The sequence below is a fragment of the Carboxydocella sp. ULO1 genome, assembly GCF_002049255.1.
GTDB lineage: Bacteria > Bacillota.
Genome location: NZ_BDLQ01000009.1, coordinates 1 through 56,900 on the forward strand (window position 1 = coordinate 1; position 56,900 = coordinate 56,900).

At 51.4% G+C, this 56,900-nt stretch carries 60 protein-coding genes, 1 tRNA gene and 1 riboswitch (1 of these 62 running past the window's edge); of the genes, 4 read left to right on the forward strand and 57 right to left on the reverse strand.

The features are described 5' to 3' along the window. Positions 1–208 precede the first annotated feature (208 nt). Complete coding sequence (locus tag ULO1_RS02045; protein WP_079907075.1) at positions 209–1,411, forward strand: NAD(P)/FAD-dependent oxidoreductase; 1,203 nt, start codon at positions 209–211, stop codon at positions 1,409–1,411. A gap of 15 nt (positions 1,412–1,426) precedes the next feature. On the opposite strand, the gene ULO1_RS02050 is transcribed toward ULO1_RS02045, so the two are convergent. Then, positions 1,427–2,575: a metallophosphoesterase gene (locus ULO1_RS02050; protein ID WP_159446590.1), complete on the reverse strand. Its 1,149-nt coding sequence runs from the start codon at positions 2,573–2,575 to the stop codon at positions 1,427–1,429. Positions 2,576–2,662: 87 nt separating this feature from the next. On the opposite strand from ULO1_RS02050, the gene ULO1_RS02055 reads away from it, so the two are divergent. Further along, positions 2,663–3,028 carry a L,D-transpeptidase gene (locus ULO1_RS02055; RefSeq protein WP_078665051.1) on the forward strand — a complete coding sequence of 122 codons (366 nt, stop codon included), beginning with the start codon at positions 2,663–2,665 and terminating at the stop codon, positions 3,026–3,028. Here the strand turns inward: ULO1_RS02055 and ULO1_RS02060 are convergent. From ULO1_RS02060 to ULO1_RS02295, 49 genes are all read right to left on the reverse strand, one after another. Continuing rightward, positions 2,941–3,897: a LysR family transcriptional regulator gene (locus ULO1_RS02060; protein WP_078665050.1), complete on the reverse strand. Its 957-nt coding sequence runs from the start codon at positions 3,895–3,897 to the stop codon at positions 2,941–2,943. The two genes, ULO1_RS02055 and ULO1_RS02060, sit on opposite strands and share 88 nt — an antisense overlap. A 6-nt stretch (positions 3,898–3,903) precedes the next feature. Further along, complete coding sequence (locus tag ULO1_RS02065) at positions 3,904–4,320, reverse strand: hydrogenase iron-sulfur subunit (protein ID WP_078665049.1); 417 nt, start codon at positions 4,318–4,320, stop codon at positions 3,904–3,906. Next, entirely contained in the window at positions 4,311–6,269 is a 1,959-nt protein-coding gene (locus ULO1_RS02070; RefSeq protein ID WP_079932887.1) for a CoB--CoM heterodisulfide reductase iron-sulfur subunit A family protein, read from the reverse strand. The genes ULO1_RS02065 and ULO1_RS02070 overlap by 10 nt, the downstream gene beginning before the upstream one ends. A 115-nt stretch (positions 6,270–6,384) precedes the next feature. Beyond that, a tRNA-Cys gene (locus ULO1_RS14655) sits at positions 6,385–6,480 on the reverse strand. A gap of 46 nt (positions 6,481–6,526) precedes the next feature. Continuing rightward, complete coding sequence (locus tag ULO1_RS02075; protein WP_079932920.1) at positions 6,527–7,306, reverse strand: biotin/lipoate A/B protein ligase family protein; 780 nt, start codon at positions 7,304–7,306, stop codon at positions 6,527–6,529. Positions 7,307–7,320: 14 nt separating this feature from the next. Then, a complete protein-coding gene (locus ULO1_RS02080) occupies positions 7,321–8,313 on the reverse strand; it encodes a radical SAM protein (protein WP_079907581.1) in 993 nt (330 codons plus the stop codon). Then, the gene (locus ULO1_RS02085; protein WP_079932888.1) at positions 8,310–9,155 is read right to left on the reverse strand and encodes a radical SAM protein; all 846 of its coding nucleotides are present in this window, start codon (positions 9,153–9,155) and stop codon (positions 8,310–8,312) included. The genes ULO1_RS02080 and ULO1_RS02085 overlap by 4 nt, the downstream gene beginning before the upstream one ends. Then, positions 9,155–10,600 (reverse strand): aminomethyl-transferring glycine dehydrogenase subunit GcvPB, encoded by a 1,446-nt coding sequence (gcvPB, locus tag ULO1_RS02090; protein ID WP_078665045.1) that lies wholly within the window; start codon positions 10,598–10,600, stop codon positions 9,155–9,157. Before gcvPB ends, ULO1_RS02085 begins: the two co-directional genes overlap by 1 nt. A gap of 1 nt (position 10,601) precedes the next feature. After that, a complete protein-coding gene (gcvPA, locus tag ULO1_RS02095) occupies positions 10,602–11,939 on the reverse strand; it encodes an aminomethyl-transferring glycine dehydrogenase subunit GcvPA (RefSeq protein WP_079932889.1) in 1,338 nt (445 codons plus the stop codon). Positions 11,940–11,959: 20 nt separating this feature from the next. Then, a complete protein-coding gene (gene gcvH, locus ULO1_RS02100; RefSeq protein ID WP_079932890.1) occupies positions 11,960–12,337 on the reverse strand; it encodes a glycine cleavage system protein GcvH in 378 nt (125 codons plus the stop codon). 6 nt (positions 12,338–12,343) lie between these two features. Continuing rightward, entirely contained in the window at positions 12,344–13,441 is a 1,098-nt protein-coding gene (gene gcvT / locus ULO1_RS02105) for a glycine cleavage system aminomethyltransferase GcvT (RefSeq protein ID WP_079907589.1), read from the reverse strand. Positions 13,442–13,617: 176 nt separating this feature from the next. Further along, positions 13,618–13,719, reverse strand: a riboswitch (glycine riboswitch). 52 nt (positions 13,720–13,771) lie between these two features. Further along, entirely contained in the window at positions 13,772–14,833 is a 1,062-nt protein-coding gene (locus ULO1_RS02110; RefSeq protein WP_078665041.1) for an ABC transporter ATP-binding protein, read from the reverse strand. A 1-nt stretch (position 14,834) separates the two neighbouring features. Continuing rightward, positions 14,835–15,527 carry an ABC transporter permease gene (locus ULO1_RS02115; RefSeq protein WP_078665040.1) on the reverse strand — a complete coding sequence of 231 codons (693 nt, stop codon included), beginning with the start codon at positions 15,525–15,527 and terminating at the stop codon, positions 14,835–14,837. Between the two features lie 17 nt (positions 15,528–15,544). Then, on the reverse strand, positions 15,545–16,399 hold the full coding sequence (locus ULO1_RS02120; RefSeq protein WP_078665039.1) for a substrate-binding domain-containing protein: 855 nt from the start codon (positions 16,397–16,399) through the stop codon (positions 15,545–15,547). A 53-nt stretch (positions 16,400–16,452) separates the two neighbouring features. Next, positions 16,453–16,782, reverse strand: a complete 330-nt coding sequence (locus ULO1_RS02125) for a winged helix-turn-helix domain-containing protein (RefSeq protein ID WP_079932891.1) — start codon at positions 16,780–16,782, stop codon at positions 16,453–16,455. Positions 16,783–16,841: 59 nt separating this feature from the next. Then, positions 16,842–17,654 carry a DUF6114 domain-containing protein gene (locus ULO1_RS02130; RefSeq protein WP_079932892.1) on the reverse strand — a complete coding sequence of 271 codons (813 nt, stop codon included), beginning with the start codon at positions 17,652–17,654 and terminating at the stop codon, positions 16,842–16,844. Between the two features lie 46 nt (positions 17,655–17,700). Further along, a complete protein-coding gene (locus tag ULO1_RS02135) occupies positions 17,701–18,396 on the reverse strand; it encodes a DUF6230 family protein (RefSeq protein ID WP_078665036.1) in 696 nt (231 codons plus the stop codon). Between the two features lie 283 nt (positions 18,397–18,679). After that, positions 18,680–19,984 (reverse strand): pyrimidine-nucleoside phosphorylase, encoded by a 1,305-nt coding sequence (locus ULO1_RS02140; RefSeq protein WP_079932893.1) that lies wholly within the window; start codon positions 19,982–19,984, stop codon positions 18,680–18,682. Positions 19,985–19,996: 12 nt separating this feature from the next. After that, positions 19,997–20,824: a purine-nucleoside phosphorylase gene (locus ULO1_RS02145; RefSeq protein ID WP_079907894.1), complete on the reverse strand. Its 828-nt coding sequence runs from the start codon at positions 20,822–20,824 to the stop codon at positions 19,997–19,999. Beyond that, a complete protein-coding gene (locus ULO1_RS02150; RefSeq protein WP_078665033.1) occupies positions 20,818–21,642 on the reverse strand; it encodes a purine-nucleoside phosphorylase in 825 nt (274 codons plus the stop codon). The genes ULO1_RS02145 and ULO1_RS02150 overlap by 7 nt, the downstream gene beginning before the upstream one ends. A 13-nt stretch (positions 21,643–21,655) precedes the next feature. Continuing rightward, positions 21,656–22,828 (reverse strand): phosphopentomutase, encoded by a 1,173-nt coding sequence (locus tag ULO1_RS02155; protein WP_079907895.1) that lies wholly within the window; start codon positions 22,826–22,828, stop codon positions 21,656–21,658. Between the two features lie 131 nt (positions 22,829–22,959). Beyond that, positions 22,960–23,589 carry a stage II sporulation protein M gene (spoIIM, locus tag ULO1_RS02160; RefSeq protein ID WP_159071828.1) on the reverse strand — a complete coding sequence of 210 codons (630 nt, stop codon included), beginning with the start codon at positions 23,587–23,589 and terminating at the stop codon, positions 22,960–22,962. 68 nt (positions 23,590–23,657) lie between these two features. After that, entirely contained in the window at positions 23,658–24,344 is a 687-nt protein-coding gene (locus ULO1_RS02165) for a hypothetical protein (RefSeq protein ID WP_078665030.1), read from the reverse strand. Further along, positions 24,322–25,491: an endonuclease Q family protein gene (locus ULO1_RS02170; protein WP_079907897.1), complete on the reverse strand. Its 1,170-nt coding sequence runs from the start codon at positions 25,489–25,491 to the stop codon at positions 24,322–24,324. Before ULO1_RS02170 ends, ULO1_RS02165 begins: the two co-directional genes overlap by 23 nt. Positions 25,492–25,512: 21 nt before the next feature. After that, positions 25,513–26,595 carry a DUF3866 family protein gene (locus ULO1_RS02175; RefSeq protein ID WP_242946680.1) on the reverse strand — a complete coding sequence of 361 codons (1,083 nt, stop codon included), beginning with the start codon at positions 26,593–26,595 and terminating at the stop codon, positions 25,513–25,515. Between the two features lie 5 nt (positions 26,596–26,600). Further along, positions 26,601–27,722 carry a M20/M25/M40 family metallo-hydrolase gene (locus ULO1_RS02180; protein ID WP_079907899.1) on the reverse strand — a complete coding sequence of 374 codons (1,122 nt, stop codon included), beginning with the start codon at positions 27,720–27,722 and terminating at the stop codon, positions 26,601–26,603. 126 nt (positions 27,723–27,848) lie between these two features. Then, positions 27,849–28,409, reverse strand: a complete 561-nt coding sequence (locus ULO1_RS02185; RefSeq protein ID WP_078665028.1) for a 2-oxoacid:acceptor oxidoreductase family protein — start codon at positions 28,407–28,409, stop codon at positions 27,849–27,851. Position 28,410: 1 nt separating this feature from the next. Continuing rightward, positions 28,411–29,157, reverse strand: a complete 747-nt coding sequence (locus ULO1_RS02190) for a thiamine pyrophosphate-dependent enzyme (RefSeq protein WP_079932921.1) — start codon at positions 29,155–29,157, stop codon at positions 28,411–28,413. Between the two features lie 8 nt (positions 29,158–29,165). Further along, entirely contained in the window at positions 29,166–30,230 is a 1,065-nt protein-coding gene (locus ULO1_RS02195; RefSeq protein WP_078665027.1) for a 3-methyl-2-oxobutanoate dehydrogenase subunit VorB, read from the reverse strand. A 1-nt stretch (position 30,231) separates the two neighbouring features. Then, the gene (locus ULO1_RS02200) at positions 30,232–30,453 is read right to left on the reverse strand and encodes a 4Fe-4S dicluster domain-containing protein (RefSeq protein WP_078665026.1); all 222 of its coding nucleotides are present in this window, start codon (positions 30,451–30,453) and stop codon (positions 30,232–30,234) included. Positions 30,454–30,471: 18 nt separating this feature from the next. After that, the gene (locus ULO1_RS02205) at positions 30,472–31,191 is read right to left on the reverse strand and encodes a hypothetical protein (protein ID WP_078665025.1); all 720 of its coding nucleotides are present in this window, start codon (positions 31,189–31,191) and stop codon (positions 30,472–30,474) included. Beyond that, positions 31,191–32,000 (reverse strand): hypothetical protein, encoded by an 810-nt coding sequence (locus ULO1_RS02210; protein ID WP_079907903.1) that lies wholly within the window; start codon positions 31,998–32,000, stop codon positions 31,191–31,193. Before ULO1_RS02210 ends, ULO1_RS02205 begins: the two co-directional genes overlap by 1 nt. Before the next feature lie 11 nt (positions 32,001–32,011). Beyond that, the gene (locus ULO1_RS02215) at positions 32,012–33,073 is read right to left on the reverse strand and encodes a Glu/Leu/Phe/Val dehydrogenase (protein ID WP_078665071.1); all 1,062 of its coding nucleotides are present in this window, start codon (positions 33,071–33,073) and stop codon (positions 32,012–32,014) included. 12 nt (positions 33,074–33,085) lie between these two features. Continuing rightward, positions 33,086–34,006: a bifunctional enoyl-CoA hydratase/phosphate acetyltransferase gene (locus tag ULO1_RS02220; protein ID WP_078665023.1), complete on the reverse strand. Its 921-nt coding sequence runs from the start codon at positions 34,004–34,006 to the stop codon at positions 33,086–33,088. Continuing rightward, positions 34,003–35,094 (reverse strand): butyrate kinase, encoded by a 1,092-nt coding sequence (gene buk, locus ULO1_RS02225; RefSeq protein ID WP_159446813.1) that lies wholly within the window; start codon positions 35,092–35,094, stop codon positions 34,003–34,005. Before buk ends, ULO1_RS02220 begins: the two co-directional genes overlap by 4 nt. Before the next feature lie 205 nt (positions 35,095–35,299). Next, on the reverse strand, positions 35,300–37,021 hold the full coding sequence (locus ULO1_RS02230; protein ID WP_079932895.1) for a sigma-54-dependent Fis family transcriptional regulator: 1,722 nt from the start codon (positions 37,019–37,021) through the stop codon (positions 35,300–35,302). Positions 37,022–37,054: 33 nt separating this feature from the next. Further along, positions 37,055–37,882 (reverse strand): hypothetical protein, encoded by an 828-nt coding sequence (locus tag ULO1_RS02235; RefSeq protein ID WP_079932896.1) that lies wholly within the window; start codon positions 37,880–37,882, stop codon positions 37,055–37,057. Beyond that, on the reverse strand, positions 37,882–38,571 hold the full coding sequence (locus ULO1_RS02240; protein ID WP_079932897.1) for a glycosyltransferase family 2 protein: 690 nt from the start codon (positions 38,569–38,571) through the stop codon (positions 37,882–37,884). Before ULO1_RS02240 ends, ULO1_RS02235 begins: the two co-directional genes overlap by 1 nt. Then, positions 38,519–39,463, reverse strand: coding sequence for a copper transporter (locus ULO1_RS02245; RefSeq protein ID WP_078665018.1), 945 nt, complete (start codon positions 39,461–39,463; stop codon positions 38,519–38,521). The genes ULO1_RS02240 and ULO1_RS02245 overlap by 53 nt, the downstream gene beginning before the upstream one ends. A gap of 21 nt (positions 39,464–39,484) precedes the next feature. Further along, a complete protein-coding gene (gene steA / locus ULO1_RS02250; protein WP_078665017.1) occupies positions 39,485–40,609 on the reverse strand; it encodes a putative cytokinetic ring protein SteA in 1,125 nt (374 codons plus the stop codon). 89 nt (positions 40,610–40,698) lie between these two features. Continuing rightward, positions 40,699–41,472, reverse strand: coding sequence for a sporulation transcription factor Spo0A (gene spo0A / locus ULO1_RS02255; protein ID WP_079932898.1), 774 nt, complete (start codon positions 41,470–41,472; stop codon positions 40,699–40,701). Between the two features lie 117 nt (positions 41,473–41,589). Beyond that, positions 41,590–42,855, reverse strand: coding sequence for a SpoIVB peptidase (gene spoIVB, locus ULO1_RS02260; protein ID WP_159446588.1), 1,266 nt, complete (start codon positions 42,853–42,855; stop codon positions 41,590–41,592). Between the two features lie 159 nt (positions 42,856–43,014). Continuing rightward, positions 43,015–44,370 carry a germination protein YpeB gene (ypeB, locus tag ULO1_RS02265; RefSeq protein WP_078665014.1) on the reverse strand — a complete coding sequence of 452 codons (1,356 nt, stop codon included), beginning with the start codon at positions 44,368–44,370 and terminating at the stop codon, positions 43,015–43,017. Between the two features lie 14 nt (positions 44,371–44,384). After that, positions 44,385–45,098 carry a spore cortex-lytic enzyme gene (sleB, locus tag ULO1_RS02270; protein WP_078665013.1) on the reverse strand — a complete coding sequence of 238 codons (714 nt, stop codon included), beginning with the start codon at positions 45,096–45,098 and terminating at the stop codon, positions 44,385–44,387. Positions 45,099–45,169: 71 nt separating this feature from the next. After that, positions 45,170–46,828, reverse strand: a complete 1,659-nt coding sequence (gene recN, locus ULO1_RS02275; RefSeq protein WP_159446814.1) for a DNA repair protein RecN — start codon at positions 46,826–46,828, stop codon at positions 45,170–45,172. A gap of 12 nt (positions 46,829–46,840) precedes the next feature. Continuing rightward, positions 46,841–47,296, reverse strand: a complete 456-nt coding sequence (gene argR, locus ULO1_RS02280) for an arginine repressor (RefSeq protein WP_078665011.1) — start codon at positions 47,294–47,296, stop codon at positions 46,841–46,843. Positions 47,297–47,302: 6 nt separating this feature from the next. Then, a complete protein-coding gene (locus ULO1_RS02285) occupies positions 47,303–47,869 on the reverse strand; it encodes a class I SAM-dependent methyltransferase (RefSeq protein WP_079906990.1) in 567 nt (188 codons plus the stop codon). Further along, positions 47,862–48,671 carry an NAD(+)/NADH kinase gene (locus tag ULO1_RS02290; protein WP_079932900.1) on the reverse strand — a complete coding sequence of 270 codons (810 nt, stop codon included), beginning with the start codon at positions 48,669–48,671 and terminating at the stop codon, positions 47,862–47,864. The genes ULO1_RS02285 and ULO1_RS02290 overlap by 8 nt, the downstream gene beginning before the upstream one ends. After that, positions 48,671–49,039: a type II toxin-antitoxin system PemK/MazF family toxin gene (locus ULO1_RS02295; RefSeq protein ID WP_078665008.1), complete on the reverse strand. Its 369-nt coding sequence runs from the start codon at positions 49,037–49,039 to the stop codon at positions 48,671–48,673. Before ULO1_RS02295 ends, ULO1_RS02290 begins: the two co-directional genes overlap by 1 nt. Before the next feature lie 92 nt (positions 49,040–49,131). Here ULO1_RS02295 and ULO1_RS02300 point away from each other — a divergent pair, with 92 nt between their 5' ends. Then, positions 49,132–49,848, forward strand: a complete 717-nt coding sequence (locus ULO1_RS02300) for a 4Fe-4S binding protein (protein WP_078665007.1) — start codon at positions 49,132–49,134, stop codon at positions 49,846–49,848. Positions 49,849–49,904: 56 nt separating this feature from the next. Beyond that, the gene (locus tag ULO1_RS02305; protein ID WP_079906989.1) at positions 49,905–50,315 is read left to right on the forward strand and encodes a hypothetical protein; all 411 of its coding nucleotides are present in this window, start codon (positions 49,905–49,907) and stop codon (positions 50,313–50,315) included. 1 nt (position 50,316) lies between these two features. On the opposite strand, the gene ULO1_RS02310 is transcribed toward ULO1_RS02305, so the two are convergent. The 7 genes from ULO1_RS02310 to ULO1_RS02340 form a co-directional block, all read right to left on the reverse strand. Further along, positions 50,317–50,949 (reverse strand): cyclodeaminase/cyclohydrolase family protein, encoded by a 633-nt coding sequence (locus ULO1_RS02310; RefSeq protein ID WP_079932901.1) that lies wholly within the window; start codon positions 50,947–50,949, stop codon positions 50,317–50,319. Positions 50,950–50,965: 16 nt separating this feature from the next. After that, positions 50,966–51,820 (reverse strand): bifunctional 5,10-methylenetetrahydrofolate dehydrogenase/5,10-methenyltetrahydrofolate cyclohydrolase, encoded by an 855-nt coding sequence (locus ULO1_RS02315; protein WP_078665004.1) that lies wholly within the window; start codon positions 51,818–51,820, stop codon positions 50,966–50,968. 81 nt (positions 51,821–51,901) lie between these two features. Continuing rightward, positions 51,902–53,761, reverse strand: coding sequence for a methyl-accepting chemotaxis protein (locus ULO1_RS02320; protein WP_159446815.1), 1,860 nt, complete (start codon positions 53,759–53,761; stop codon positions 51,902–51,904). Positions 53,762–53,972: 211 nt separating this feature from the next. After that, the gene (locus ULO1_RS02325; protein ID WP_079906985.1) at positions 53,973–55,211 is read right to left on the reverse strand and encodes a DUF438 domain-containing protein; all 1,239 of its coding nucleotides are present in this window, start codon (positions 55,209–55,211) and stop codon (positions 53,973–53,975) included. Positions 55,212–55,330: 119 nt separating this feature from the next. Next, positions 55,331–55,600, reverse strand: coding sequence for an AbrB/MazE/SpoVT family DNA-binding domain-containing protein (locus ULO1_RS15290; protein ID WP_079932903.1), 270 nt, complete (start codon positions 55,598–55,600; stop codon positions 55,331–55,333). Further along, positions 55,578–55,886: a hypothetical protein gene (locus tag ULO1_RS02335; protein ID WP_079932904.1), complete on the reverse strand. Its 309-nt coding sequence runs from the start codon at positions 55,884–55,886 to the stop codon at positions 55,578–55,580. The genes ULO1_RS15290 and ULO1_RS02335 overlap by 23 nt, the downstream gene beginning before the upstream one ends. A gap of 126 nt (positions 55,887–56,012) precedes the next feature. Continuing rightward, a protein-coding gene (locus ULO1_RS02340; protein WP_079932905.1) for a LuxR family transcriptional regulator crosses the window boundary here: on the reverse strand, positions 56,013–56,900 show its 3' portion. It continues 63 nt past the right edge of the window; the window shows 888 of its 951 coding nt (coding positions 64–951); the start codon falls outside the window, past its right edge; it ends in the stop codon at positions 56,013–56,015.

Consider the following 56,900-nt stretch of genomic DNA (forward strand, 5'->3'; position numbering starts at 1 on the left):
AGAGATACCGTTATCCTTGCTAAACAACTGAATGATAATGTTTAAAAAAATTTATTTATAATATTTTTAGCAATTTTCATTCTGAAAAAGGGTACATCGCAAAAAGCATTGTTAAAAATATACTTGCCAAATAGGAATAGTGGGGTTATAATTGTTAGCAACAACTAATGCAAGTACACACTTTCACATATCGGAAAGGAGTCTGGCAATGACTATGCAAACAAAACCCCGTATTCTGATTTTGGGCGCAGGCTATGCAGGCATGATTTGCGCCAAAAAGCTCTCCAAAAAACTGCCCCCCGAACAGGCGGAAATAATCCTGGTCAATAAACACTCTTACCATCAGTTTCTGGCGCAAATCCATGAACCCGCCGCCGGACGCAATGATTTTGAAGATGTGCGGGTAGAAATCGCAGAAGTGCTGGATTTAAACCGGGTCCGGTTTCACAAGGGGATTGTCTCCAGCATAGATCGGGAACGCCAGCAAGTACACCTGAGTGATGGCACTGTCCTCAGCTATGATTATCTGATTATCGCTCTGGGCAGTGAGCCAGAGTATTTCGGCATTCCCGGCCTGGCTGAAAATGCCCTGACCTTGCACAGTTTAAATGGGGCCCGCTTGATCCATACTCACATTGCCAACGCCCTGGCCCGCTACAAAGCTGAGCCGGAGCAAAAACACCTGCTGACCTTCGTCATCGGTGGCGCCGGGTTTACCGGGGTAGAACTGGCTACTGAGCTGGCCGACTGGTTGCCGGAACTGGCCCGTCGCTATGATATCCCGGTCGAAAAAACCAAAATCATTAATATCGAAGCTGCTCCCTGTGTTTTGCCGGGCAATGATGCCTTCCTCTGTGAACAGGCAGCTCAAATTATGGCCGCCAAAGGCATCGAACTTATAACCCAGGACCCCATTCATCACGTGGAATCCGAGCTGGTTTGTCTTAAATCAGGCCGGCAAATCCACACCGGTACCATCATCTGGACCGGCGGCGTCCGGGGCAATCGTGTCGTCGAAGCGAGCGGCTTCCCTGTTCAGCGAGGCCGTACCCCTGTGGATGCATTTAACCGGGCCCAGGGCTGGGAAAACATTTTCGTCATCGGTGACTGTTCTTTGCCATTCGGTCCGGAAGGAAAACCTCTCCCCCCTACTGCTCAGGTCGCTTTACAGCAAGCTGAGCATGTAGGGGAAAACCTGGTTAACTTGCTGACAGGGCAACCCCTTACTCCCTTCCGATTTATTCATCGGGGAGTGGTAGCGTCCCTGGGACGCCGTTATGCTGTGGGTAAGGTCAAAAAATACCGGGCCACCGGCCTGATCGGTCATATTCTGAAAGAAGCAGTAGCTATCCGCTACCTCTATAAACTGGGAGGATTGCCCCTGGTCATCAAAAAAGGCTTGCTCGCCTAACGGAGCAAGCCTTTTTTATTTCTGAAAGGATAGCTGCAAAACCACAATTTCCGGCTGATTGCCTATGCGGAAAGGTGGCCCCCAGGTACCATAGCCAGAAGACACTACCACCTGCAACGAACCTTTGCGATAATAGCCCCAGTCCACCTCATAGATACGACTGGTTAAATAATTATTAGGCCAGAGCTGACCGCGATGGGTATGTCCGGAGACCTGCAGGTCTATACCTGCCATTAAACTTTCCTCCAGTTGCCGGGGTTGATGGTCCATCAGCAGCATGGGTTTATGGCGGTCCAGGTTCTTGATTATTTCCGCCAAGGGTTTTCTTTTTTTACCGGTAAATCGTTCCTTTACCTGATCTTCCCGGCCAATCAGGTAGAGACTGTTTGCTACGAATACAGCCTCATCCCTTAATACGGTAATGCCTGCTTCCCTTAAGGCTGCCACTGCTCTTTCCGCTTCACCTCCGATATATTCATGATTACCGGTGACAGCATAAACCCCATAGCGGGAATGAAGCTGGCGAAAGGCATCCGCCATCTTTTGTTCGATAAAAGGAGCGGTATCTTCATCAATAATATCTCCTACTAGTAACACCAGGTCCGGCTTGATGGTATTGATTTGCCGGACAGCCTGTTCCAGACGCTGTTTGTGATTGATCCGTCCCAGGTGCAGGTCGCTGAGCATAACGACCTTCAAGCTGTCCAGTTGCCCACCTGGCTTATTGATATTGACCGCATAGGTACGCACCACTGGCTGGCGGGCATTGTAAAAACCGTAGACTAACAGCCCGACAATAAACAGAAAAAGCCCCAGGCCTAGAATAGGTGTCAGCGAATTCGGCCATAAACCCATCCGTCCCAGTACAAATTTAATCAGATCAAAAATAATTAAGCTCAGGAGTAAATAATAAAATGCTCCCATCCACCAGGATCCCAGCATAGTAAATCCCCAGCTGTCCAGCCAGGGTAAAAACCTTTTGCCCAGTCTTCCAATTAGATAGGCAAGCGCCAGTAACCAGAAAACAACCCAGTAAAACTTTCTGTCCAGCCAGGGGAGCCAGTAACTGAACAGCAGCCAGCCCCGCCGGCCAACGTAATAATTAAGCAAAACATAGATGCTTAAAAAAATGGCAAGAAAGATATAGAAACCATTATGGCGCACCAACTGCCACTCCTTGTAACAACATTTTCGCATCTAGCCCCTATATTGTGCCATAAATTTTAAAGAGATACAAGAGGAGGAAGGGATATGAATGGTATCTATATCTCCCTCTCTGTCCGCAAACTTTATCTCCTGCAAAATGGCAAGCCCCTGGCCATCTACCCTATTGCCATCGGCAAACCCCAGACTCCGACCCCGCAGGGGAATTTTCGTATACTGGAGAAAATAATCAATCCCGGGGGCATCCTGGGCAGCCGCTGGCTAACCTTTCATTTCGTCCCCCGGGGTAAATACGGTATTCATGGTACTAACAATCCCGCTTCAATCGGCCTGGCCGTTTCCAATGGCTGTGTGCGCCTCCACAATCAGCATATCGAAGAGCTTTTTTCCCGGGTTAGCATCTGGACCCCGGTCTGGATTCGTTCTGAGCCCTGGTCGGAACTGGCAAAGTAAGCGGCGATTTTTTCCTGAGTCAGGGAATTTTTTAAAAAAGCCATGAAGCTAGCTGCTGCTGCAAATTCCCTTTCCGGATAATTTGCCCAGAGCTGGTATTCCCCCTGAAAGCCTATAACCTTAAGCTCTTGCAGCAGCATATTAGCCTGGTAATAAGCCAGAGTCACCCTTTTCGGCACCAGGGCTACGCCCTGTCCTGTTCTGGCAGCTGTTAAAACAGCATCCAGACTGTCCAGAGTGATGACCTGACTGCAATTAATGTTATGTTTACCCGCAACCATAGCAAAAGGATAACTTGCTTTTAGCGTAAAAATCCGTTGGCGGGCAAGTTCATAAAAATTAATGGTTTTTAGACTGGCAAGGGGATGTTTTTTAGCTGTCAGCAGAACTAGTTTATCTCGATAAACTGCTTCGCCTGTGTACTCCGGGATCTTCAGTCTTTCAGCACTGATAACCAGAATATCTTTACTGGCGGTTAGAAAATCCAGGGATCCCTCCACCTGTTCAACAGGGACCCGTGGATAAATCTTCTTAAAATTTTCCAGTAACCAGGTCAGAAAAGGGCCTTTAATCATGCTGGCAATCCTTAGCCTCTGTTTTGCCTGCTGGCAGCTGAGTTTACACAAATCCAGCTGGGCCTTCTCCCAGAGCTGAAGCAACTCCCGTCCATAAAGTTCCAGCAAAATACCGGCTTCTGTTAATTCCAGATTTTTTTTGCCCCTGATCAGCAGTCTGGTATTCAGCCTTTCCTCTAGCACCTTAATCTGTTTGGTAACTGCTGGCTGGGAAACTCCCAATCTCTCAGCTGCTTCCGTTAAATTCCTGCATTCAGCCACTACTACCAGCGTTTTTAAATAATCCAAATTCATCGAATTTCACCTCAATCGTCGATTGGGGCCTAGCAGTTTAATCTCTTCTACCATTTCCCGGGTAGTAGAAGCGAATTTTTGCCCTTCCGCTCCTGATATCCAGCGGGCTCTCAACCGACCCGGTTCATAGCCTACATATTCCAGTAATCGCTTGAAAATCAAAAATCTTCTGCGCGTGAAATAGTTACCAGTAGCATAATGACAATCACCCGGATGACAGCCAGCCACCAGTACCCCATCGGCCCCATGCTGAAAAGCTTTAAGAATAAATTGCGGATTTACCCTGCCGGAACAGGGCACCCGGATGACCCTGACATTAGGCGGTTGTTGCAAGCGGCTAATCCCTGCCAGGTCTGCCCCGGCATAACTACACCAGTTACAGCAAAATCCAATGATTTTAGGCTGCCATTCCTTTACTGACATGCCCAGACCACCTCCGCCAGCAATTGCTCATTGGTGTAACCACTGAGATTCAACGCCCCGGAACGACAGGCAACGGTACAGGCACCACAGCCCTGACAGAGCCCTTTATTTACCATAGTCACCCATCGCCCCTGGCTTTCCTTGAACTCTAAAGCATGATAGGGACATATGCTTTGACAATGCATACATCCTGAACAAAGCTGCTCATTTACTTCTGCAACCATCGGATTGGTTACCAGATGTTGCTGGGCAAAGAGGGCTGTTACTTTGCTGGCCGCTGCACTGGCCTGCGCCACTGTGTCCGGGATATCTTTGGGCCCCTGACAGCAACCGGCTAAAAATATGCCAGCAGTATTGGTTTCAACTGGCCTCAATTTGGGGTGAGCTTCCATGTAAAAGCCATTGCTGTCCGCAGCGAAGCTGCAAATCTGGGCCAGCTGTTCCGCACCGGCAGCCGGTACCATTCCGGTAGCCAGAACCACCAGATCAGCCGCGATTTCTACCTTCTGCCCGCTGAGGGTATCTTCACCCCAGACGATCAATCTGTTATCTCGTTCATAAATTTTGGCGACTCTGCCACGCAGGTAATTAACCCCATATTCCTCTACTGCCCTCAGGTAAAATTCCTCATACATCTTACCAGCAGTTCGCACATCCATATAAAAGACATAGACCTCCGCTGACGGGATTTTTTCCTTGATTTGCATTGCATGTTTGGCAGTATACATGCAACAGGCTCTGGAACAATAACTCTTGCCTTTCCGGTAGTCCCGGGAACCGACACATTTGACCAGAACCACACTCCGGGGAACTTTACCGTCAGAAGGCCGCAGGATTTTGCCGCCGGTAGGTCCGGATGCATTTAACAGGCGTTCCAGTTGTAAACCGCTGATGACATCCTGGTATCTACCCCCGCCATATTCCTCATATCTGGTCCAGTCAAAAAGCTCATAACCGGTAGCTACCACAATCGCTCCTACCTGTTCCTGGATCAATTCCTCCTGTTGAGTGTAATCAATAGCTCCATTGGGACAAATTTTAGCACAGAGACCACATTTATTTTCCTGAATTTTACGGCAATTTCTAGCATCGATAACCGGTTTATTGGGTACAGCCTGGGGAAAAGGTCTATAAATGGCTGTTCGCATGCTCAGGCCCTGTTCAAATTCACTGGCTACCTTGCTCGGGCACTTACTTTCACAAATGCCGCACCCGGAACATCTGGCCAGATCTATATACCGTGGTTTCTGGTGAACGGTAACAGTAAAATTGCCCAGATAGCCCTCAACCTTAGCTACTTCCGCCAGAGTATAAATTTTTATCTTTGGATGCTGGGCTGCCTCCACCATTTTTGGTGTACATATACAGGCTGAACAGTCCAGGGTAGGAAAAGTTTTATCCAGAGCTGCCATTTTACCACCAATGGTTGGCTCTTTTTCTACCAGTACGACTTCATAGCCGTGTTCAGCAATATCCAGAGCAGCTTGCAACCCGGCTATTCCGCCCCCTATCACCAGTGCTCTTTTATTTATAGGCAAAAAATCTTCAAACAACGGTTTGGCCCGACTAACTTTGGCAATGGCTTTTTTGACCAGGGCAATAGCCTTTTCTGTGGCCAGCTGGGGTAGATGAGAATGAATCCAGGAACAATGTTCGCGCAAATTAGCCATTTCCAGCATATATGGATTCAAACCAGCTCGCTTCAGGGTTTTACGGAAGGTAAGCTCGTGCATGCGTGGAGAGCAGGAAGCAACTACCACCCGTTCCAAACCATGCTCCTGGATAGCCGAAATGATCATCTGTTGCCCTGGTTCAGAGCAAGTATACTTGTGATCTGTTGCCAGCACTACTCCTGGCAATGAACGTACAGCTTCCACCACTTGCGGTACATTCACAACACCACCGATATTGGACCCACACCAGCAGACAAACACTCCAGTTTTCCCCATTATTCCATCCCCTTATCAACAATGCTCTGTTAAATTATACAATAACTTATTATTATCTGGCTAATAACTTTTTGTTATAATCAAGTTAAAAAAAATACCGGTAACAGTACCGGTATGGAGGGGAGAGTTGGAATCGAACCAACCCCCGGACGGGTTACGTCCAGGCCGAGCGGATTTGCAGTCCGTGGAGGGACCCAGCCCCCTTCTCCCCGCTCATATTATACCCAATTATTACTTATGATAAAAATAAAAATTAGTTATCGTAAATTGTTCCAGCTTTCCTGGCTGTATTTTTCCGCTACCAGCATTGCTGCCTGTGCCTTTTCCTGCTCTGTAAGCAAACCCGTTTGCAGTTCTATACCCAGGCCCTGGCTAAAGCCAGCTGTAAAGGCATTTACCAGTTCCTCATATTCCGGTTCCCGTCCCAGAATCGCACCAATAGTGATAGCCCGCTGGTGAAAATTACTGAGCAGCCGCCTCCGCATTTCTTCACTGGGAAAGCGGAGACAGGCGAAAAGTTTCTCCGTCTCCAGCCGCACCAGGATGGAACCGTGCTGCAAAACCACTCCCTGTTTGCGGGTCTGGGCACTGCCCACTAATTTTTTGCCCTCTACCGTCAGTTCATACCGGGAAGGAGCATCAAAACAGGCTGAAGAAGCCGGTTCTGTTCCGCTTTTACCTTCTGCCAGACATGCATCGATCCCCAGATTTTTTAAACCTGTCAGCAGACCCCGGGAAATCTTTAAATATGATTCCAGAACTGAACCGCTAACCGCCGGATGGTCCTGCGGGGCTATCAGGCTATAGGTCAGCTCATGTTCATGAAGAACCGCTCTGCCTCCAGTCAGGCGGCGCACTACTTTTACTCCCAGCCGCTGACAGGCAACCAGGTCCACTTCCTGTTGCAGCCGCTGAAAATACCCCAGGGACAGCCCGGGAGGCTGCCAGGCATAAAAGCGCAGGGTAGGAGGAACCTGGCCAGCAGCTACTGCTTCCAGAATGGCTTCATCCACGGCCATATTCCAGTAAGGGTCCATGCTGCCACTATCAATCAAGCGCCACTGCACTGTTCCTCCTCCTTCGGCTCAGTTTTCAGACTGCTGAAAAGGAAAGCCAGTTCCTGCTCTCTCTCTGCTTCAGTCAGCGGCCGGGGATAATTATACATAATACCCCCTGGTTTCTCATTATAATAGGGCCGGTTGCAATCTGGACAGCCACTGGTCTGGAATGCCCTGCCACAGGCCAGCCATTGCCGTAACTGCTCCCTGGCTCCCAGATAAACCAGGCGACCACTGGCAGTAAAAATCATTTGTTCTACCCTGACCAGTTTGTTTTTGATTAACCAGTGGGCAGCCTGGATGCGGCGATACTGGGCCAGCGGTGGTGGCGGCCGGTCTGCCAGAGCTGTACCCGGCACAGGGGTAAAGGCAAAAAGAGCCACTGTTATTCCCTGGTCGGTAAAACGCTGCAGCAGCTGGCAAATTTCTTCTTCCCGCTCTCCCAGGCCAACGATGAGATGAGTGCTAATTCGCCCCGGAAAAGTTCGGGCGGCAGCTTCGATAAAAGCCAGCTGTTCACCCCAGGAACCGCCCTTGATCTGGCTATAAAGTTCAGGATTGGCTACATCCAGAGGTAGTCCAATCCGTTCTACACCCGCAGCCAGCATTTCCTCCAGCCGAGCCATATCCATGCGTGTGCAGGAAAGGCAAATGGGCACATCGGTTTGCCGTGTCAGTTCTGCAATCATCTCCCGGGTTTGCAGCCAGGCCTCCCGGCTGTTAACCACTTGCAAACAGGTGCGTTTGATCTCCCCGGACTGAAAAGCAGCAGCAATCCGGGGCACCACTTCCTGCATCTGAAAACCCGGCCAGGTCACCCGGGAGAGGAGATCAGAACGGCTCTGGCTGTCCCGGCCTTGAGGACAGAAGCCACAGGAACGACTGCACTTTTCCCCCGCCATCAAATAGGCGGTGGTGGGAGGGGCATCGGTTTTAAGCTGTTTTAGCCCCAGTACATGGGCTGTACCCGCTGAAACCTTGATCATAGTACACAACACTCCTCCCCGTAGACTATCTCCAGTCCCAGGGTTTGCGCCAGCTGAACAGCTCCCGGGGTGGGCTGCACCAGCCGGTTGATCCCGGCCCTGATGGCCAGTTCGTCCAGCCGGGCCCGATATTTGCCTTTGGGCCGCATACACCCCAGGTGAATGGGCAAATTAGGAAAACGCAAACGGGCCTCGCTCAGCAAATCCACCACTCGTTCTAAGGGCGGCGGCTGACGATCGGCATAGCGGGTGCCGGGAGTCGGGGTAAAGACTATAAAAACCAGTCCCTCGGTCCCCAGCTCGGCCAGCAAATCCAGCGCTCTTTCTTCCCCGCTTTCCTCTCCTCCGCGCAAACCGATACAAATATGGGGCAAAACTCTGACCTTTTGCCTGAGAGCCTGATAGACCCGGACATAATCTTCCACCGTTTTTTCCAGGCCCAGGGCTTCGCGGATGGTAGCATCATCAGCAACAAAATCAAAGGAAACCACATCAGCAATCCGGGCCAGAGCTGGAATTTCCTCCTCATTCACCAATCCCACATGCATGTTGTAGCGGCTCTTTCCTTTGGCCTGGAGCAGTAGATCCAGCTGGCGGGACCAGGGGACCCGGCCCTGACCATCACAGCCGCCGCTAATCAGATAGCTTTTAGCTTGCCCTAAGATTTCTGGTTTCAAAGCAGCCATCTTTTCCAGATAATGCCCACCGCAATGACTGCAATTCAGGGCACATTCCTTGCCGGTCACACTTACCCCTTTGGTTGCATGGGGGCGGTCAAAATAAATTCTGGGGGGAAAATGGGCCTGGCGCACTTGCCAGGCCGTTTGTAATTTCTTTTCCATTATTGACCATCCCATTTCAATACAGGCTGTCTGGCCGCCCGGGCTTCATCTACCCGACCAATGGGGGTAGTATGGGGAGCTGATGTCAGCAGCTCCGGATTTTCCTCCGCTTCCCGGGCGATTTTGATCATACTGGCAATAAATTCATCCAGAGTCTGTTTGGACTCCGTTTCTGTGGGTTCGATCATCAGGGCTTCCTCCACGATCAGCGGGAAGTAGACCGTAGGCGGATGATAGCCATAATCCAGTAACCGTTTGGCTATATCCATAGTTCTGACACCATAAGGTTTTTGCTTTTTGGAATTGAGCACAAATTCGTGTTTGCAAATCCTGTCAACAGGAAGATAATAATGCTGTTTCAGCTGACTGAGCAAGTAGTTGGCATTAAGTACAGCATTTTCGCTGACAGCCTTCAGGCCTTCTCCGCCCAGAGCCCGCATGTAAGTATAGGCCTTAACTGCCACCCCGAAGTTGCCATAGAAGGAACGCACCTTACCAATGGACTGGGGTCGGTCATAATCCAGGCGGTAACCATCCTCGCCTTTCACTACAACCGGTACAGGCAGGAAAGGTGCCAGGAAATCCCGCACTGCTACCGGACCGGAACCAGGGCCGCCGCCCCCGTGGGGAGTGGAAAAGGTCTTATGCAGGTTAAAGTGCATTACATCAAAGCCCATATCTCCCGGCCGAGCAATTCCCATAATGGCATTGGCATTGGCCCCATCATAGTAGAGCAAACCGCCTTTGCTATGCACGATTTCCGCAATTTCCCGGATGTTTTCTTCAAACAAACCCAGAGTGTTGGGGTTGGTCAGCATTAAGGCAGCGACATGCTCATCCATCACCTTTTTCAGGGCTTCCACATCCACACAGCCCCGCTCATCGGATTTCACCGCTACCACTGAATAGCCGCAAATGGCGGCAGTAGCCGGGTTGGTGCCATGGGCGGAGTCAGGAACAATCACCCTGGTGCGTTTATCCCCCCGGCTCTCATGGTAGGCCCGGATGATCATCATCCCGGTATATTCCCCGTGCGCCCCCGCTGCCGGTTGCAGGGTCACTGCCGGCAAACCGGCGATTTCCGCCAGATACTCCTGGGTCTGGTACAGCAACTCCAGAGCCCCCTGGATCGACTCCTCCGGCTGATAGGGATGCAGCCAGGCAAAACCGGGTAAGCGAGCGGTATTTTCATTGATTTTAGGATTATATTTCATCGTACAGGAGCCCAGGGGATAAAAACCAGAATCCACCCCGTGATTGAGACGGGAAAGCTCGGTGAAATGGCGAATGACTTCCACTTCACTCACTTCCGGCAAGCCCTTTACTTCTTCTCTTAATTCCACTCCCGGTAACAGTTCAGCCAGCTCCCGGGCAGGTACATCACAATCCGGCAGGGGATGACCAACACAACCAGGGCGGCTGAGCTCAAAAATCAGTTTGGCCATCTTACTTCACCTCCCCCAGCACTGCGATCAGACGGTCTATTTCCTGCCTGGTTCGTTTTTCAGTGGCTGTCCACAGCTGGGTACTGGTCAGTTCGGGATAAACCCACTCCAGATCCAAACCGCCAATAAATTTGTGGGCCAGCAACTTTTCATTGATCCGCCGGGGCGATTGAGGAGTCTTGATAGCAAATTCCCGGAAAAAGGGTGCTGTAAAGGCTGGTGCAAAGCCGGGAAGTTTTTTCATTTCCTCAAAGAGATAGTGGGCCTTTTGCACATTCAATTCGGCAACTTTCCTAACCCCCTGCTTGCCCAGCAAACTCAGGTGAATAGTGGCAGCCAGCGCACAGAGAGCCTGGTTGGAACAAATGTTGGAGGTAGCTTTTTCCCGGCGAATATGTTGTTCCCGGGCCTGCAGGGTGAGAACAAAAGCCCGCTGGCCCCGATTGTCAACGGTCTGTCCGACAATTCGGCCCGGCATCCGTCTTACCATCTCCTCTTTCACAGCCATAAAGCCAAAAGAAGGTCCGCCAAAACTGGGAGGATTGCCCCAGGGCTGGCCATCACCAACCACGATATCCGCACCATATTCACCAGGAGGAGTCAAAAGTCCCAGGGAAATGGGGTCAGCGATAACCACAAATTTGGCCCCAGCCTGTTTGGCCATCTCACCAATCCTCTCGCCCTGCTCCAGACAGCCAAAGAAGTTAGGTTGCTGGATAATCACCACCCCAGCCAATGTATCCAGTTGTTCCTGTAACGCAGCTTCAGAGGTTACTCCGTCTTCATAGGGGATTTCCACCACTTCCAGCCCCTGGCCCCGGGCATAGGTCTTCACCACGGCCCGGTATTCAGGATGAACGGCAGTGGAAATCAGAATCCGCGGCCGGCGGGTGGCTGCACAGCCCATCAGGGCCGCTTCCGCCGTGGCTGTAGCCCCATCATACATAGAAGCATTGGCCACATCCATGCCAGTCAACTGGCAGATCAGGGTCTGGAATTCAAAAATCGCAGTCAGCGTCCCCTGGCTTATTTCCGGCTGATAGGGAGTATAGGCTGTGTAAAACTCGGAACGCAGGAGAATATGATCTACGGCACCGGGAATATGATGGTCATAAACCCCTGCCCCCAGGAAGGATACATATTCCTGCAGGCTGGCGTTTTTGGCAGCCAGTTCCCGCAAATGGGCAGCTACTTCCATCTCGTTCTTAAACCCGGGAATCTGTAATGGCCGCTGCATTTTCACTTCCGCCGGAATGTCAGCAAACAAGTCCTCAATACTGTTCACTCCCATAGCGGCCAGCATTTCCCGCCGCTCAGCCTCGGTATGCGGTATATACATGCGGTTATGCCCCCTCGCTCTTATTCGTTGGCCAGCAATTCTTCGTATTCGTCAGCAGTCAGCAATTCCGCCGGTTCTTCGCTGATTTCCACCTTGACCATCCAGGCAGCATAGGCATCTTCATTGATTTTTTCAGGGGCGTCGATAAGCTCCTGGTTTACTTCCACCACTTTGCCGGTTACCGGAGCGTAGATGTCGGAAACAGCCTTCACGGATTCCACAGTACCGAAACTTTCACCGGCAGTGATTTCAGTGCCCACCGGCGGCAAATCCACAAATACCACATCGCCAAGGGCTTCCTGGGCATGGTCTGTGATGCCGATAATCGCCATGTTTCCTTCAATTTTTACCCATTCATGATCTTTGGTGTACTTTAAATCTGCCAGCACTTTGCTCATACTCAATTACCTCCCTCTTTTATAAAAAGGCAAACTAACGATTTTTGCCTTTACTTCCTTGTTACGAATCATAACGGCTACTTCCTGACCAGTTTGGGCCACATCAGCAGCTATGAGGGCCATGGCCAGGTTTTTCCCCAGGGTTGGAGCCATGGTTCCGGATGTAACCATCCCAATTTCCTGGCCCTGATAAACTACGGGATAACCCTGCCGGGCAATGCCCCGCTCTACCATTTCCAGACCTACCAGCTTGCGCTTCAGTCCTGCTTCAGCCTGGGCCGTAAGAGCAGTCTTGCCGATGAAATCTTCCGGTTTATCAAGGGCGATGAATCTCTTCAGGCCAGCTTCCAGGGGTGTAATATCTTCGCTCAGTTCATGGCCATATAGAGGCATAGCAGCCTCAAAGCGCAGGGTATCCCGGGCCCCCAAACCGATAGGCTTAATACCCTTATCCTGTCCAGCCGTAAGCAGGGTTTGCCAGAGCTGCCTGGCCTGGTCCGGTGAACAATAAAGTTCCCAGCCATCCTCCCCGGTGTAGCCGGTGCGGGAGATAATACAGGGTATGCCCGCAACCTCACCTCGGGTGAACCAGTAGTAGCGAATAGCATCTAACTGAACGGGAGTAAGGGGCTTAAGGATCGCAGTAGCCTGAGGTCCCTGAATGGCCAGCTGGGCCACAGTATGGGAAATGTTTTCCACCTCCACTCCTGCCGGGGCCAGCTGCTTGATCCATTCATAATCCTTATCAGTATTGCCGGCATTGACTACAAGGAGATATTCCTCCGCATCCTCCTTGTATACCAGCAGGTCATCCACCGTGCCACCGTGTTCATAGCACATGGGAGAATAGAGGATTTGCCCTTTTGCTAACCTGGCCACCTGGTTGGGCAGCAACTTTTCCAGAAAGGCCAGGGCCCCGGGGCCTTTAACGGTAATTTCCCCCATGTGGGAGACATCAAAAAGACCTGCTGCCTGGCGGACGGTCTGGTGTTCATCGATAATGCCACTGTACTGAACCGGCATTTCCCAGCCCCCAAAATCCACCATCTTCGCTCCGGCGGCTATATGCAACTCATAAAGGGGAGTGCGTTTCAATTCTGCCAACAGGAACACCTCCTTAACATTAGTATGTGCCAATGGGGACAAATAAAAAGGACAGAGACAAGCCTTTTTGGCTTTTCTCTGTCCTGGTTACCTGAGAGATTACCCGCAATAGTTACGGGCTTCCCCTTGGGTGTTTCGGGCAACCTGGCAGTCTACCCGAAAGCTCTCCAGAGTGGGGTCTGAAGTCAGTTCTTTTGCCTGAGAGTTTTGATCTGCGGCCGCCAACCGCCCATCTTGCTCCTTCGGCGCCCTTTAAGGGTCTCTCCCGACCTCTTCCTCCCCCGTATATTCAGTTTCAAGGCAGGTCTCCATTTATAATATATTCGCCAACTAACCCGGAAGTCCTTCTTGATCTGACAAAAAATTTAGGCTATTCCGGGTTTCAATATAATGTAACTGTTTTTTATTGATTACTGCCCAGGCCTGTTCCCCTAATTGCAGCCGCAGCTGGTTATCTGCCCAGCCCCAAACTTCCAGTCCTTCACAAAGGAGACAATAGTAAACCCCATCCCAGTGTTCTTCCACATATTTTACCTTCCCAGGCCAAAGCCAGCTCTCACCGGCTACAGCCGGTTTGGCGCCGAGGATTCGCACGCACCGGGCCGGAATAGCCCCCAGACCGGGCGGCAGTTCCTTTAAACCCGGCAGACTTCCTCCGGTAGGCCAGAGATTTTCCACCCCAAAAAAACGAGCTATCGCCTCACTAGCCGGCCGTTCGGCCAGTTCCCGCACCGTTCCCACCTGAGCCATTTGCCCCTGCAACAGTACCAGCCCCCGGTCAGCCAGTAACGGCAATTCCCGAAAGTCATGGGTAATGAACAGGGTGGTGATGCCCGTTTCTTTCAATAACAGACGCAATTCCCGCAGGAGACGGCTACGGGTAGGTGCATCCACAGCGGCAAAAGGTTCATCCAGCAAGAGCACCTGGGGCTTAAGAACCAGGGCACGGGCCAGGGCTACCCGCTGAGCTTCCCCTCCACTTAAATCTTGAACTCGGCGCCGGGCCAGCTCCGTCAGGCCCAGCCGTTCCAGCCAGGGCCCGGCCAGCTGTTCCCGCTCCCGGGCAGATAGGCCACGAAATTTCAGCCCCAGGGTGACATTATCCAGTACGGTTCCACTGACCAGCAATGCCTCCTGAAAAACCAGGGTTACCGCCTGGCGCCATTGATAAGGGTCCCGGCCCGGGCCCCAGACCATTTCCCCGGCGCGAATGCTGCCCTGGCTGGGACAGAGGATCCCGGCCACTGTCAGCAGCAATGTACTTTTGCCTGCCCCATTGGGACCCAGCACCGCCATGATTTCCCCGGCTCCAAGCTCTAAGCGCGGCACGGCAAGTACCAGCTTACCCCCGCGCTTTACCTGTAGATTTTCCAGTAACAGCGGCCAGCCCATTTCAACCTCTCCTTTGCTGCAACAGGGTGAGCAGATAGGTTACTCCATAACTTAAAAATAGCAGAACAAAACTCAAAGCCATGGCCAGGCCAAAATTGCCTTTACTTACTTCCATTACTGTTGCTGTAGTTAAAACCCGGGTTTCCCCCTGGATATTGCCCCCTACCATCATGGAAGCACCTACTTCCGAAACCACTGCCCCAAATCCTGCCATCACTGCTGCCAGCAGGGAATAACGGGCCTCCTTTAACAGGATCCCGATAATATGTAAAGGACTCGCCCCTAAAGATTGCAGCTGCCAGACCAATTTGGGGTTAATCTGTTGAATGGCGGCCATAGTCAACCCCACAATGATAGGAGCAGCAATCAAAGTCTGAGCGATAATCATGGCGGCAGGGGTATAGAGAAGATGAAAGAAACCCAGGGGCCCATTACGCCAAAGCAAAATGGTCACCAGCAGACCAGCTACCACCGGCGGCATACCCATACCGCTGTTAACCAGAGTCACCAGCAAGCGCCGCCCCCGAAAATCCCCTAAAGCCAGGTACACACCCAGGGGAATCCCTATGACAAGACTTAAGATAGTAGCTGTGCCTGAAACCCGCAAAGAAAGGGCAATAATGGCCCAGGTTTCCCGGTCCCCCTGGAACAATAATTTCAGCGCCTGAACCATCCCTTCCCAGATCAATTCCATCCCTTGCACCTACTTTGTTACTGTTTTATAGCATCAGGATAAAACAGGGGCTGGCCATATTTATCCACCCCAAACTGGCCGATCAACTTCTGGGTGTCCGGTTTAAGTAAAAAGGCGATAAAAGCTCGAGCTCCTTTAGCATTAACTTTGGGATATTTGTCAGGATTTACTGCCATGACATGGTAGATATTCTTTAACTCATTACTGCCCTGGACCAAAATCTCCAAATTCAACTTGTCTTTTAAGGCCAGGTAAGTGCCCCGGTCTGTAATTGTATAACCCCGTTTTTCTGCAGCCACACTCAGGGTTTGTCCCATCCCGCTGCCAGTAGACTGATACCATTTGCCGGCAGGTTTTATTCCTACCTTTTCCCATATTTTTTGTTCAAACTTGTGGGTACCGGAATTATCCCCCCGGGATAAGAATAGAGCCTGCTGCTGAGAGATAGCTTTGAGTGCCTCTTTTATTTCTTTTCCTTTAACTCTGGCCGGGTCCTCTGCTGGGCCAACCAGGATAAAGTCATTGTGCATTACCAGAGAGTAGTCAGTCACAATCCCTTTATCCACCAGCTTTTGTTCAGATGCCGGTGCGTGAGTCAACAGGACATCAGCTTCTCCTCTTTCTCCCATAGCCAGAGCCTGACCAGTTCCTACCGCAATTGTTTTGACATTATATCCAGTTTCTTTTTCAAAAGCAGGTATCAACACATCCAGCAAACCTGAATCCTGGGTGCTGGTAGTAGTAGCCAGGATCACATCTTTGTTACTTTTTTCTGCTATTGTATTTTTAGCCTTTTCCTGCTGGGAACCGCAACCAGTTAAACTGGCGATAAAAAGCATGATAACTGTAAATAAGATAGCAGTTCTCTTCATAAAACAATTTCCTCCCTCGTTCTGTTAAAATGTACATAACGCAGATAAAAAAATTAAAATGGCTTTCTTTGTTGCCAGTAACTGACAACCGCATTTATCTCTGCTGTCATTTGTTCAAAAAACAGTAAAAGTCTCTCCCCATCTCCAGTCAGACTCATTCCCCCTCCATTTTCTCCTCCAGTTTGCTTGTAAACCAGTTCCCGCTGTAAAACAGCTTCAGCTTTGCGCAGCCGGCCCCAGGCCTGGCGGTATGATATACCCAATTTCTGTGCTGCCTGGTTCAGAGAACCATACTGCTGTATAGCTTTAAGCAGTGCACACAATCCGCTCCCACCCACTGCCTTATCATCATAGACCAGCCACGCTTTCCAACGAACCTCCATCTTCTCGCCTCCACTGTTGGATAAAAATATATTCGGCAGGAAAAGGAAAATTCCTGCCGTTATTGAGCTAAATTAACATTATTTTTTTCAATTTTTTGACCGGCCCAGGCCAGGATCAAACATCCGCCCAGAAGAGACAGCAACCCTCCCAGCACTAATCCACCGGCAGCTCCAACATACGAGAGAATTGACAGAATCAGGATGGTAACCCCTAAACCCAGATGCCAGTGGGGGAAAAACAGAGCCAGTAATGATAAGGCCAGCAATCCCAGCCCCAGAACCATTCCGGCCCAGTAAAGCCCGCTCCCTGGCAAAAAAAGGACCGGAGCAATATCAATCCCAAACCAGATAACTAATATGCTCCCTAAAAGATTTAATACCGCCCCCAAAACAGGACGTTTCCGATTTTGCACCAGGATAAAGCCCCAGGAGGTAGTAGCAAGAATAGCCACAGGCCATGCCAGCCAGGGGTTAAAAGCAATTTCCGTTATCATTACACTTATTGCAGCCAGCAAGGGACGCCAGAGCATTTTTCCAGGCAACTCCATATACCAGCCTTTCAATTGCATCCTGTTAAGCCAGCAGGAAAAAATTCCGCTGTATAGCCAGCTGCCAGCTGTCATACCAAGAGCTATCCCTGCATATATATAATTTTGGGGCATCAAAGCCCCTCCGATCAACCCCAGGGTAATGGCCCCTTCGACACCGTAGGCAATCTGTTTATGAGGAAAATACCTGACCAGAATCATCATTGTTCCTATTCCAGCCATGGCACCAATGAGGGCCGAAACCAGGCCCAATTGCCACCACACCCCGCCTGCAAAAGCCCCAAGCAAGCCGCCCAGTATAATTGCCTGCATTTTAATTTTCATTTTCATCCCTCCAGGAAAAAAATAAGGAAGCCGGGCCTTCCTTAAATCAGTTATTCCAGGGGCTGCTATGCATGATATTGGCTGGCGCTACTTCCCTGTTATTGCTGTCGTAGAGATGCAAAGTCAGCTTCATGCCGGGAATGCTCATGGTTTTGGTGGACATATAGTGGGCATTGATTTTAGCCCTGGTCAGGGTAACAGAACTGGCTTTCATACCTATATCAGCTTTTTGGTCATCTCCGGTTACCAGGTTGGGGTGGTCAGTCCTCATATTCTCGTCCATCTGCAGATCTCCGAAATCAATTTGTTCCGCTTCAATATAATCGGCATTCATCAACAGCTGGGTACCGCTGACATATTTACTTTCAGTTGTATTGGCTTCCACTAATACCTGGACATAATTGGCCACCGGAAAACCCAGATGCGACAAATCTATATTCTTGTAAAGGCGCAGGCCCCAGATACTCACAGTATCCATGGTAGTCTGGGACTGGGGAAAAGCTGTCCAGCTTTCCTGTTCCTTATTGGACAAATTGGTATCGGCAACTGAAGGAATCAGTTCAAAATTGGTACCCGTGATTTTATCAGCTTCAATTACAAACCCACCCACTCCTGCCAGTGGCATGGCAGCAAATAGATTACCTGTATTGGCCAGAGTTACCAGTACGGAAAACAGACTGCCCAGTGTCAGTCCCAGGGACCAGAAAAATAATTTTTTGTTTAAATTCAGTACACTTAACATCTTCTCAACCTCCCTAACGCTATTTCTCCCGGCTTCCTCGGAATGAATCTTCATTCATATATATCTAAGAACAATTATACTTATCTGAATTTTTTACACTATATTTTTTTCCAAAAGGATAAATCTTCTGACTGAATGGTCATTTAAGTACACCGAACAGTAACACCGCTGGTCAGACAAAAAGAAACCACCCCGGTAATCCGCCTGGGGTAATTCAAAAAAAAGACCATGGCTAACACCATGGTCCCTAATCCAACTTCAAACTTCCAACCTCGAACCTCAACTAAACTACTTCCCCATAGATCAAGGTCGCCGGTGCCGGCTGCTGACAGCTGATGGTAAAAGCGGCTTTTACTTTAGCCATTACTTCCGCCAGCCGCCGTTCCTCGTTGACATGGAGCCAAACCAGTGGTTCGCCAGCCGCCACCGCCTCTCCTACTTTCTTGTTAACTACCAAACCAACGGCCAGATCCACTTTTGATTCCTTGGTCTCCCGGCCAGCCCCCAGCATGGTGGCTGCGATCCCTAGCTCCTCGGCTTCGATTCGCGCCACATAGCCATCCTGTTCTGCCAGGAGAGGAATTACCTTTTGGGCCTGAGGCAGGAGCTCAGGCTGGTCGATAACCCGGGGGTCACCGCCCTGGGCAGCTACCATTTCTTTGAATTTGGCCAGAGCCTGCCCATTCTGCAGCAGTTCCTCCAGTCTGGCCCGGGCTGCCGCCGGATTGGCAGCCTTCCCAGCCAGGGTGACCATGTGGGCTCCCAGAGTCAGGCAAAGTTCCCTCAAATCGGAGGGACCGCCGCCTCTTAAAGTTTCAATAGCCTCTTTGACCTCAAGGGCATTGCCAATCGCCCGACCCAGAGGCTGGTCCATATCGGTAATTACCGCTACTGTTTTTCGCCCTACCTCCTGGCCGATGGCCACCATGGCCCGGGCCAGGGCGAAAGAATCCTCCAGGGTTTTCATAAAGGCCCCGCTGCCGGTTTTAACATCCAGTACGATGGCATCTGCTCCAGCAGCAATTTTTTTACTCATAATAGAGCTGGCAATCAAGGGAATAGAATCCACAGTTGCCGTGACATCCCGCAGGGCATACAGCTTTTTGTCAGCCGGGGCCAGATTGCCTGTTTGCCCGACAACAGCCGCCCCAACTGTGTTGACATTGCGGATAAACTCCTCTTTATTCAGCTCTACACGGAAACCGGGAATGGAATCGAACTTATCCAGAGTACCACCGGTATGTCCCAGACCGCGGCCGCTCATCTTGGCTACCGGTGCCCCGGCTGCTGCTACCAGAGGAGCCAGCACCAGGGTGGTGGTATCCCCGACGCCACCGGTGGAATGCTTATCTACCTTGATCCCGGCAATGCCACTTAGGTCCACCTGATCGCCAGAACGGACCATAGCCATGGTCAAATCCGCTGTTTCCCTGGCATTCATCCCCCGCAGGAAGACAGCCATGGCCCAGGCGGCCATCTGGTAATCGGGAATTTCATTGCTGGTATAGCCCTGGACCATGAATTCTATTTCCGCCTGGCTCAATTCGCCGCCATCCCGTTTTTTGCGGATAATATCATATGCGCGCATGCCCTTTCCTCCTTACATCGCTGCCAGAATTCCCTTGATCAATTGAATGAAACGGGGCCGGGCCTGTTCCGCCACCGCAACTACCTGCTCATGCTCCAGCTTTTCCAGGTGTTCTCCTATCGCCATATCGGTGACACAGGCTATTCCCAGTACCTCCATGCCCCCATGGTTAGCAACAATCACTTCCGGGACTGTGGACATGCCCACCGCGTCGCCGCCGATCTGGCGCAGGAAAATCAGTTCTGCCGGGGTACAGTAATTAGGCCCGCTGACCGGCACATATACTCCTTCCTGCAGTTTTACTCCCTGTTCCCCGGCCACCTGGCGGGCAAGGGCACGCAAACGGCGGCTGTAGGCTTCACTCATATCAGGGAACCGGGGCCCAAATTCCTCCAGATTGGGGCCAATCAAGGGATTGCTGCCAATGAAATTAATATGGTCAGAAATTAACAGCAAGTCCCCGGGAGCAAAAGTGGGATTCATCCCTCCGCAGGCATTGGTAACTATCAGCTCTTTTATCCCCAGGGCCTGCATCACGCGAATGGGAAAGGTTACTTCCTGCAAGCTATAACCTTCATAGTAGTGAAAGCGTCCCTGCATGGCCATAACCCGTTTGCCAGAGAGCAAGCCGATAACCAGGCGGCCAGCATGGCCTGCCACAGTGGAAACCGGGAAATAGGGGATTTCGGCATAATCCAGAATTACCGTTTCCTCAATCTCCTCTGCCAGTGAGCCCAGCCCGGACCCCAGCACCAGACCGATTTGGGGCAGTTCCCGGCCAGCCAGTGCTTTTTTAATATAGCTTGCTGCATCCTTAATTTTTTCCCTTAACTCTAACATAACTCCACTATCCCCTTTACCAGCGCTAAAAATTGCTTTTTAATTCTTTCAGCAGTTTCCATTACTTCACTGTGGTCCAGTTTCTCTGGCAAAATTCCGGCCGCCATATTGGTGATACAGGAAATACCCAGCACTTCCATGCCGCTGTGATTGGCTACAATAACTTCAGGCACAGTGGACATCCCCACCGCATCAGCACCAATTTTAGCCAGATAACGGATTTCGGCCGGGGTTTCATAAGAAGGCCCGGTCATGGCGGCATAAACCCCTCGCTGCAGCTTAAAACCCTGGCTGGCTGCTACCCGGTCTGCGATTTCCTGGAGACGGGCACTGTAAGCAGCACTCATGTCCGGAAAACGGGGGCCAAAATCATCCCAGTTAGGTCCAATCAGAGGGTTGCTGCCCATCAAATTAATATGGTCGGTTATCAACATCAGGTCTCCCGGTTTAAACTCCCGGTTGATACCACCGGCCGCATTGGTAACGAACAGCTGGCGTGCCCCCAGTAGCTTCATGACTCGTACCGGGAAGGTGACTTCTCCCATGCTGTAACCTTCATAGTAATGAAATCTACCCTGCATAGCCACTACCGTTTTGCCTTTCAGCTTGCCCAGCACCAGACGACCGGCATGACCTTCCACAGTGGATACCGGGAAATGAGGGAGCTCCCGGTAGGGAATGGTCACTGCCTCCTCGATTTCCTCCGCCAGAGCCCCCAGTCCGGATCCCAGGATCAAGGCAATTTCCGGCAGGTAATCGGTGTGACGGCGAATGTACTCCACAGCTTCAGTCAATTTGACTTTCCAGGCTCGTTCCATGCTTTAACCTCCCCTATTTTAGATCTGTCAGAAAAGAGGTGCCGACTTCGATTTCCGTGCCCAGGGCCCGGGCAATGGTTTGCCCGATATCGGCAAAAGTGGACCTGGTCCCCAGGTTTACGCCCCCCTGATAGCGGGGGCTATAAACCAGGAGGGGAGTATACTCCCTGGAGTGATCTGTACTGGCATCAGTAGGATCACAGCCGTGATCTGCCGTAATAATTAACAGGTCATCATTGCCCATCCGTCCCATGATTTCCGGCAAGCGCTGGTCAAATTCGCTTAAAGCCCGGGCATAACCTTCTACATCATTGCGATGGCCATAGAGGGAGTCAAAATCCACCAGGTTGGCAAAAATCAAGCCCTGGTCGCCCTGGTCCATGAATTCCAGCGTTTTGTCCACAGCATCCATATTGGATTTGGTGAGTTTATGCTGGGTCACACCCCGGCCATCATAGATATCTTTAATTTTTCCCACTGCCATTACTTCCAAACCCAGTGCCTTGATTTTATCCAGCAACATGGTTTTGGGGGGCTGCAGGGAATAGTCATGACGCCGCTCAGTCCGCTTAAATGCTCCCGGTTGCCCGATAAAGGGCCGTGCTATTACCCGCCCTACGGCATGATCGCCAACCAGTAGTTCCCGGGCGATTTGGCACATGCGGTAAAGCTCCTCGATAGGTATAACCTCTTCGTGAGCGGCAATCTGGAAAACGCTATCAGCCGAAGTATATACAATAGGATAGCCGGTACGCATGTGTTCTTCGCCCAGCTGTTCAATAATCACTGTCCCGGAAGCAACCACATTGCCCAGGGTCTTGCGGCCGATCCGCCGTTCAAATTCAGCAATAATTTCCGGTGGAAATCCCTGGGGATAAGTGCGAAAAGCCTTCTCCAGAATGATGCCAGCCATCTCCCAGTGGCCAGTGGTGGTATCCTTGCCATTGGACATCTCGGCACAGCGACCATAAGCTCCCCTGGGATTGCTGATCGGTTGCAGGTGGGGAAAAGACCGGATATTGGCTAGCCCTAGCTGAATCAGGTTGGGGACTTTCAATCCTCCTACCCTTTCGGAAATATGGCCCAGGGTATCAGCCCCGGCATCGCCATACCTGTCGGCATCCGGCAGGGCGCCAATACCCGCACTGTCCAGTACGATTAGGATTGCCCGTTTAAATATTGCCATTTTAGCTTCCTCCTCTGTGCAAACGTTTCTCCACCAATAATGTTAGTCGTCTGACCTTTAGTAATTATTCTATTCCACACCGAAAAAGAAAATCCTGCCTGGTCAGCAGGATTTATCAAAAAATATTTTTCTTAATTCAACAACCGCCAGATCTGTTTCATCAACACCGGGGTAAAGTAAGTTTCTGTTAATGCCCCCAGAAATAATAACCCGCCATAAAGCAGAAAAACCAGAAAATAGGCCAGCAGCACATCCCTGCCATCCCCCTGCCGTCGCCCCAGTCTGCTTTTAAGCCAGTACAGTGCAAAACGCTGGGAACTGACCGCAGCGGCCCAGTACATAGGCAGGAAGAAGAGATTTTGCGGTAAAAGGGCAACCAGGGCCAGAACTGCCCCGGCAGCAGCTTTTTCCGCAGTCAGGAAGGCTGCTGTAAAACCCAGGGCAAACCCCCGCAAGAAGACCACAACCCAGACTAACGGCAGGGTCAGGACAAACAGGCCACCCAGAAAAAGCAAAAACAGGCTGCGTCCCTGTTCCAGGACCAGGGACCAGAAATACCTGCCCCGATCCACATCCAGACTGGACAGGTTTTGCCAGAAATGGTCCACCAGCAGGGTCAGCTGCTGTTTCTGACCAGCATCAAGAGCCCCTGGCCCCAGGGCCCCCAGAATATAGCCGCTGAAATAAAGGAGGAGCACCCAGAGATAACTCATCCAGCGCTCCCGCAAATACTGGCTCAATATCTTCTTCAGTCTCCGCATTTTCATCCTCCTCCCTGTCCTATATTTATGGGACAAGAGAGGAAAATATCCCAGGTCAGGATGAAAAATCAAGGACTTTCCAGCAACAGACGCCCAATATACTCGGCAGCCAGCACGTCTTCCAGGGAATTGCCACTGGCCGCCACTACCGCCACCCCGGTGCCCAGTTCCCGGGCCTTTAGTCTGGCCCGCTCCGCCCCCAGCCGGGCTGGCTCTGTCCCCCGGCGCCCGATGGTGCGGGCAATGGTAGCCGTTAGCACCGCTGGAGCTCCTGCTGTGACAGCAGCATCATAGGCAACCCCGCCGGTATCACTGACCAGTAGAATAACCTTTCCTGCAAAATCCGCCATTTTCGCCGTTTCCGCCCCCAGGTTGGGCAGGACCAGCTCGGGTGTTAATCCCGTTTCCGCCAGCCCGGCCAGAGCCTTCTGGCAGCGCGCCCTCCGTTCCTCTTCCTGGCCATACCTGGGTTCACTGACCAGAATCACTCCCGTCCCCAGCTCCCGGGCCTTTTGGCCCGCCTCCATTCCCCGCTGTCGAGGCTGAACAGCCACCGGGGCCCTGGTTTGATCGGGACTGGCCCCGATCACAGCTGCCGCCCCTGCCTCCAGCAGGCCTTCCGCAGTGGTGGACATATCAATTACATCCACTATTACTACCACCAGCCCCTGGCGGGCAGCAGCCGCAGCCCCGGAAGCATTAACAGTGACCGTTACCAGTGGGACAGGGTGACTAACCTTGCAGGATTCGCCCATAAGTACCGCCTCCTCCGGCCTGAATTTTCACCTGGCCCTGGCGACAGGCCAGAATCAGAGCGGCTATTTTCTCCCCGGCAGTCCGAATGAGATCTTCTGCTGGCACCTGATGTAAAATAGCCATTTCCGTCCCAAATTGGCTCAACAAACGTTCCATGGTTTTCTTACCGATACCAGGCAGAAATTGCAAGGGCACTTGATAGTAATAGGGAGGATGCTTACCCCCGACCGCCGGCTCGGTGGTAATCGCCACCAGCCGGTCCAGCACCCCGGTAATCAGTTGCTTGCTGCCACAGGCAGGGCAAAATGTCACCGGCGGCTTCTCCTCTCCGGCAGTCCAGCCACAATCTGCACAGGCACTGCGGTGATATTTGCCCAGCCGCGGATCGAGCCCCCAGTTGGCTATGATTCTCCTGCCATCCTGATGGTAGAAGGCTTTCAGCATTTCCCTCCAGTTGAGCTCTGCCAGCAACAGTTCATTATATTCCCGCCCGATTTTCTCCAGGGAGTGCGCATCAGAATTGCTCAAAAAAGCTACCCGTGCCAGTTCGGCCAGCCGCTCCGCCATGGCAGTATCAGCGCTCAAGCCCAGTTCCAGCACCCGGATTTCTTGCTGTTCCGCCGGAGTGAGCAGTTCCCCGAGACTGGCACAAGCACAGCCGTATAGCCCCTTATGCGGGGTAAAAGCATGAGCCGGTGCCAGCAAACCTCCCAGTTCCAGGGTTTGCTGCAAAATCTGGCTCAAACTGAGGTGGGCCCGCTGACTGGAAAGGTGCAAATTGCGCATAAAACCGGCCAACCAGGTACTAAACTGCTCCATTTCTTCCAGTCCTGGAAAATAGGCCAGGAAATGGGCCCCTTCCCTGCTCTCCACCTCCGCCCCCGGAACCAGCAAAGTCCGCTGACGGTACAGCAGCCCTCCTTCTGGCAGTGGCTGCAAATCCCCTGCTGCTATCATTTCCTTCAAATCAGCCAGTACTCCAGGGGCCTGGGCATCGATAATTCCCACAATATCCAGCCCCTTGCGGTAAGCTGCTTCTGCCAGCACTGCCGGCAGGGTAAGCCGCCGGGAAGCGGTGATTTTCACCGGCCGCCCGGCTGTGGTAGCCCCTAAATGTATATGCAAATCAGCATAAAAACTGCGCATCCTTTTCCTCCCGTCTCCAAATTACCAGACAATCTGCCGGGCAGCCAGCCGCCCGGCAGCCGCTGCGGCGGCGAAAAATTCCCTGTCTTCCGCCGGCGAGCGGCCCATGGTAGTAACTTGTAGCTGATATTCCTCTACCATGGCCTTGACCAGGTCATCAGCCTCCAGTTCATACAATCGATGTTTGGTCAGAATCCCTGCCCCGGTTAGCTGGCGCCTGACCAGGTGGGCTTTGGCTGGCTCCAGCCGGGGTAATGCCAGCTGACAGGGGGCCAGGGCCACTTCGGCCAGGGCAGTCAGGGTGTGATGGCTTACCCCCTGATGCCTGGGACGAGGGTCGGCAAAACTGAGGCGGGGAACGGCGATAGCCTTGCCCCCCATGGTATGGACGGCATTGATAGCCTGTCCCTGCTCCACCCCGGTATATCCCCACTTGCTGCCAGTGCCCACAATTCCTGGCCCCATGGCGATGACAATTACATCCGCCCGGGCAGCAACTTTAGCAACTGCCAGCGCAGAATAAAGGTTAACTGCTTCCAGGTCTCCGCCAAATGCGTGGCCGCAGGTAACAGTAGCAGAAATTAGCCCCTTTTCCTTCAGTTCCCGAACCAGCCGGGAAAAGGCAAGGGGCAGAGCTGCCCCATCAGTCATTACATATACCACCCGCAACCGATGACGGCATTCCCGCTGAATACCTACACATACTGCCGGCAACTGGCTATGCAGGGTGGCACAAACCACCGGCGTCTTTTTTAGACCGGTAAAGTTTTTCAATTCTTGATGCCAGGGGCTGGCCTCCTCTTCCGCAGCCAGCACCTTTAACTGCATAGGGGTATAGCGCAGTTTCATGATATGACCCTGGCCCTGCAGTTCTTCCCGGGGGCAGGAGAAATTGGCCATGACATAGTGAAAACCTCCCGTGCCCAGGCCCAGCTCTACTGCAGTGGTGTTGAGCAAAACCCGGTCCCCTGGTTGACAGGGCCCGGTCAAGGGGGGATAATTGACCGCCCGGGCTTTCTCCCCTCCCATTTCCACTTCCAGTTCCTGATAATCTCCTAAATCCCGCTTTACCGTCAGGACTATCCCTTCTTTTCTGGCAATCACGCCCTCTACCTCCAGTCATGGGCAGTTTTAACGATAGCCAGTACTACCTCCGTCAGTTTAACCAGATCGCTGATAGCCATTTTTTCTTCTACTGAATGTACATTTTGCATGCCAATCCCCAGGTTGGCCGTCGGCAAGCCCAGTCCAATGAAGATATTGGCATCACTGCCACCCCCGGTACTGTCCAGACTGGGCGTAAGACCACAGGCCTGGATAGCCTGGCGGGCAATCTGAACTACCGGTTCCTCTGGTTTCAGGTTTATCTCAGGATAGAGATCTTCTACAGTCAGCTGTACATAGGCGCCAAACTCCTGGGCTGTCTGTTCCAGAATGGTGGTCATTTGCTTGGTCTGGGCATGCAGTTTACGCGGATCCAGAGAACGGGCTTCCCCTTTCAGGTTAACCATATCGGGGATAATATTGGTAGCCTTACCCCCTTCGATTACCCCAATATTGGCTGTGGTCTCGGCATCAATGCGGCCCAGGGGCATGCGGTCAATGGCCCGGGCTGCCACTTGAATGGCACTGATACCTTTTTCCGGCTCCACCCCGGCATGGGCGGCCTTACCGCGAATAGTAGCCTCAATTTTGGTTTGGGCCGGCCCCCTGACCACAATGGAGCCCACCGGTCCACCAGCATCGAGAACAAACCCAGCTATACTCTGCAATTGCTGGCGATGCAACTGTTTGGCCCCCAGCAAGCCACATTCTTCTGCTACTGTGATTACCAGTTCAATCTCCCCATGGGGCAGGTTGTTTTCCTTAATTATACGGATGGCTTCCAGAATGGCCGCCAGTCCAGCTTTGTCATCCCCACCCAGGATGGTATCACCCGCACTTCGGATGATATCTCCTTCGATTAAAGGCCTGATACCCCGGCCTGGTTCCACTGTATCCAGGTGGGCACTGAAAAAAATGGGCATGCCCTGCCCATCCCCGGGAAGCCGGGCAATCAAGTTACCGGCAGTGCCATTAATAGCTTTACCTGCCTCATCTTCTTCCACTGTCAAGCCCAGTTCAATCAGGCGAGCTTTATACCAATCCGCCATGGCCCGCTCCTGGCGGGAAGGGGAATCGATTTGCACCATTGTCAAAAATTCGTGTACCAAGCGTGAAGTATTTACCATGAAACTACCTCCGTCCTTTCCAAATAATAGTTGCCATAGTAGTGCCTCCGGCTTTTTTATCTATTTTATCATAAGCGGGAAGAAAAGAAAAAAGGCCCAGCAGGCCTAAATTAAAATTGAAAAGATTTAACTAACAGCGGTTTGCAGCTGCTGGCTCACATAAGTGGCCCCGCGCTCCAAAGCCTGCATGTTAAGCGGAATTAACTTGTGCCGGTACTCGGGCAGCACCTTTTTCAGGGCCTCTTCCAGGGACTTGAAACTGACCATACTGGTTAATGCCACCAGCGCACCCAGAATGACCATACCTGCTACCCGGGGATTGCCCAGCTCTTCAGCGATTTCATTGGCAGGAATATAGAAAGCTTTAATATCAGTTCGTTTTACCTGGCGGTCCACAAGGGAGCTGTTGACCAGAATCAACCCACCTGGCTTGACCGCTGGTTCAAACTTATCCAGGGAGGGGATATTCATAATAATGGCAGCGGTAGGGTTAAAAACTACCGGCGAACTGATGGGACGGTCACTGACAGTCACACCGCAGTTGGCTGTTCCTCCCCGCATTTCCGGACCGTAGGAAGGAATCCAGGCCACATGTTTACCTTCAAACATCCCGGCATAGGTCAGAAGCTGGCCCATGGACATAATTCCCTGGCCCCCGAAGCCGGCCATGATAATTTCATGTAACATCCTATTTCACCTCCGCCGGGGTTTTAAATTCCCCCAAGGGATAATAGGGAATCATCTTTTCTTCCAACCATTTGGTTGCTTCAATGGGAGTCATACCCCAGTTGGTAGGACAGGTGGACAGCACTTCTACCAGTGTAAAGCCTTTCCCGGCCATCTGGGTTTCAAAGGCTTTGCGAATAGCTTTTTTAGCCTGCATAATATATCTGGGATTGATCACTGTTGCCCGGGCAATATAGGCTGCGCCATCTAAGGTTGAAAGCATTTCCGCTACCCGGACCGGGAATCCCTGGGTTTCAGTGTTACGACCAAAAGGTGAGGTGGTAGTCTCCATACCCGGTAGAGTAGTAGGGGCCATTTGGCCTCCAGTCATGCCATAGATTGCATTATTAACGAAAATTACAGTAATCTTTTCCCCCCGGGCAGCAGCATGAACGATTTCCCCGGTTCCAATCGCAGCCAGGTCGCCATCCCCTTGATAGGTAAACACCGCTGCATCAGGATGAACCCGTTTGATGCCAGTAGCCACAGCAGGAGCCCGGCCGTGGGCAGCCTGAAACATATCACAGTTAAAGTACTCATAGGCAAAAACAGAACAACCTACCGGGGCCACACCAATAGCCCGGTCCAGCAAATTCATCTCTTCCAGCACTTCCGCCACCAGACGGTGAATAACCCCATGGGTACAGCCAGGGCAATAATGGAAGGGCTTTTCCGTTAACCCCCTGGTTCTGGTAAAAACTTTTTTCATTTCTGCCATCAGAGAGCCCCTCCTTCCGCCAGGCCCTTAATACCAGCCACAATCTCATCCAGCATTGGCAGAATACCGCCCATTCGACCGTAGAAATATACCGGTTTTTTCCCGTTAACCGCCAGCTTGACATCTTCTACCATCTGGCCGGCACTCATCTCTACGGACAGAAAAGCTTTAGCCTGTTCAGCCCGACGATTGATGATCTCAGCAGGGAAAGGCCAGAGGGTAATCGGTCTGATCAGTCCAGCCTTGATGCCTTCTTCCCTGACCAGGTCCACCGCACCCTTGCAAATCCGGGCTGAGGTGCCATAGGCTACCAGGATAATCTCTGCGTCATCCGTGCAGTATTCTTCATAGCGAACTTCCCTGGCCGCGATTTCCGCATACTTCTTCTGCAAATGCCGGTTGAATTCCTCATTGTCCTTATCCACGATATGCAGGGAGTTAATGATATTGTTGCTGGCGCGTCCCCGCTTGCCCGTTGCTGCCCAGGGCTTTTCCGGCAGCCGGGGCTGGTAATTATCATCTATTTCTACCGGTTCCATCATCTGGCCCAGCACTCCATCACCCAGTACCATCACCGGGTTACGATACTGGTCAGCCAGGTCGAAAGCCAGAATAACCAGATCCACGATCTCCTGCACAGAGGAAGGCGCCAGGACGATCATGCGGCCATCACCATGGCCAGGCGCTTTGGTAGCCTGGAAATAGTCGGCCTGGGAAGGCTGGATATTGCCCAGTCCCGGTCCGCCCCGCATGATATTGACAATCACCGCTGGAACCTCAGCACCGATCAAGTAGGAAATTCCCTCTTGTTTCAAACTGATACCAGGACTGGATGATGAAGTCATGACTCTGGCCCCGGCACCCCCAGCCCCAAAAACCATGTTGATGGCAGCCACTTCACTTTCGGCCTGCAAAAAAACTCCGCCCACTTCCGGCAGCCTTTTGACCATGTAGTGGGGCAACTCGCTCTGGGGAGTAATGGGATAGCCGAAAAAATATTTGCATCCGGCCAGGACAGCCGCTTCCCCGATCGCTTCGTTGCCTTTCATCAGCAGTTTGGCCATCTTACTCCCCCTCCTTGCTTTCCTTTTCTACTTCTATAACTACATCCGGACACATGCGGGCACACATAGCACATCCGATGCACTTTTCCATCTCCTTAACGGTGGCCGGATGAAAGCCCATGGCATTAAAATGCTCCGCCAGGGTGATAATTTGCTGGGGACAAACGTGCAAACACAGTTCACAGCCTTTGCAGCGTTCTTCCCTGAATGTTACTCTGGGCATTGCTTCTTACCTCCTCACTTACCTGTTACCGGGCTTAAACATAGTGCGGGGATCAGTGTTGAAAGTCTGCTGGTCCCGTTGCCAGGGTGTTAGCATGAAACGTTCCAGGGTAAGGAAATTGCGGCCCGGCAAAAGTTCACTGACTTCTGGCAGTAACCCTGGTAATACCCCTACCCAGGCCAGAGGTATACCGGCCTGTATCGCCGCCTCCTCCACCAGGAGGGTACCTTCAAAGACCTGCTGGACTGTAGTAGCTTCCCCTAAATTGGGATTAGCGACAAAATGGGTAATCTTCAGCCTGGCAGCCCTTTCAATCTCCTCTTTTACCTTCAGGATTTCGGCGGGCTTTCTGGTAAAGGGACGGAAGGTGTTAACCACCAGGTACAGCTGATAGCTGCTGGCCTCAATCTGTGCGGCAAAACGGCCCAGAGCCGTAGCCCCCACCTCATCACCGCCTACATCCCAAATCACTGGCAGTTGTGGTTGGCTCAGGACCCCGTAAATAGCCGGTGTGAGAGCCGGTAAATCAGCCAGAGCCAGCTTGCCTTCTGATACGATCACATCAATTCCGTCCTCTGCCAGTTTTTCCTTCAGTTCCCGCGAACGGAAGTAGAGATTGACAATATCCAGATCCACCAGAGCCACCCGTCGTTCTGCTTGTTTTCTGGCATAAGCGAAATTAACCGCCATTTCGGTTTTACCACTGCCATAATAGCCAACAAAAACATAGTTTTTCACTAAAATTCCTCCCCGGCAGGCAACACCCTGACCAGTAGCTGTCGAGCTTGAGCCCAGTTCTGAATGGGCTCAAGTACTTGCTGATCCAGCAGAAGTTCCCCGGCCAGCACCAGCCGTCTGGCCTGCCCCTGGCTCAATGTCCATAAACTGCCCAGCCCTTTTAAACTCTGATATACCACCGTGCTGGCCAGCTCAGGGGGCAATTTTTCTCCGGGCTGCCATTCCCTCCCCAGATAGGCGGCTATTCCTCCCTTACTCCGCACCAGTTCTTGCGCTTTCGCTCCGGATAGCTTTTGCTGACAGAGCCATTCCAGCCAGGCCAGGGTCGGCAGTTGTCCAGTGGATAATGGTCCCAGCGGCCCCTCTCCTTCCCAATAGCTTAACACATCTACCAGCTTTTTGCCAACCCCCAGAGAGACAAAGGGATACTGTCCCAGATAGAGATAAAGCCAGGGCTCATCCGCAGCCGGTATCTGTTTTTGCCAGAGGGCCAGGGGAAACAGGGGCTGGCGTCTTACGGAAGCATGCCCGCTCAGTTCCAGTTCTGCTGGTAACTGAATCGTCCCCAGCAGATACTGCATCTCTACCGGTACCCCTGTTTCCAGTAAAATCTCCGGTATATTCTGTTCAGTGTCAGTAGCCAGCAGGATGATGCGCTGAGGCGGATAAGTGCTAAGCAAGGACCCGTGCAGCCGTGCCCTTGCTTCAGCTCTGGACAGCCAGAGATCTCCCACCTGTTTTCGTTCTGCTCTGACGATTATTCTCTGCCAGTCCCGTCGTTCTTGCCAGTACCACAGGTAGGTGTTCACAGATATCCTCCTCACTTGCGCAAAAAGTTATTGCGCACCTGCCCGATTGTCCGGATCCGTTCCTCAGCCATGACTTCTGCTGCTTTATAGGTGGGAATATTGTCCCGTTTAGCAATGGCAAATACCCGCAAGATATTATCATAAATACCTGCGATTTTCTGGATTGCCCGTTCCCGATTGTATCCTTCCAGCTCATCAGCCACATTGATCAAACCGCCGGCGTTGATGACAAAGTCAGGGGCATAGAGTATGCCTTTTGCTTCCAGCTCATCCCCGTGCCGTTCTTCCTTCAGGACATTGTTGGCAGCACCGGCGATAATCTGGAATTTGAACTGGGGCAGAGTCTCATCATTTACTACTGCCCCTAACGCACAGGGGGCAAATATCTCCGCTTCCACGCCATAGATGGCTTCCGGTTCTACTGCCCGGGCACCAAATTCCTGCACCACTTTTTCAACCCGTTCGGGGAAGATATCGGTTACAACCAGTTTGGCTCCTTCATCAGCAAGATACTTACACAGGTAATAACCTACGTGGCCCAGGCCCTGAACAGCTACAGTCATACCGGAGAGGGAGTCAGTGCCAAATTTTTCTTTGGCCGCTGCTTTCATCCCTTTCCAGACACCAAAAGCGGTCATGGGAGACGGGTCACCCGAACCACTGGCTACCCCGGTTACCCAGCGGGTTTCCATGCGTACATATTCCATATCCTGTACCGAAGTGCCTACATCCTCAGCGGTAATATAGCGGCCATTGAGGCTTTCCACATAGCGACCAAAAGCCCGGAACAGCGCCTCACTCTTATCTTTTCTGGGGTCACCGATAATAACCGTTTTGCCTCCGCCCAGGTTGAGGCCGGCAGCAGCTGCCTTATAGGTCATACCCCGGGACAGCCGCAGGGCATCAAGGATGGCATCATCTTCACTGGCATAAGTCCACATCCGGGTACCACCCAGAGCCGGGCCCAGGGTAGTATCATGGATGGCAATAATAGCTTTCAGCCCTGAAGCCTTGTCGTAACAGAGAACGACTTGTTCATAATCATATTTTTTCATGTACTCAAATACTTCCAGACTCATTTCTCCTTACCTCCTTTGATTTTGCCAGGCCAGCACCTGGGCGAGAGCAATGGAATAGAACTTGGCATAGTGGCTATCCGCCCGGGATGTGAGAATAATAGGAGCACTGGCCCCTGTGATGGTTCCAGCTGTCTTAACACCACCAAAAGCTACCGCTGTCTTGTACAACACATTTCCCACTTCCAGATTGGGTACCAGCAGGATGTGAGCATCCCCCTGAATTTCCCCTTTCACCCCCTTGTGTAGAGCCGCTTCTCTGGAAAGAGCCACATCTAAGGCCAGTGGCCCATCCACTATGGCATGAGGAATTTGTCCTCTTTCACCCATTTTGGCCAGTACAGCCGCATCCAGGGTAGCAGGCATATCGGGATTAACCAGTTCCAGCCCGGCTATTACTGCCACTTTGGGCTGCTGGTAGCCCAGCGCCCTGGCTACCCCGACGGCATTATTGATCATCTCAACCTTCTGCTGTAAATTGGGATTGATCACCATGCCCCCATCAGTCATGAAGGTGATGCGGTCAGGTCCTGGTCCCTCCAGCAAGGCCACATGACTCAGCACCTTGCTTTTGCGTAGCCCGGTATCCTTGTCCAGAATTTGTTTCATAATTACAGCACTATGAACCAGACCTTTCATCAGCATATCCGCCTGTCCGGTTTTTACTGCCACCACTGCCATCTGGCTGGCTTTGACAGGATCCCTTTCATGGATAACTTCAATCTCAGCCCTGTTCAGGTCCAGCCCTGCTTTGACAGCAGCCTTCTTGATTTCCTCCTCATCCCCAAATAGGCGGGCGGTAATCAGGTTTTCTTCGATGGCTTCCCTGACGGCTGCCAGTACTTCACAGTCCTGAGCCACCGCTACCGCCAGGCGCTGGGAGGGATAACTGCGGGCAGTTTCCACCAGCTGGTCAAAATTGGTAATCACTCACCGCTCACTCCTTCAGGATAAATTCGCACAGATTCTTCCCCGGCCAGGACACGAAAAACCCCCTCAGCCAGGGCTGGCAGTTCCTCTTCTCCCTGGTAGACAGTTATCGGCGCCAGCCAGTTTAAAGCTGAAGTCAATTGCTCCATTAACCAGTGGGAAAAAGCCATGCCTCCGGTAAACAGCAAAAACCGCGGTAATGTATCTAAAATGGCGGCCATCGCCCCGATTTCCTTAATCAGTTGCTTTACCATGGCCTGTAAAGCCAGGCGGGCTTTCTCATCTCCTGCCTCTGCCCGCTTTTCCGCTTCCACCAAACTGTTGGTTTCCAGGTAGGAAACCAGTCCTCCACCCCCGACTAGCCTTTTGGCCAGGGGTGGATAGTGATAGTCCGTCTCTTCCGGCCAGTAAGCCAGTGCCGCTGAAGGCAGGGCCCCGGCCCGTTCCGGACTCATGGGTCCGCCCTGGTTGGCATTGCTGACATCAATGATTCTACCCTGCCTTACAGCCGCTACGGTGATGCCCCCACCCAGGTGAACAGCTACCCCGGTTAACTCCCGCGGGGAACAGGATTGTTCCTTTTGCCAGCGCAACAGGGCCCGTCGGATATTAAGGGCATGTAAATGGGAAAAACGCCTGATTTCCGGCAATCCAGTTCTCCGAGCTTCCGGAATCATTTCATCTACAGAAACAGGATCGACTATATATGCTTCCACCCCATAACGGTCAGCCAGCATTCTGGCCAGTATCCCGCCCAGATTGGAGGGATGCTGGCCTCCCCAGCCCTGTCTTAAATCTGCAAGCATGGCCTCATTGACCAGATAAGTGCCACTGTGCAAGGGGCGCAGTAACCCACCGCGTCCAACCACACCTACCAGTTTTCCGCCTCCCAGACCTTTCTCCGCCAGCAGACGCTCCAGGTCGGAAAGACGAAGGGGAAGCTGTTCCACAACATTTTCTCTATATGCTAGTTCAGCCACCGAATAGCGCAAGGTTTCCTGCCAGATCACTGTACCGTCTTCTGCAATAACCGCCACTTTTGTTGAAGTTGAACCCGGGTTAATCGCCAGTACTACCTGTTTTGCCATCATACTTCCCCCTTCAGCTATTAGTTTTAGCAAAAGCCATGCCAAAAAAGTGTTGTCTGAAAATTTTAGTTTTATGCTGTATAACTCCCGTTTTGACCGGATTGGACTTATACCCACAAGCACAAATTCGGCCAGGTCTTTTCTTTTGCAAAAAAAATCCTGCAATAAATTGCAGGATTTCTGGTCATCTGCATTTTTTTGCAGGTTAACGCAAGCCATAACGATCCATTTTATAGTAAAGGCTGCGCACAGCGATATTCAGTTTGCGGGCAGCCAGGGTTTTGTTGCCACCGCATTGGGCCAGCACATCACAGATTACCTGTCTTTCCACCCTGGCCAGAATTTCATTCAGGGTTTCTCCCTGCCAGCCACTATCCGGTAGCCGGTGTTCTCCCTCAACCTGAGGGCGAACCAGGCCCAGGGGCGGCAAATGCCGGACGGCAATTACCGTATCTCCCGGGCGCATATTGATAATGGCCCGGCCGATCACATTTTCCAGTTCCCGGACATTTCCCGGCCAATCGTAGTTTTCCAGCACTTTCAGGGCTTCCGGTTCGATCCGTTCCACCTGCCGTCCAAATTCCCGGTTGAACTTACCGATCAGAAAACGGACCAGCAGGGGTAAATCCTGTTTCCGCCTCCGCAGCGGGGGAATGAAAATGGGAAAAACATTAAGCCGGTAATAAAGGTCCTCCCGGAAACTGCCTTCCCGGATTTTTTCCTCCAGATTGGCATTGGTGGCAGCGATTACCCGGACATCCACAGGAACAGCCTTGGTGCCCCCGACCCGCCGCACTTCCTTTTCCTGCAAGACCCTGAGCAGTTTGGCCTGTAAGGTCAAGGAAATCTCCCCGATTTCATCCAGGAAAATGGTGCCCCCGTTGGCTTCCTCAAACAGCCCCCGTTTTCCGCCTTTTACCGCTCCGGTAAAGGCCCCTTCCTCATATCCGAAAAGCTCGCTTTCCAGCAAGGTATCAGTAAGGGAGGCGCAATTGACCCGGATAAACTTCTGGCTGCTGCGGGTACTGGCATTATGAATGGCATGGGCAAACAACTCCTTGCCTGTGCCGCTTTCCCCCCTGAGCAAAACGGTAGCAGGAGTAGCTGCCGCCCTTTCCGCCTGTTCCACAGCCAGTTTCAGTTCCTCACTCTGACCGATAATATCATCAAAGGTATATTTGGCTTCGAGATGGCGAATCAGACGGCGGGCATGCTCCAGTTCTTCTGTCAGTTTTTTGATTTCAGATAAATCGTGAATAACCCCAACACTGCCTTTTAATTCATTATTGACGATAATCGGGGCCACATTCACCATAACTTCCTTCTTGTTGGGTCCAATTTTCATGCGCACGCCCCGTACCGGCTGCCGGGTGCGCAGCACTTTATAATGCATGCTTTCCCCTTCCACAATATCCACTGTGGCCGGTTTATACAGGACATCCGCCTCTGTCAAACCGGTCAAACGGGTGTAAGCCGGGTTGATCAGAATTTGCATGCCGTTCTCATCCACTACCGAAATCGCATCATTGGTGGCATTGATAATGGCTTCCAGCATAGTCTTGATTTGCCGTACATTGGTCAACTCTTCTGCCAGAGCTTCAAAATCCCCCACATCGCGGAAAACCGCCACCGCCCCCACTACCCGTCCCTCTTCATCTTTCACAGGGACCCGGTTGGTTATGATGGTGGTTTTACCAAGATGCTGCTGTTGATTGAGCTCCGGCACGCCTGTCTCCAGCACAATATGCAGTCTGGTATTGGGAATAGCTTCCTGGGCTTTGCGGCCAATTACCTCTTCCCGCTTCAGTCCGGTCAAACGCTCTGCCGCTGCATTGAAGAGGGTAACAGCTCCCTCCCTGTTTACAGCGATCATGCCATCATGGGTGGAATCCAGGATCACTGCCAGTTCCCTGCTGCTAATTTCCATATCGCCCAGTCCTCCCTCTCTTGCTGCCTCCCGTTACTCCCGGCCCCATCTATCTATATAATCCAACCAGGGCGTGCGGGCAATAAGCTCAGTCAAAGAATATTTTTCCGTCAAAAAATGAAAGCCGATCAGAAAGAGAAGCCAGCCCAGCTGTCCCCAGGCAGGCAAGGCCCAGAGGGCTGATAATCCCAGAATCCCCCCGAGTGGATTGGCTCCTGTATCCCCCAGCATACAGCGGGCTTTTAAATCAGCAGGCAGATAGGCAACCAGCATGCCGGCCGTTACCAGCCAAAAGCCCGCCGCCGCTGCCAGACCGGAAAGCAAAACCAGTAAACCGCCAAAAAGCAAAAAACCCTTGCCCGCCCGGCCTGGTCGCAAATCCAGCAGATTGATAGCGTTGATAGAAAGGGCTACCATCAGGCCGGCCAGCACTGTTTGAATCCACCCAATCCCGGTTCGGGGCTGGAATTCCAGCCAGGCCAGTACCAGACCCAGCCAGCCTCCCATGACTGCTTTTAAAGCTCCTGTTGTCATCCTGCCCCTGAACAGACTGCCCAGATGACCTTTTAACCCACTTACCCGGCGGGACCCCAGCACATCATCCAGCATACCCAGCAAGGTAAGAAAGGTTACCGCCAGAAGTAGTTGCAGGCCATGGTCCCGCTGCTCAGGAACCAGCCAAACTACCCCTGGCAATAGTATCAGCCAGACCAGAGGCAGAAAAACCCCAACCCCCAGCGGAATTTGTTCACCGCGAAAATTGGGACGCAAAAAACCCGCTTGCTGCCAGATGGCAAACAGGGACGGCAGGATCAACCTGGTCAGACCTGCACCAGCAAGAGCCAGTATCCACCAAACCATTATTTATACCTCCTGTGCAAATAGCAGAGGGTGCGCGCTACGTGATAGAACTGCCGCCCCCGATGCCAAAAACCGGCCAAATCACGACCGGTCTCATCATGGGTCATGGCGCATTCTACCTCCAGAATGGGCAGTCCCGCCCGGGCTACCGCCACCGTCAAAGCTACCTCCACACCATAACCTTCAGCGAAACCGCCTGCCGTCGCCATCGCCTTCCGGGTTAGCCCGCGCTGTCCGGATAATGGGGCCTGGGGCAGGTAGCCACTTAAACGCTGGATCCCCCAGCGGGCCAGGCCTTTGACCAGCCCAAAGCCCCCTTTTTTGCTGGCCCTGGGAAAACGGGCAATGGTCATCTCCGCCCGTCCCTCCAGTAAAGGAGTCAGCAATTTAACCCCTTCAGCCGCTGTTTCCCCCAGATCGCCATCAAGTAGCAAAAGCAAATCTTCCCGGAATTCTTTCAATCCGCGGTTAAGAGCTCCTCCTTTTCCCAGATTGCGGGATAGGCGAATCACCTCTGCTCCAGCCACCTCGGCCAGTTCAGCTGTGCGATCAGTAGAAGCATCATCCACCACCACTACCCGGGTCACTCCCGGAATGGTCAAAGCGCTTTTAACCGTAGCAGCTATCTTTTTTTCCTCATTGTGGGCTGGTACTAACACCAGCACCTGGTACCGATCCTGGCAAGACAATCCTTTTAACCTCCCTGTTCAAATCCGGCAACAGCCGGCCGGCAGTTGCCTTGATACCATAATCCCCGGGCCGTCCTTCCATGGCTGCTACCAGTGCTACCTGGCCCATGGGAGTATCGATATTATCAATAGTGGAAATCTTATAACGCTGATAATTTTTCATGTAGGAAACTGCCACCCTGGAATATTCGGTTCCGAAAATTTCGATCCCTTTTTGCTGCAGGGCTTCAATCAGGGGCAAATCAATATTCTCTACCCGGAACTGAGCGGTCTGGGGTTGCTGACTGCCTCCGATAATAATCACCCCTTGCAGCGGCTGCCCGTAGGCTCCTGTAATTTTAAGCAGTTTCTTATCGGTCAGAAACTTGATGACCGCCAGATTATCTCCAACTACCAGACCCCGGGTTACCTGCCAGGTCATTTCCTTAACTATGGCCGCCTGGCTGTTGGGGTCTACTCCCAGAAAAGCCGCTACTTCCTTTTGTAATTGCGGATCAGCCAGCACGAAATCCCGGCTTAGCACCGAAGTGCTGGTTACCACCGCCCCTGCCTTTTTCAAAATATCCAGCAAGTCATCATTAAAGCCATAATCACCGGTATCGATTATGGCCACCCGGTAGCCAGTCAGGCGATTTTTAATCAAAACCGGCAGAACCTCTTTAACAAATTCCTCTTGTTGTGCCGATTCCTTTTGCTCTTTGGCCAGTTTTTCCATGGCCTCCTTGTTTTCACCCCGCAGTTTTTCCAGATCAGCCGCCAGGCGATCGGTCAATACCTTTTGTTGCTGGATCAGGGTATTATCCGTTTCCATGGCAGAGCCAATCAGAATCCCTATCCCCAGGGCCAAAAAGACAGCTACCAGGGAAACTATATGGTAGCGCAAATCAAACATTGCCTTAAGACTCCTCTCCAGTTAAATCCCCAGCAGTAATTTAAGCTGCAAATACATCAAGCGCGCCAGCTCGCGGGTAGCGGGTGCCGTGACGATAATAATAAAGATGGGAATGAGGGCCGCCACCACGATTTCCACCACATGCCTGGGTTTGAGCCGGTGCCGATAAAGCCGATTTACACCCCGCGCATCTACCAGAATGGACCCCACTTTCAGACGCACCAGAAAAGTGCTGGCCATCCCTTTTCTGCCTTTTTCCAGAAAATCGATGAAATTGGAATGGGTACCCACCGCTACCAGCAATTCAGCACCTTTTTCATAGGCCAGTAGCATGGCTATATCCTCACTGGTGCCAGGAGCGGGAAAAGTTCTGGCCTCAAGACCCAGTCGCTGCACTCGGGCCAGCCCAGGCGCCCGACCGTCAGGATAGGCATGAACGATCAACTCTGCCCCACAGGCCAGGGTTTCATCAGAAATGGAGTCCATGTCCCCTACAATCACATCAGGGCAATAACCAAACTCCACCAGGGCATCAGCACCACCGTCCACACCGATTAGCACCGGTTTAACTTCATCGATATAGCTTTTAATAGCCAGCAAATCTTCCCGGTAATTCTGCCCCCGCACTACGATCAGGGCATGCCGACCAGCAAACTGAGTCCTGGTTTCCGGAATAGCCACTTCCCCCAGAATCAATCCCTGTTCCTTCTCGGCATACTGCAGGGTATTTTCCAGGAAATCCTTGAGAACCCCGGCGATATTGGCCTTGGCATTGGCCAGCTGCCGTTCCACTTCATCAATAGTCAGCCATTGCCCAAAACCGGCCAATTTATCGCCCACCCAAATTTCCCCGTTCTCTTTTATCAGCACCTGTTGCCCTTCCCGCAGGGTTTCCATGATACTTTCCCCGGCCAGGTCAATCAGGGGGATTCCGTTTTGCAAAAGGGCCCTGGGCCCCAGGTTGGGATAACGGCCGGAGATACTGGCTGCAGCATTGACCACCGCTTTTACCCGGGCTTTAACCAGGCTCATGGCTGCCACTTCGTCCAGATCCTGGTGATTGATAACCGCAATTTCTCCTGGTTTGATTCTTTTGGCCAGGTTCTTGGTTTTTTTATCCACACGGGCAATGCCCTTGATTTCCATGGTTTTTTCACCTCAAAAAGATTTTACCCTATTTACTACCTCTATGCAACTCCTTGCAAAAAAGAGCAGCGAGGGCAAGCCTCGCTGTCTTAGCTAACTTTGGCAGTTATACGCAGTTTATCGGCTATCATAGCGATAAACTCACTATTTGTGGGTTTGCCCCTTTCATTATTAACTGTGTAACCGAAGAACTTGTTCATCATCTCCACATTGCCCCGGTCCCAGGCCAGTTCAATAGCATGGCGAATGGCTCTTTCCACCCGGCTAGGAGTGGTATTGTATTTCTCAGCAATGGCAGGATAGAGTTCCTTGGTAATCGCTCCTAACAAATGGACATGGTCCACCACCATCAAAATAGCTTCCCGTAAATATTGATATCCCTTGATATGGGCAGGTACTCCCATTTCATGGATGATGTTGGTCACCAGCACATCCAGGTTTTTGGTTTTGGCGACAGGAGTGTAGGCAGGAATGGTATAGCCGGTATCCACCATTTGCCTGATGCGATGGCTTAAAACATTGAAATCAAAGGGTTTCAACAGGTAATAATCTGCCCCCAGCTGCATTGCCTTCTGGGTCACGGTTTCCTGACCAAAAGCGGTAAGCATTAAAATTTTAGGCCGCTTCGGCAGATCCAGGGTCTGCATTCTTTCCAGTACCCCAATCCCATCCAAATGAGGCATAATTAAATCCAGAATGATTAAATCTGGTTGCTCCGATTGGATTAGTTCCAGAGCTTCCAGTCCATTATGAGCTACTCCGACCAGAATGAAATCCTCATCCCGGGTCAGGTGTTTGCTCAACATATCACAAAATTCCCGGTTATCATCAACTAAGAGGATTTTCACATCTTTGTACATCATCTTTTCGCCCCCTGTACACCACTTCTTTTTCTTTTTATTGTCTATAATTCCATTCGACGCTAGACTGGTTATTCCTGCTTTTATTGCATAAACAATTTCTACAAAAAAATTTACCGCCTAACTGGCGGCTTTTTTCCAGGTTTCGACAAGGCCCGCTTCTTCTAACATTTTTTCGATATAACATCCATAACCCAAACGGGGATTATTGACTAAAACATGAGTAACCGCTCCCACAATTCGACCTTTTTGGATTATGGGGCTACCAGACATACCCTGAATGATTCCGCCTGTTTCTTTTAAAAGCCTGGGATCGGTAATTTCCACCACCATTCCCTTACCATCCGGTCGATCAGGGGGCAACAATTTTTTTATGTTGATGGTAAAGGCTTCTACTTTTTCGCCATTTATAACTGTTAAAATTTGGGCCGGTCCTGTTTCTACCTGGTTATTGCTTACTACTGGCAGAGGCCGGCTGGCAGGAAACTTGCCATAAATTCTGCCAAAAATACCCACCTGAGTGTTATGGGTAATTTCACCCCACCAGCTGCCATCGTCCACAAAAACTCCCAATTTTTCTCCAGGAAATCCTTCTTTGCCTTTATGAATGGCCTGTACTACTGCTCGTACAATCTTGCCTTCCCGGATGTCAATGGGTTCACTGGTATCACTATCGGCTATTATATGACCCAGGGCACCAAAATAAGCTTTTTTGGGTTCAATAAAAGTAAGAGTGCCAACTCCAGAAGCACTATCCCGAATGTATAAACCAATCCGATAACTCTGGGTTTCGGGACAAAAACGCGGAGTTACGGCCACCTGTAACCGGGTACCGCGCCGTTCAATAGTAAGGATAGCTTTTTCTCCTTTTTGCCCAATTTGTGTAATTATCTCTGCCATTTCCTTCTCATTGTTAATATTTTTCCCATTGATAGCCAGAATGGTATCTCCAATTAACACCCCGGCATCCCGGCCCGGATATATTTTTTCTTCCCCCTCACTGGTAATAGGTGCATAACCTACTACCATTACACCCCTGGATTTTAATAATACTCCGATAGACTGTCCCCCGGGTATCAAATGCATCTCCGGCAGAACCCTGACAGTAAAGCGATGCAACGGTAAAAACCCAAACAATTTTACCGCCAGTTCGGCTTCTCCCGGTTCTCTGGCAACCGGTTGACCCTGTTGCAAGGAAATAGCCGGTGAGTAATTAACATTAACGATTTGCAAAAAGCGCTGCCAGGTTTTAGGCCAGTTGATGGCGAGGGTAAGTTTTTCTCCCACCACTGCTTGCTGGGCGGTAGGCAAAGCGGAAAAATAATGGACTGGAGCCTGAATGAAGGCGGAAATCAGCAGGAAAATCAGCAAAATACCTTTCCTCACCCTATTTCCCTCCTTTATGACCTGATTGCTTTAAATGACACCTCCTTTAAGCGATTTTTGCGGCTAATCATAACTTGTCCTGTTCCTTATTTTCTTATACTGCCGCTTTAAAACAGGGAAAGAAAAACAAATGCAGGCTAAAAAGCCTGCAGCAAATTTTTACATGGTCAGTGAACCAAATTGTGTCTCAATCACCTTTAAAACCTTTTCGACACTACCATTTTTTACATTAAAATATTCATAATACAATTCGCCTGCCAGTTTGCCTTTCACTTCCCAGCAGAGAATTTCATTGCGGCTGGGAGTGGGAATCAAAGCCAGCTTAATATGTTCCACTTTCAGCTCCGGAGGCAGTTTTTTCTTGATAGCTTCCGGTTTAACCAGGACAGGGGGCAACTGGCGCTGAATATGGGACATCAGATAACCAGTAGCCTCGAAGCCGAGGATTTGTCCATTGTCCAGGGCTACCTTGATCTTTACCAGATCAGGATAAAGCAACACCCCGTCCTGAACCGCCACCAGGGCCACCGTGGCAATTCCGTCTTCCCGTAAAACATAAGTGGGTGCCAGGTTATCATAACCCCGCAAGCGGGCAAAAGCTACTGCCCGTTTTTCCGCCTCCTCAGCCGAGAGTACGGGTTCAGCCAATTTGCGCCGGTGTAACATCCAGATAACTTTACCGCCTTTTTTGCTAATGTCCATAATTATCCGTTCTTCTGAGGTTTTCCCGGCCGGCACCAGTTCTAGACTGAAGGCGGGGATTTTCCCCCTGACATCCCCTTTAGTCCGCACTTCCCAGACCTTGCCCTGACCATCAATAAAACTGCGAGCAATATCCATAGCGCGGGCCAGGGTGATATTTTCCCCGCTTAAGCCCCGCGGCAAGGCCCGTTCTAAATGTTCGGAAAAAGGCCCATCGTAGATTAATGCAGGTGTATCCTGCATTGCCTTGGCAACTGGCTTCATATCCAGCGGCTGCGGTTTACGGGCCTGACGCCCCAGGGTACTGCCGCTTTCCCGGCGCACCTCGGCCAGATAAACCCGCCCATCCTGCACATCCTGGACTGCCACCTGCAATTCGGCATTCAGCTTCTGGGCCTGGCGATAGAGTTTTTGCAGCTGCTCTCTTTCCTTCTTCCCCGGTAACTTGCCTTCAGCATTGCGTTTATTGAGAAAATAGGCATAATCCCCTAGCTGGTTTAGAAATTTGGCTGTTTTAACTGTGGTGGAATTGCTCAATGGCAGCTGACCCAGATTTTCCTGGGCAGTGATCGCCTCATACCAGAGGTCAGCCAGTATAGCCGCATTGGCCTTAGGATCCATTGCCACCAGGCTTTTGCCCAGTAGCATCTCGGCATTGCCTACATGGTCGGCTAAATTATAAAAGGAACGCTGATAGTGATTACTTAACAGTTTTTCCAGGTCCTCTTTCATCATTTTTTGCTGCCAGCCCCACCAGCCTACTCCTAGTAAGCCCAAACTGAGCAAAAAAATCGCTATTCTCTGTCCACGCATACCATCATCTCCTCTCAGCGCGCAAACACATGGTCGCCAATCCGGCGAATAATCGGACGGGACCAGATCCAGCTGCTTACCGGTTTACTGGGATTCCAGAAGAAGAGAGCTCCCTGGGTAGGATCATAGCCATTCAAGGCATCCCGGGCTGCCTGCAGGGCTGTAGCTGAAGGCGGCCTATTAATCAGTCCATTGGACACACTCTCAAAGGCCAGAGGCTGAAAAATCACATCAGCTATAGTGTTGGGAAACAGGGGGCTGGCCACCCGGTTTAAAACCACTGCCGCTACTGCTACCTGTCCTTCATAGGGTTCCCCACCAGCTTCAGCCTGTACCAGGCGAGCCAGTAAAGTCAGGTCATTGCGCCGCATCAGCCCCCGGCTGATTGTTGTGGTGGTCCGCACTGCCCTGGCTGGAGAAGTCCAGAGGCCCATAGCTTTCAGAGTGGCAGGCCCGACTACTCCATCAGGAGTCAATCCATTAGCCCGCTGGAATTTTCTCACCGCCGTCCAGGTCGATGACCCGTAGATTCCGTCAATTGGCCCCGTGTAATACCCCCAGGCCTTGAGTTTGGCTTGAACAGACCTTACATCTGCCCCGGAGCTCCCCCAGAACAGAGTGCGGGAGATGGCTGGCAAACTTTGTTCTGCCCAGTGCCAGCCCCAGCCCAGAAGTAAGAGGAAGATCATCAGCATCCCTAGCAGGGTTTTGCGTTCCATTTTTTTCATCCTTTCCCGCCAATTCTTTTCCGACCATAGTTTGCCTGCTCAGGGACTTAAATATGCAAAAGCGCAGAGCCTTAGCCCTGCGCTTTCAGAAGTTCTCCCGTATGTTCGCCACCTACCATGCGGGCCAGTTCTGTCAGCCTTTCCTCCGCTGCCAGAGTTTTGACCCGGGTAAAAGTTCTTTCCCCAACTACTTCTTTATAAATGTAGAAATGTTGATCAGCCAGACCTGCTACCGCCGGAGAGTGGGTGATGCTCAGAACCTGATACTGCTGGCCCAGCTGGGCCAGCTTTTCTCCTACCTTGCGGGCTGCTGCCCCGCTCAAGCCAGCATCCACTTCATCAAAAACCAGGGTGATTCCCGGTTCCTCAGTTAGCAAAACAGTGCGTAAAGCCAGTAAAATCCGGGATAATTCCCCACCAGAAGCGATTTTGGCCAGGGGCTTCAGAGGTTCTCCCGGGTTGGGGCTGAGGAAAAATTCCGCATCGCTGCCACCGTTCTGGCTCCAGTGTTCCGTTGGAGACAGCTGGACAGAGAAACGGGAACCGGCCATGGCCAGATCCGCTAATTGATTTTCAATCGCTCTGGCCAGGAGAATAGCGGCCTGTCTTCTTTGCCCATTGACCACCTCTGCCAGCTCTTTCCCCTCTTGTTCCAGCTGTTCCAGTTGTAGCTGGATTTCCTCCAGATTCTCTTCCGCCTGTTCCAGTTTGTTCAGCTCCAGTTTGATCTGTTCCCGGTAAGCCAGCACATCCGTCACCGTACTGCCATATTTTTTACAGAGCTGTTTAATCAGATCCAGTCGCTCCTGAGCCAGTTCCAGCCCTTCCGGGTCAAACTCGATTTTTTCCTGATAACGGTTCAGCTCCCGGGCCAGCTCTTCCAGGCGATAATAGCACTCCTCCACCTCAGTAGCCAGCGGAGTTGCTCCCTGATGCAGGCGAGCCAGCTGTTTCACTTCCTCCATCACCTGGGCCAGCAGGTCCAAAGCAGCCGGCTGACGGCCACTTCCTGCCGCCAGCAGTTCATAGGCCCTGCCACAGGACTGGGCCAACCTCTCCGCCTGACCCAGCAATTGTACCCTTTCCAGCAGTTCTTCCTCTTCCCCGGGTTGTAACTGGGCCTTATCGATTTCCTGCAGCTGGTAACGGAGTAAATCTATTTCCCGCCAGCGCTGCCGGCCGCTGGCCTGCAGTTCCTCCTTTGTTGCCAGCAGCTGGCGATAACGCCGGGCCAATTGGGCAAGCTGCCTGACCTGCTGGCAATGGTCCCGCCCGGCATAACGGTCCAGCAGTTCTAAGTGCCGTTCCGGTCTGAGCAAAAACTGCTGCTGGTGCTGAGCATGAATCTCGGCCAGGCCACCTATCAGCTCCCGATACTGGTTCAAAGGCAATAAACGGCCATTAATGCGGCACTGGCTGCGGCCATTCAGGTTCAATACCCTCTCCAGAAAAATAGTGCCGTCTTCCTCCGGTTCAATCCCCTGTTGCTGCAGTTTTACCACCCAGCCTTCCCGGTCAGCTGGCAAAAAAACCCCGCTTACTCTGGTTTCCTGGGCCCCATGGCGGATAAATTCAGTAGCCCCTCTAGCCCCGGTCAAAAGGGCAAGGGCATCCATGATAATGGACTTACCAGCCCCGGTCTCCCCGGTAAAAACCGTGAAGCCTTCTGCCAGCTCCAGTTCCAGCCTCTCAATCAGGGCAAAATTTTCGATACACAAGGTGAGGAGCATCATCGCTACCCCCTATCCCAGCATCATCTCTTTAAAACGGGTTACCACCTGTTCAGTTGCCTCTTTGGGTTTAACAATAACCAGAATAGTATCATCACCGGCTACCGTCCCCATGATTTCCTCCCACTGAGCCCCATCAATGGTGGAGGCCACCGCCTGGGCGGTTCCCGGCAAGGTTTTGATGACAATCAGGTTATCACAGTGGTCTATATGAGCTACGGAATCAAGAAAAATACGGCGCATTCGCTCTTCACTGTGCTCAATTACCGAATCCCGGGGCAAACCATAGCGATAGGTCCCATCTCCGGTGGGAATCTTGACCAGGCGCAATTCCTTGATATCCCGGGACACAGTGGCCTGAGTTACTTCAATGCCACGGGCCCGCAATTCCTCCGCTAGTTCCTCCTGGGTTTCAATAACTTTCTCCTCAATGATATCTAAAATCAGGCGCTGGCGCATTGCCTTCATCGCCAATTATCCTCCTTTTTCCACCAGTAATAAATAGGGCGCTGTCTGAGAGCGGTTCAACAGCCGCTGTGACCAAACATTATAACATCTGGGTAAAGCCGCTGCCCAGCTCTCCACCTCCCGGGCTTCCTCCTCACCGCCAGCGTGACCTGTATAGATAGCAATAGCAATTATTCCTCCCGGTAAAAGCAGTTCCACTGCCTGTTGCAGGGCGTTAAGGGTGGTCTCGGCCAGGGTAATCACCCTTTTGTCACTGCCTGGCAAATAACCCAGATTAAAAACCACTGCCTTGACCGGCTCTGAAACATACCGCTTAAGATGCTGGTGCCCATCCGGAATCAGTTCTACCCGGGCAGCCAGTCCGGCTGCCTCTAGCCGCTCTTTGGTATTGCTAATAGCTGTCTCCTGAACATCAAAGGCCCAGACCTTGCCGTTTTCCCCCACCAGTTCAGCCAGATACTGCGTATCATGGCCATTGCCACAGGTCGCGTCCACCGCCCGGTCGCCTGGCCGTACTACCTGAGCCAACCAGAAGTGGCTGAGAGCCACCGCTCCTGCCAATGGACTAGACATTGCACCGGTCACCCGCTTTCAGTTTCTGGCGCAAGACCTGGAAGAAAGTGCGGTCCGTTAACTTGATAAACCGCGCTCTTACCTCAGCCCGTTGCACACAGATCAAATCATTCGGTTCCAGCACTACTCCATGCTGTCCATCTACGGTCAACATAGCCTGTCCCTCATAATGACCCACTCTGATCATGACTTCGGCTTCAGGCCCCACTACCATGGGCCGGGAAGTAAGAGAATGAGGACAGATCGGGGTAATCAGCAGCACTTCCAGATGGGGTGGGACAATGGCCCCGCCTGCGGACAGGGAATAGGCAGTAGAACCAGTAGGAGAAGCCACGATAATCCCATCAGCGGGTATGGTGGAGACATGTTCCCGGTTGACGAAAATATCCAGTGGCAGCAGGCGGGCAAAAGCCCCCTTGGTCACTACCACGTCATTTAAGGCAATAGCGGTTTCCAGCAGCCTTCCCTGTCGCTGTACCCGGGCCTCCAGCATCATCCTTTCCTCGATCCGGTAGGCAGCCGCTGCCAGCCGCTCCAGGGCCCAGTCCAGGTCATGTACCTCGATTTCCGTTAAAAAACCGAGCTGGCCGAAATTGATACCAAGAACAGGGATACCCCGGGGTGCCAGGTCCCTTGCGGCCTGCAGGAGGGTACCATCCCCTCCTAACACCAGGACAAAATCGGCCTCCTCCTGGTCGATTTGCCAGCCCAGCTCCTTGAGACGAGTGCGGAGATAGTTTCCTGTTTCCACTGCTCCCATTTTTTGTTGGTTAATAATTAAACCAACGGTTTTGTTTTTCATCAGTTTCCTCCTTGCTCCAGGCCCAGGGAAAATTTCAGACCTGCCTCGATTTTGGGCACCAGCCGCCCGGGCAGTCTCCCGATTATCTCCAGTAAACGCTTGCGTTCGATGGTGAGAATAACGTTAAGCAAGACCGAACTGTTTTTCAAACCCGTTTCTGCCGCATTCTCTGCCCCCAGTGGTACTTGCAGGGGATCATCCAGACAATCCCCCGGTTTACAGGGTACAATGGGAGCCACAATTACCAGCGGGCTGACCCGGTTGCCCCAGTTATTCTGAATCACCAGTACCGGCCCTGTCCGCTCCCGGTCGTTAAAAAAATACCGGGCCAGCACGATATCTCCTCTTTTGATCTCCAGTCCATTCATAAATTATTGTCCCCTTTCCGGGCAAATAAAATTGACCCTGCTTCTGTTTAATTATAATATAGTAAAAAACAGCAACGCAAGGAGGCTTTCACATGAGTTTAGCTACCCTCTTTTCTCCCTGGGCCAGTTTCTACCGACCTCCTCTTTTCGCCCTCCTGCCCGTTGACGATCCCGGGCTAGGAGAGCTTTATCATCATCTACCCTATCACCTTCAACCCGTAGATTTGCTGGCTTCAGCCCGGACTATTCTCATTTATTTTCTACCTTTCCCGCCAGAAGTGATTGCTGCCAATCGCCAGCAACCTGATACCGCTCCCCTCTGGGCAGAATATTATGTTCGGACCAATCAGGTAATCGGCCAATTTAACCAGGCCATTGCTCACTGGCTGGAACAGGCAGGTTATCATGCTGCCTGGCAACCGGCTACCCATAATTTTGATGAAAAGACCTTGACTGCTCCCTGGTCCCACAAAAGCCTGGCAGTTGCCGCCGGTCTGGCTGTCTTTGGCCGCCACCAGCAGGCCATCACGGCAGCTGGCTGTGCCGGGCGCTTTGGCAGTCTGGTGACTGATGCCCCTCCCGACTGGCTGTCAACCCAGCTGCCCCCGGCACCGCCACCAGAGCCCTGTCTTGATTGTGGCTATTGCTGGCGGGTCTGTCCAGTCGGTGCCTTGACCGCAACGGGGCTGGACAAGCAAAAATGCTATAGTCGTCTACTGGAGGTAGCAGCCCGGTTCACTCACCTTGGCCTCTGTGATGTCTGTGGCAAATGTTCCGTTGGCCCCTGTGCCGCCTGGGAAAAGGAATAAAAGAACGGGAAAAAGGGCAGGATATCCCTGATTTATCCGCATAAGGAGGCCAAACCATGTATTTACGCCACCTGAAACGGCTGGGATTACTGCCTTTTTACTTTTCCCTGCTCCCCGAACACAAGCAATTGCTGCTAAGTTATGGCTTTGCCGACCCTGTCTACACCCAAACCCTGCGCCGCCCCTGCCAGTTTCTCTGGGTTACAGCAGCCAATGCTCTCCCCCATGGACACTGGGATTTCTGTGAGTTCATCCTGCACTATGCCTGGCAGCTGGCGGAAAAGCAGGGCTTACAGGCAGATCTGGCCCACATTCATGCCAATCTGGCCCAGCTCTATTCTGATCAGGTTTTGACAAAACAGAAGGCAGTGGAAAAATGCCTTTTCCACTGCCAGCAAGTGCTGAAAACCGGCTATTTTACCCGCTGGGCCCAGCAGCTGCTGGAGGAAATGTCCCAGCTCTATTGACCTAGGCCAGACGGCTCTGTACCACTGCCACCGCTTTTTCCTTTAGTTCCCGGGCCCGGGCCACCAGCTGATCCCGTTCGGCTTTGGCCTGGGCAACATAGGCCTCATCCTTGATCATGGGCAAATTGATGTCCACGCTGAGTAAAACAGCATTTAAAGCCGCTTCCGCCACATAAGCCCCTACTCCCACATCGCTGATAGCTCCCTTGTTGCCAATTCCACTCAAACGGTCGGCCAGCTCCAGAGCCTTTAAGCAAACCCGGGCGATTTCCAGCGGCGTGTCAGTAGCGTTTTTGAGAGCTTCCTGCATTTTGGCTGCCCGCAGGGCTTTTTCTTCTTCAGTGTTTTTGGGCATTTTCAATACTTCCATGAAGTTGCCGAATTCCTTAATATCCTGAGCAGTCAGTTCTTCCATGCGAGCCATTACTGCTTGAATTTCCTGCAGAATTTCTTTAACTTCCGGCTCTACATCCTTGTATTTTTCCTTGCCTACCGTCAAATTGGCCACCATTGAAACCATGGATGCTGCCAGACTGCCTACCAGGGCTGAGACACTGCCACCCCCTGGGGTTGGGCTGTCAGAAGCAGCTACTTTCAAAAATTCGCGCACAGAAAGGTCAAAAACGTGACTCATCCAACCAGTACCCCCTTTATTGTTGCTGGCGCTGCAGGCGAATGCCTTTCAGCACATTCCGGTAAATCAGAGCTGTGGTAAGGCTACCCACGCCACCGGGTACGGGTGTAATCCAGCCAGCTACTTCTTTTGCTGCTTCAAAGTCCACATCCCCGCAGATGCCACCATCGATTTCATTGATCCCGGCATCTACTACCACTGCTCCTGGCTTGATCATATCAGCCTTGATCATTTTGGCCTTACCCACAGCGGCGATGAGAATGTCCGCCTGGCGGGTGTGATAGGCCAGATCAGGGGTACGGCTATGGCATACAGTAACCGTAGCATTTTCCTTCAGAATCATGAACACCAGGGGTTTACCCACTGTTTCACCCCGACCCACGATTACCGCATGTTTACCGGCAATCGGCAGGCCAGAGCGCTTAATCACCTCAATACAGCTTTCCGGAGTGGCAGGAAAGAGGCCCTCCTCCCCGCTCAGTATGTAGCCCCGGTTGATGGGATGTACCCCATCTACATCCTTTAAAGGAGAAACGGTTTTCATCACCCGCTCCTTGCTGATGTGTTTGGGCAAGGGCAGTTCCACCATGATACCGTGGACCGTTTCATCCCCGTTGAGTTTTTCAATCAGCGCGATAACCTCTTCTTCCTGGGTGGAGCCGGGCAGATGGAAAAGTTCAAATTCAAATCCCAGTTTGGTCCCGGCATTTTTCTTGGAGTTGGCATAGACCACCGATGCCGGATCATCTCCCACCAGCACTACCGCCAGCTTGGGGCTAATCCCTTCTTCTTTCAATTTGCTGACCTCCGCCGCCACTTCCTCCCTGATGGTAGCGGCAATGGCTTTGCCATCGATTAAATTGGCAGCCACTCAAATCACTCCCCTCCCGATGATTTCAACCGTATATATTCTACGGAGAGGGAATTTTTCCTGCTGAGTTGTCAAACTATTCTATAATTTAAATTTGGTCGTTAAGCTCTGTAACTGACTGGCCAGTTGAGCTAAATTTTGGGCTGCATTGCTGATCTGTTCGGAAGTAGCATTCAGCTCTTCTGTAGAAGCGCTGATTTCTTCACTATTCCCGGAGCTGATCTCACAGCTACTCAGTACCTGACCGATGGCATCCCGCACCTGTTCACTGGAAGCCGCCATTTCCTCAGCAGCGGCGCTGTTTTCTTCGGTAATTGCAGCCACGCTGTCTACCGCTTTCAACACTTCCCCTGTCCCGGCCGAAATCTGTTCAATTACGGCAGACAGATTTTGCATTTGTTCATTGGCCTGCTCAATCATGGTGATAATTTCCCTGAGGGCTTTCTCAGCGGCATCAGCCAGCTGCACGCCATTTTCCACCTCTTCGGTTCCACTTTCCATGGCTGTTACAGCCTGGGCAGTGCCCCTCTGAATAGTATTGACCAGATTGGCGATTTCCTTGGTAGCTTTGCTGGAGCGTTCCGCCAGCTTCCGCACCTCATCTGCCACCACAGCAAAGCCTTTGCCGTGTTCCCCGGCCCGCGCTGCCTCAATGGCTGCATTTAATGCCAGCAAGTTGGTCTGTTCAGCAATCTCGTCGATCACCTGGATAATCTGGCCGATTTGCTCGGAGTAATGCCCCAGCTCCCGGATTTTTTCTGCCGATTCCAGCACCACATTGCGAATCCGGTGCATCCCCCGGATGGTTTCTTCTACCGCCCTTCCCCCGGCTTCTGCCACTTCTGTCGTGCGGGTAGCTACCTGGGCCACCTGGGCCGTGTTCTGACTGGCCTCTTCTACCCCCTTGACCATCTGATTAATCATTTCCGCCATTTGCGTAACGTTCAGTGCCTGTTCCTGAGCCCCCCGGGCAATCTGGTCGATAGCATTGTTCAGCTGTTCCATCATTACCGCTGCGTTTCCGGCAGTAGCACACTGCTGATTGTTAGCTGCTGCCAGCTCCGTTATGGAGCGGGCAACCTGGGTGGAAACCGACACTCCCGCTTCTGCTGCTGCATTCAGTTGCTGGGCAGTTGCTGCTACCTGCTGGGCTGAGTCCTGCAAATTGCCCAGCAATCGCCGCAGGTTTTCTACCATTGTGGTGAAACTGCCGGACAGAATCTTGATTTCATCTTCAGTTTGCACTTCCGGAATTTTAACTGCCAGGTCCCCTTGAGCTACCAGCTCGGTAGTGGCAGCCAGTTCAACCACAGGCCGGGAGAGTTTATTAGCCATGCGCCAGGCAGTCAGCAGACCCAGGACCAGACCGACCAGGGTAATAAAAATATTGATAAGATTGGCCTGAATTGAAGTTTGCTGAGCTGAGTCCACTGCCCTCTTCACTTCTTGCTCAATCAGCCCAATCAATTCACTGCTAATCTGATCATAGGCTTTGGCGTGGGGTAAAGCCTTTTGGGCCAGTTCCATACCCTTCTGTTTATTGCCATTGCGAAAAGCACTGATGATTTCCTGACAGATCGTCACATAGGCTTTATGTTCAGCTCTCAACTGCTCGAGTTTCTGAATTTCCGCTTGAGAAACAAGCGCTTTTTCCAATCTGCCAGCTGTTACATCCCATTCCTTTTGCATCTCCGTAAACTGACTGGCATAATCCTCGTTCCCATAGAGCATGTAGGCTCTGACCAGTCCGCGCAAATTTAATTCATCCCCCCGAAGTTCCGCGACAGTTAGCGCAGCTGGCATATCCTGTCTAATTATTTCACCATAGATCTCATGCATTTTACGCATATTGATAAAGCTGCTTATACTGAGTATGATCGCTACCGCTAATAAGCTAAAGAATGTGACAAGCAATTTTCTTTTGATTGTCCAGTAACTCACTTCCATTCTCTCCTCTCTGGATTTCCATACCCGCTGCCTTTCCGCCAGCCAAATTCGTTCAATAAGTTGCAATCTTATTTTATATATTCTTCACTGCTAAACTTTTTCCTGCAAATTTATGGTTTTTTCGACAACTTTTGTTCAGTGACAACATAGTGGTAAAAAAGCAAGCCCTCATTCCAGTTGAACGAGGGCTAAATTGTAGTCTTATTTAATTTTCATCCAGTATCCGCTTTTCACCACTAATGGCCTGCAAAGGCTTGATATTCTGGGTTACTTCCAGGGTACCAGCATATTCGCCCTTCTCATTGCGCACTGCAAAATAGGTAATGTAAACATACATGCCATTGAAAGGCAACCAGAACTCGGCTTTATTGCGCCGACCGTGCTTGAAATCGTCCAGAATTTTCTCCACTATATGCACACTGTCAGGCGGATGGCAGTTCTGCACCCTGCGCCCGATAATAGCGGGAGTACGGGCAAAAATGCGTTCCGGGCCCTGGGAGAAGTAACGCACTACATCATCTCTATCTACGAAGGTAATATCCACCGGCAGGTGGTTGAATATGAGGGTAATTTCTTCTAAAGTCAACTCCCCCACACCGACTTTTAACTTCCCTGTCGCCGCAACCTGGCCTTCCGCCTGAGTTGCCGCGACATCAAGCCCCGCTGCCCGCCATTTTTGTGCTGGTTTAACCAAAGTGTAACCGATTTCATCACTCTGGTCATGAATGGCCTGCCACTGAGCCGGAGTGAATTTGTCCAGACACATAGGAAAGAGGATATTTTCTTCTTTAAAAATCATGCTGACTACTGCTTCCAGAGCGGGTACGGCTACCTTCCGGGCAAAAGCTACTATTTCTTCCTGTTCTGCCGGCGGGCTGGCTAAAAACTGACGGACTTGTTTGAGCAGAGCCCGGATATCATCATGAACAGCCCACATTACCTTGGAAGGCCCGGAAATGCCATGTTGCTCCAAATAGGGGAAAACTATGTTTTCCTTGCGGCTGTAATGCTTTTCGATCTCCATTAAACTGCTGTGAACCTGTCGCCACTCTGCCAGCAGTTCCTTCAGCTCTTCGGGCTCTGCTGTAGCCAGGCGGTCAATAATTTTTCGCTCTTCAGCCACAACCTGTTCAATGGCCCGGTTTTCCAGCTTGAAGGTGTGTACCGGGTGGCCCGGCTCCTCCTCTGGCCGCCCTTGCTTCTCCAATCCCTCCTGGAACAGGGCAGCATGGACATCACATAACCGCTTTACTTCCTGTTCACTCAATTCGCCGGAAGCGATCAGTTCCTGTTCCAGGGCCCCTACTTCGCTGGCTCCTACTTTCTCCAGGAGATGTTTAAACTCCCTTTTCAACACCTCAGGATCTTTGCCAGCATGCAGGGCCAGGATGATTTCCTTGAGCTGCTGGCGTTTTTCTTTGCCATTATCGATCAGTTCGCTCATTTTACATTCTCCTTTCGTCATCGCCCTTCTGATTATAGTTTACCGTTTTACTCGGAATTAAACTGTGGTGATTGACGAAAGGAAATGTGTTTTTCATCACAGTAATATTTGATTAAAATTTACTTAAAGTTTGTTTCTTCCCGGTCTGTTTCCAGTTCCCTTACTTTTAATAAATCCTGAACCAGTTCTTCCTGGTTTGCCAGACAACCAGCAATTCGACGAATAACCTCAATCTTGCTTTTTTTGCCTATCGGTGTAAGTATTACCTGGTCCTGTTGCCATTTAAACAAAATTTGGTCTCCCACTTTAAGATTCAGTAACTTAATAACTTGTTTTGGAATTGAAATAACATAGCTGTTCCCCACTTTATATATTTTTCTTACTTCCATTTGAAAACCATCCTTTCACCAGCAGATAATTAGCTTCATACTGGCCAACAGAAGTTATTTCCCCTTCCGCTTGTCCGCTATGGCGAAAATCAAACACCAACACATTATAGCCATTCTTGACCAGTTCAACTACAATAGCCAGTCCGGGATCATCTTTTAGTCCATAATCTGCCGGTGTTTGTTCCGCAAGAAGTCGAGACGGATGAGTTAAAAACCCGTAAATTCCCGTAAACAGCAGTAAAATAATCAGCCCGATAACTCCCCAGCGCTTATACTGCTTGTACATAAACAAACCCTCCCAGTACACTGCAGCTTTAATCTATCTCTATCATATTCAAAACAAAAGCTCCCATTCCTGCAAGAATGAGAGCTTTTTGCCACCCGGAAAACAAATTGCTTCCCAAACACTATGTTACGAATCATCGGTGGCTAGCACAACTGCTTTCTGCTGGTATTGCTGAAATAAATCCAATGTGGACCTCGATTTTTCTAATTCCCTTAGAAGCTTTATCGTAAGCTCCATTCGACCCGAAACCTCTAGTTTCTGGTAGATCCGGGAAATATAAGTGTTTATCGTTCCCTGGGACAGATGTAATTTCCTGGCAATTTCGGCATAAGACTGCTCACTGGTCAAAAGTGGTATAATTTCTATTTCTCGTGAACTCAGCGACCCCTGGGCCAATTTCTGTGCCAGCAAGGAAAGCATGTTGTTCCTCTCTTTCTCATACCACACCTTCGCTACTACCTGCTGCAGTCTATTGCAGATTAAACTGACTACCATAACGGCAAGCCTCAAATCATTCTCGTTCGGTGCTGAAACATCAAAGGCCCAGAGTACTTCACCGTTAGGTAAAAAAATCAGGCCCGCAGCACACCAGATGTTCCCAAACACATCTTTCAGGTAATGTTGTGGACCCAGCAAGATAACTGTCCTTTTCAGGTTGAGAGAAAGGGCAATGGCATTGGTTCCTGCACTGTAAAGCCGAAAATCGGTGCCCTGCCGCAAGCCTTTACCTAGATACTCTTTCCGGTTGCGGGCTATGGTGTAAAGATTTATTCCCCGGGCATCAGTAAGAAAACAGACAAATCCTGCTGGAAGGATTCTGTACACTTCCTTCAGAACAGGCAAAGCTGCTTTCAGATAATCCCGTTGTGTCCTTTTTAGTTTAACTACGTCTGCCAATGGCAGAATATGCCTGGGGTAATTGACGTTAGGAGTTAGACCGAATTTTGCACACTCAATGTCGAAATTCTTTAATTCATCCTCTGTTACCCCAAACTCATGCAAAAAATCAACCAA

What these genes read in the sequence shown, in the direction of transcription:
- ULO1_RS02130 (WP_079932892.1), bottom strand. Translation starts at nt 17,654, where the DNA reads ATGAAAATTAAAATGCAGGCAATTATACTGGGCGGCTTGCTTGGGGCT.
- argR (WP_078665011.1), bottom strand. Translation starts at nt 47,296, where the DNA reads ATGAAGGCAATGCGCCAGCGCCTGATTTTAGATATCATTGAGGAGAAA.
- ULO1_RS02190 (WP_079932921.1), bottom strand. Translation starts at nt 29,157, where the DNA reads ATGAAAAAAGTTTTTACCAGAACCAGGGGGTTAACGGAAAAGCCCTTC.
- ULO1_RS02200 (WP_078665026.1), bottom strand. Translation starts at nt 30,453, where the DNA reads ATGCCCAGAGTAACATTCAGGGAAGAACGCTGCAAAGGCTGTGAACTG.
- ULO1_RS02170 (WP_079907897.1), bottom strand. Translation starts at nt 25,491, where the DNA reads ATGCGCAGTTTTTATGCTGATTTGCATATACATTTAGGGGCTACCACA.
- ULO1_RS02290 (WP_079932900.1), bottom strand. Translation starts at nt 48,671, where the DNA reads ATGAAAAACAAAACCGTTGGTTTAATTATTAACCAACAAAAAATGGGA.
- spoIIM (WP_159071828.1), bottom strand. Translation starts at nt 23,589, where the DNA reads ATGCGGAGACTGAAGAAGATATTGAGCCAGTATTTGCGGGAGCGCTGG.
- ULO1_RS02125 (WP_079932891.1), bottom strand. Translation starts at nt 16,782, where the DNA reads ATGGAGGTTCGTTGGAAAGCGTGGCTGGTCTATGATGATAAGGCAGTG.
- sleB (WP_078665013.1), bottom strand. Translation starts at nt 45,098, where the DNA reads ATGAAAAAAATGGAACGCAAAACCCTGCTAGGGATGCTGATGATCTTC.
- ULO1_RS02295 (WP_078665008.1), bottom strand. Translation starts at nt 49,039, where the DNA reads ATGAATGGACTGGAGATCAAAAGAGGAGATATCGTGCTGGCCCGGTAT.
- steA (WP_078665017.1), bottom strand. Translation starts at nt 40,609, where the DNA reads ATGGAAATCAAGGGCATTGCCCGTGTGGATAAAAAAACCAAGAACCTG.
- ULO1_RS02145 (WP_079907894.1), bottom strand. Translation starts at nt 20,824, where the DNA reads ATGTTAGAGTTAAGGGAAAAAATTAAGGATGCAGCAAGCTATATTAAA.
- ULO1_RS02150 (WP_078665033.1), bottom strand. Translation starts at nt 21,642, where the DNA reads ATGGAACGAGCCTGGAAAGTCAAATTGACTGAAGCTGTGGAGTACATT.
- ULO1_RS02285 (WP_079906990.1), bottom strand. Translation starts at nt 47,869, where the DNA reads ATGTCTAGTCCATTGGCAGGAGCGGTGGCTCTCAGCCACTTCTGGTTG.
- ULO1_RS02300 (WP_078665007.1), top strand. Translation starts at nt 49,132, where the DNA reads ATGAGTTTAGCTACCCTCTTTTCTCCCTGGGCCAGTTTCTACCGACCT.
- ULO1_RS02140 (WP_079932893.1), bottom strand. Translation starts at nt 19,984, where the DNA reads ATGCGCGCATATGATATTATCCGCAAAAAACGGGATGGCGGCGAATTG.
- gcvPB (WP_078665045.1), bottom strand. Translation starts at nt 10,600, where the DNA reads ATGGCCAAACTGATTTTTGAGCTCAGCCGCCCTGGTTGTGTTGGTCAT.
- ULO1_RS02235 (WP_079932896.1), bottom strand. Translation starts at nt 37,882, where the DNA reads ATGGTTTGGTGGATACTGGCTCTTGCTGGTGCAGGTCTGACCAGGTTG.
- recN (WP_159446814.1), bottom strand. Translation starts at nt 46,828, where the DNA reads ATGCTCCTCACCTTGTGTATCGAAAATTTTGCCCTGATTGAGAGGCTG.
- ULO1_RS02335 (WP_079932904.1), bottom strand. Translation starts at nt 55,886, where the DNA reads ATGTACAAGCAGTATAAGCGCTGGGGAGTTATCGGGCTGATTATTTTA.
- ULO1_RS02245 (WP_078665018.1), bottom strand. Translation starts at nt 39,463, where the DNA reads ATGTTTGATTTGCGCTACCATATAGTTTCCCTGGTAGCTGTCTTTTTG.
- ULO1_RS02185 (WP_078665028.1), bottom strand. Translation starts at nt 28,409, where the DNA reads ATGTTACATGAAATTATCATGGCCGGCTTCGGGGGCCAGGGAATTATG.
- ULO1_RS02305 (WP_079906989.1), top strand. Translation starts at nt 49,905, where the DNA reads ATGTATTTACGCCACCTGAAACGGCTGGGATTACTGCCTTTTTACTTT.
- ULO1_RS02045 (WP_079907075.1), top strand. Translation starts at nt 209, where the DNA reads ATGACTATGCAAACAAAACCCCGTATTCTGATTTTGGGCGCAGGCTAT.
- ULO1_RS02120 (WP_078665039.1), bottom strand. Translation starts at nt 16,399, where the DNA reads ATGAAGAGAACTGCTATCTTATTTACAGTTATCATGCTTTTTATCGCC.
- ULO1_RS02135 (WP_078665036.1), bottom strand. Translation starts at nt 18,396, where the DNA reads ATGTTAAGTGTACTGAATTTAAACAAAAAATTATTTTTCTGGTCCCTG.
- ULO1_RS02165 (WP_078665030.1), bottom strand. Translation starts at nt 24,344, where the DNA reads ATGGGCGAATCCTGCAAGGTTAGTCACCCTGTCCCACTGGTAACGGTC.
- ULO1_RS15290 (WP_079932903.1), bottom strand. Translation starts at nt 55,600, where the DNA reads ATGGAAGTAAGAAAAATATATAAAGTGGGGAACAGCTATGTTATTTCA.
- ULO1_RS02310 (WP_079932901.1), bottom strand. Translation starts at nt 50,949, where the DNA reads ATGAGTCACGTTTTTGACCTTTCTGTGCGCGAATTTTTGAAAGTAGCT.
- ULO1_RS02195 (WP_078665027.1), bottom strand. Translation starts at nt 30,230, where the DNA reads ATGGCCAAACTGCTGATGAAAGGCAACGAAGCGATCGGGGAAGCGGCT.
- ULO1_RS02230 (WP_079932895.1), bottom strand. Translation starts at nt 37,021, where the DNA reads ATGGAAATTAGCAGCAGGGAACTGGCAGTGATCCTGGATTCCACCCAT.
- buk (WP_159446813.1), bottom strand. Translation starts at nt 35,094, where the DNA reads ATGGCAAAACAGGTAGTACTGGCGATTAACCCGGGTTCAACTTCAACA.
- ULO1_RS02110 (WP_078665041.1), bottom strand. Translation starts at nt 14,833, where the DNA reads ATGGGCTGGCCGCTGTTACTGGAAAATCTACAGGTAAAGCGCGGGGGT.
- ULO1_RS02075 (WP_079932920.1), bottom strand. Translation starts at nt 7,306, where the DNA reads ATGGACCCTTACTGGAATATGGCCGTGGATGAAGCCATTCTGGAAGCA.
- ULO1_RS02065 (WP_078665049.1), bottom strand. Translation starts at nt 4,320, where the DNA reads ATGTCAGTAAAGGAATGGCAGCCTAAAATCATTGGATTTTGCTGTAAC.
- ULO1_RS02325 (WP_079906985.1), bottom strand. Translation starts at nt 55,211, where the DNA reads ATGAGCGAACTGATCGATAATGGCAAAGAAAAACGCCAGCAGCTCAAG.
- ypeB (WP_078665014.1), bottom strand. Translation starts at nt 44,370, where the DNA reads ATGCGTGGACAGAGAATAGCGATTTTTTTGCTCAGTTTGGGCTTACTA.
- spo0A (WP_079932898.1), bottom strand. Translation starts at nt 41,472, where the DNA reads ATGATGTACAAAGATGTGAAAATCCTCTTAGTTGATGATAACCGGGAA.
- ULO1_RS02180 (WP_079907899.1), bottom strand. Translation starts at nt 27,722, where the DNA reads ATGGTAAATACTTCACGCTTGGTACACGAATTTTTGACAATGGTGCAA.
- ULO1_RS02055 (WP_078665051.1), top strand. Translation starts at nt 2,663, where the DNA reads ATGAATGGTATCTATATCTCCCTCTCTGTCCGCAAACTTTATCTCCTG.
- gcvH (WP_079932890.1), bottom strand. Translation starts at nt 12,337, where the DNA reads ATGAGCAAAGTGCTGGCAGATTTAAAGTACACCAAAGATCATGAATGG.
- gcvPA (WP_079932889.1), bottom strand. Translation starts at nt 11,939, where the DNA reads ATGTATATACCGCATACCGAGGCTGAGCGGCGGGAAATGCTGGCCGCT.
- ULO1_RS02070 (WP_079932887.1), bottom strand. Translation starts at nt 6,269, where the DNA reads ATGGGGAAAACTGGAGTGTTTGTCTGCTGGTGTGGGTCCAATATCGGT.
- ULO1_RS02080 (WP_079907581.1), bottom strand. Translation starts at nt 8,313, where the DNA reads ATGATCAAGGTTTCAGCGGGTACAGCCCATGTACTGGGGCTAAAACAG.
- ULO1_RS02085 (WP_079932888.1), bottom strand. Translation starts at nt 9,155, where the DNA reads ATGGAAAAGAAATTACAAACGGCCTGGCAAGTGCGCCAGGCCCATTTT.
- ULO1_RS02060 (WP_078665050.1), bottom strand. Translation starts at nt 3,897, where the DNA reads ATGAATTTGGATTATTTAAAAACGCTGGTAGTAGTGGCTGAATGCAGG.
- ULO1_RS02115 (WP_078665040.1), bottom strand. Translation starts at nt 15,527, where the DNA reads ATGGAATTGATCTGGGAAGGGATGGTTCAGGCGCTGAAATTATTGTTC.
- ULO1_RS02155 (WP_079907895.1), bottom strand. Translation starts at nt 22,828, where the DNA reads ATGGCAATATTTAAACGGGCAATCCTAATCGTACTGGACAGTGCGGGT.